Below are 57,671 nucleotides of genomic sequence, written 5' to 3'. Positions count from 1 at the left end.
TCCCGTTTCTTCCTTTACCTCACGCACAAGACATTCCTCCGGGGATTCTATGCCTTCTGCATGTCCGCCGACTCCAATCCACTTTCCCTGGTTTATATCATTCTGTTTTTTTACTCTGTGCAGCATCAGATACTGATTATTATTTTCTATGTAACATAAGGTTGTTATTTTCATTTTGTCTCTCCAGTTTCTTCTATGACTGATCCTTCTTACATTACCCGAAGCATCCTTCTGGATTATATTCCTTCATTTCCAAATATATTCTGCAGAGTATGCGTCAGTTCTTCGATGACAATAGGCTTTGAAAGGAACCCGTTCATACCGCAGCTCAGTGCTGTCCTTCTGTCCTCATCAAACGCATTGGCGGTCATTGCAAATATCGGAATCTGAGCCAGTGCAGGATTCTCCAGTGCACGAATATGTCCGGTGGCCTCATATCCATTCATGACAGGCATCTGTACATCCATCAGCACCAGATCATAATCTCCCGGTGTTGAGCGATAAATCTTCTCTACGGCAATGGCACCATTTTCCGCTGTGTCGACCAGGAATCCATATTCCCTGAGGATTTCTACAGCGATCTCACGATTAAGCTCGTTATCCTCTACAAGAAGGATGTGCTTATCTGTAAAATCAGAACTTTCTCTCGGAAGAATCTCATCATCATTCTCTCCCTGCTGCTTTCCGATTGCGGTCATCAGCGTCTCTCTGAGATCTGACATAAACATCGGCTTGGAGCAGAATGCAGTGACTCCGGCAGCCCTTGCTTCTACTTCAATTTCTGACCAGTCATAGGCTGTCAGGATAATGATCGGTGTATCATCCCCGAGTCCGCGGATCTGGCGGGTAACTTCAATACCATTCATATCCGGCAGACGCCAGTCGATGATATAGGCATGAAAAGCATCCCCCAGTTCCATGGACTGTCGGGCACGAAGAACGGCTTCTTTACCGGACAGCGTCCATTCCGAACGCATTCCCACCTTCACAAGCATCTTTGTCACACTGTCACAGGTATTAAAATCATCGTCTACCACCAGAGCCTTCAATCCCTCCAGCTCTGCGATCTTTTCTTCACGATGATGTTCCGGCTGAATACGCAGTGCCAGACGGACAATAAATTCACTGCCCTTCCCCTGCTCAGTCTGAATATCAATGGTACCGCCCATCATATCCACAATATTTTTGGTGATAGCCATACCAAGTCCCGTACCCTGGATCCGGCTGACCGTGGAGGTCCGCTCACGTTCAAATGGTGAAAAAATCCTCTGTGCAAACTCCTGACTCATACCGATTCCATTGTCCTTCACCCGGATCTCATACAGGCCGCTGCCTCTCTGTGTACCTGGAAACTGTTTGATCCGGACAGAAACGGTCCCGCCTGCAGGAGTAAACTTAATGGCATTGGATAACAGGTTCAAAAGAACCTGGTTCAGTCGTGTCTTGTCACAATACACATCTTCATCCGTAACGTCCATGGCATCCATATAGAGTTCCAGCTGTTTTGCATGGATCTGTCCGCTGACAATCGTCTTTAGGTCATGAAGAATCTCGGACAGACTGACTTCGGTCTCTTCGAGATGGATTTTGCCGCTCTCAATACGGCTCATATCCAGCACATCATTGATAAGAGAAAGCAGATGATTGCTGGAGGAGAGAATCTTGCCTAAGTAATCCTTAACCTTTTCTCTGTTATTGATATTGCTTACAGCAAGAGTGGTAAACCCAATAATCGCATTCATTGGTGTCCGGATGTCGTGAGACATATTGGAGAGGAAGGTGCTCTTTGCCCGGTTTGCAGTCTCTGCAGCATGAACAGCCTCCGAAAGTGCCTGATTCATTTTCTTATCGGCTGTACGGTCTGACATAACCAGGATATATTTCTTTTTTCCGTTTACTTCGCTGCCCATAGCAACAATATGGAACCAACGCCGCTCTCTGGTTTTCTGATGAATATACTCAAAATCCCATTCTTTCTGTTCATCCGTCGAAATCCCCGCCAGACAATTCTTTGTACGATTCCCGGTCTCCTTAGGCTGCAGTTTTGCCAGGACATGAACATCCTCCTGAAGCTGTTCTATCGTAATGCCCAACAGTTTATTTACATTCGGACTGATGTAATCTGCCCTATATGTTCTGGCATCCAGCATGAGAAAGACATCCTCCACATTCATAGAAAGCTTTTTAAAAAGTTCATCCCGATACAGGATTTCTGTATCCTTTTTCTTCAGGCTTACACTGCTCTTTTTGAGGATAAGTCCAATGATAAACAGCGTAACGCAAAGCATCACTGCCCCCACAAGGAGCATGGTAGTGAACTGCAGAGTATTCATACTGGTATTGACGATATCCGTCGGGACCAGACCCAGCAATGTCCAGTCCTGGATTTTTGACTTTTCATAAACCAGATAGTAATCCTTTCCATCCAGCTTAACAAGCATTGCATCGGTACGTCCCTCTTTGAACTGGTCTGAGAGTTCAAGGATTATTTCTTCAGAGATATCTGAATGCTCTCTGAGAACACCAAAGAAATTATATACTGTCCCCCAGGATTCATTCGAATGGTCGATCACTACACGACCATCTGAATGGACGACATAGCTTTTTGCATTTCCCTGAAAGGCAGAAATATCCAGTACTTTTACAATATCGGCATTTTCATAGGCAATCGCAATGGCATCATATTCAAATCCCTGATAGGTTCCATACGCCCTGGGACTGACAAATACAAGCATCTGAGATTTCCCGGGAAGTGCCACATTTGTTATGAGGTCCTTTCCCTGCCTTATCTCATCCTCGAGATTTTCCTGTAATCCAAGATACCCCGTCTCACCTGTTGCCATCTTATAATTGCCGTCAGCCGACAGAAAATAGAACGATAAAAAGCCTGCCTCTTCCTGTGCTTTATCTATGTACTCACAAATTTCACTTTCGTCGGAAGTATTCGTCAGATACTCACTCCACATATGCAGATAGGTCAGATTTTTATCCGCCAGTTCACTTAACAGATTATTGGACTGGTGAAAAACTTCTGTCAGATGAGAAACACTTTCCTTATAAACCGTCCGTGACACAAAGTCAGAATATTGGAGGCCGCCACAGACAACTCCTATAAGCAAAACAACAAAAGCTGCTATTCCTAATCGATTTCTTCTAAAAAACTTCTTCTTTCTTTTCGTAGTATGATTCGTACTGCCCATCCTTTTACCTCAAAGTGATATAATCTTCAGGTTCTGCAAGAATGGCATCACCATCTGAAACATAATTGATCCAGTCATCTGTCACCTGCACATCTCCTCCATCAAAGACGATATTTTTGTCTGTCTGAAAAGCTTCCATATACTGTGCTGCTGCCAGACAGGTTACTGTAAAAGTATCATCATCCTGAATAGCTTTTCCATTCTTTGTAATTTCGATCAGTGTATAACCATCTTTGTCTTCTCTGACTTCCATGGAAATACCACTGGCTACTGGCAGCGAACCACGGTTAAATGGGATAAACCCTCCCTGATAACCCTCCACAAAGCTTCTGACGGTCTCTTTTAATTCTGCTCCGCTCATCTTCCGACTGTAAACCTGGAGATCGTTTGGCATGATCATACTGGCTGCCATTTTTTTGGTATATCCTGCCTTCAGCACATTTCCGGTAAAACTGTTTCCAGTCGCGATCAGCACATCTGTCCCATACATGCCACGCAGCGTATTTGCCATGACAGAATAAGATGCATTTCCGCCACTTGCATGAAAATAATTGGAATAGGATTTCTGTGAATTTAATACTACCTCTTCCGAAGCAGGATCGTCCTCAAGAAGCTGGGCATTGAATGCCTGATACGCCTGTTCTGCATCATACTCTCCTTCGATCATTTTGGAAACCACATCCTTGGAAACAGCAAAGAAGTCATTGGACGCAATACGGATATACATATGATTTTCTTCGATCACAGGCCTAACATCTTTCAGATAGTCTGTAAGATGAATATCCACATCCTGACTGTAGCTCAACAGATCCTGACCATCCATGATGATCTGATTCTGTGCATCCTCAGAAAGCATTGTATTCAATACTTTCATTGCCTTCTGGCGACGTGTTTCATCCTGTGTCAGATCGCGGTTCAGTGCCACCTGGAAATATGGCGTGGTCATCAGCCACTTTTCGCCGTTCTCTTCAAAGAATGGGAGAAATGTCGTGTTGATTCCCTGGTCCTGAAACATTTTTACACCGTATGAACTGCCAAAATACATGGCAAGCTCGCCATTCTGATACATCTGGACCACATCATCATAATTCATATCCAGATCATCCGCACTCAGTTTCGTATCCTGAATGAACTGCTCCATACGTTCAAAGGCCTTCGGCCAGACAGTCTCGTCCAGTCCTGCCTTCTCTGTATTTCCCGGATCGCTGTAGGCTGTACGCCACTTGCGTCCGGCTGCTGTAGAAAGCTCTGCTGCCGACAGTCCCTGCAGTGTTTCCATGCAGGTGTAATCATAATAGTAATCTGCACTAAATCCCCGAATTCCCTCTTCCTCGAATCTCTGGCATGCAGAAACAAAGCTCTCGTAATCTGTCGGCAATGGGATATCATACTTTTCAAAAAGATCCTTATTGGCAATGAAACCATGAACGTCCGCACATACCGGAAGCCAGTTCACACTGCCGTCTTCATTCATAAAGCTGGTAAGATAGGAGTTGTAAACGGCACCCGCCTCATTCGTCGTGGAAAGATCCATCAGACTGTCCTTCAGTGGGCTGGCATCATGCAGGGAAAACCGGCAACAGGTAATGATATCCGGAAGTCCGCCGTTTTCATTGAGAAACTTGTAGAAATCCAGATTATTACTGCCCACTACAAATTCAATATTGATATCCGGAAGCTGCTCCTGAATGTATGATGCATATTTTTCATACAGGCTTGTGCTCCACAAATAGACTGTGATTGTATCTTTTTCCTCTTTTTCCTCCTTCTTTTCGCCACAGCCTGACAGAAGTGATATTGCCATAACTATTACCAGAAGTGCAGTGAAAGCGGGATTCCGTTTTTTCTTTTTCATAAATTCTCCTCTCTTTTATCAAAGTTATCGGTTCTTTTTCAGCAGGTCACATAGGTTTCGATTTCCTGTCTGGTCTTTCCTTTTACGCAGATAATAAATTCATCTCCACCAGTCCTATAGCAGTTTCCATCATTTTTGATCACCTGCTTTAAACAACTGGCTATCTGCATGATCAGTTCATCCCCCTTCTGATGACCGAGATTATCATTTATCTTCTTCAGATCATTAGCATCTGCCATAACTCTGTTCAGCTTATTATTCCTGTGTTCTTTTAGTTCCCGATAGCCTGAATGCAGAAAAAACGTAATGACTGCTGCCATCAGAAGGTGTTCCAGTATTATGATGAATGTGATCGGAGTCAGATCTACCATATAATTTACAGAATAAATAAAGATCACTCAGCTTATAAATGTCGCTGTTCTCATTAACAGCAGCTACCTGCCTGCTTGCTATATACTGTAACTGTGAGGGTACTGAACAGTTACGATTTACTTAAACTGAATTCCCCAGATCTTGCAGTCTCTGGTGCCGACAACCATGTAGCTGTCATACACAGCCGGGGAGGCCTCGATCACACCGTCACTGATCGACAGTTTATCATTCAATTCTCCTGTTCTGCCGTCAAGCAGACGAACATCCCCCGTACTGTTGCAGTAGAGGACTTTGCCGTTTCCGTCTTTATTGTAAACACAGACCGGTGAAGACCAGGCATAGGAGGAGGAGTCCTCCCAGACTTTGGAGCCGTCAGATTTCTTCAGGCAGACCAGGACTCCCGAAGCATTGTCAGAAGTTTTGGAGACTGTAACATATATGTAATCAGAAAGGCTGTTCTTTCCACAGGCAATCGTAGACTGAACGCCGCCGGAAACACCATCGTCTGTGTAGCATTGATAATCCGTATGCCAGATGATCTCGCCTGTCTGTGCATCGATCTTCCAGATTGGGATCGTTGCAGAATCATTGCTTCTCCATCCCAGACGGAAAGAAGTACTTACATACAGATACAGATGTCCGTTTTCGATTTCCAGAACCGGCGTAGAGTTGGAATCATCGAGCGTATCCTGCACCCATACCAGCTGCAGGGTATTTATGTTCAGACACATCAGGTTTCCGCCATTGTCTGTCATAAAGACATAGCCCTTATAGACAGCAGCACTGTCCTCCATGCCAAGCCAGAAAGACTCGTCACTGCTTCTTGTTCCATAATAACGCCATTTCACGATTCTGCCTGGATTGATGGATAAGGAGCCGGCAGCTGCATCATAACTGGTATTCAGCCTGATAAGATACAGAATTCCATTTTCTCCCGGATAGATCAGCGTATCCGTCTCTTCATCTACCAGTGCAGAGCCGTCGAAAAAGCTCAGGCTTCCTCTGAGTGAAAATTCATCGTTATCACCAAAGGTATACATAACACTGCAGTCGATCAGGTTGACAACGAAAACTCGCGCCGTTCCCTCGTCACTGTTGTATCCGGCACCGACATACATGATCGGATAACCTCTCGGATCCAGTGCACCTGCGCCCTTGAATGTATAGCCAAGATACAGAGGATCCCGCGTTTTCTCACCTGTTTTCAGATCAAGGAAATAGACATTTCCGTCCATACAGGCATAGATCACCTCGACCAGATCATCATCTGCCTTGGCCTTCTCAGTCATGTTCATATGGGCTTTGACTTCTTTTGGCCATTTCATCATCAGAGGCTGACCTGTCCAGCCACTTCCTGTCCATACTGTATTTCCTGAGGCAAGAGAACCTGTGTCTGCTGACCATAAGCTATTAAGCTTATAATCATTCATATTCGCATAACCATGTGTCGGATTATCACGGAAACTGTTTCCCCTGAATGTGACGATCCCGTCTACATCGGTGTAATCCTCTCCTACCTGAAACTGAATATCACTCTCCGGCTGATAATCCGAGATATTTGTAAGCTGCGTTCCATCAACCTCAATATTCGTATAACTGATCAGATTCTCCGGTTTTGTTGACTCCACACAATGAGGCTCAAAGGAAATCTCCTTCGTCACCTCCATTTCCACGAGATCCCCTGCTGCCTTTGCATCTTTGGAGGCTGCGGCCTTTACCTTTTTGTTGTCTGTTTGTTTGCCAGACAGAAAAATCCTGCCGCCGGCAAAAACAAGCAGAAGTACCAGAAACAGGATACCTCCTATTTTAAACTGTGGTTTCAGACGGAATCTTCTCCTCCTGCGGCGGCTTCGCTGTCTGGAAGCAGCAGTCTGATGCTGTACCGGTCTTGCAGGTTGCTCTGAACTCTGTGTTTTTCGTTTTTTTTCGTTCTGTGTTTCAGACAGACTCTTCTTCAGTTTCTGTCTCTCTGTCATCTCTGGATGTACAGTATGTTCCTCTGTAACTTTAGGACTGTACCTGCTTTTCCTGATATGTGTATTTCTTTTCTGTTCCATAATCCTCTCCTCAAAAAGCTGCCCCTGTTAATTCATTTCCTGCTAACCCGGCAGAAATAAAGTATTTTTATTATACGACAATAATCCCGGAGAATCAAACTCCCCGGGATAATACTTTATTTATTTTTCGGAAATCTCTGACTGCCTGTCTGCCGATTCCGAATATTTTTTTCATATTGATGGAATTCACACCACCCTGTCTCGGACGGAATGTGATCGGAATATATTTGACCCTGCATCCTTTCTTTGCATAAATTACAGAAAGAATGACATTGGAAAGATTAAAGTCCTTCGGAATAAGACCGATATATTTCTGAAGTGTCTCCGCCTGCATCAGACGGAACGGTGTATTGGCATCTGTCACGGAAACTCCGAAACAGATGCGGATCACGAAACGAAGGGTCTTTGTGACAAAAATACGGTTTTCGCCGTCCTGACGCTTATTTCTCCATCCGATCACCATATCGTAGGATTCCTTCTGCTCCCAGAATGGCTCAAACTCCTCCGGCAGCGTCTGACCGTCGGAGTCTGTCTGGAAGATATAATCAGCCCCCTGCTTCAGTGCATAACGATAACCATATAATACCGTTGCACCATGGCCGCCATTAGGCTTGGTCAGAGGCTGAAACAGCGGATGCGTCTTCGCATATTCCTGCATGATCGCATACGTATCGTCCTTACTTCCGTCATCGATCACGACCAGACGGGATTCTCCTCCTCCACAATGTTTCTCCACCACCGGATACCAGTCATCCAGCACCTGATAAATATTATCACGCTCATTATATGCCGGTATGACGATATATAACTTTTCGTTTTCTGTTTTCACTACATGATCTCCTGTTATCTGCGGGCAAGCTCCCGGGTAATATCCTCCCAGGTAACACCTTTCTCTACCATCAGCACCATGGCATGGTACAGAAAATCTGAAATCTCATATTTGATTTCTTCTTTGTCCGGATTTTTTGCTGCGATCACGATTTCTGTGCACTCCTCGCCGACTTTCTTGAGGATCTTGTCGATTCCTTTGTCAAAAAGATAGTTCGTATAAGAACCCTCCTTCGGATGTGCCTTGCGGTCTGCGATCACCTGATAAACATCCTGAAAAACTCTGAGAGGATTCGTATCGTCATATTCTTTTTTTATCAGTTCTTTAAAAAAGCAGGACCTGCTTCCTGTATGGCAGGCTGCACCAATCTGATCTACCTTCGCAAGAATTGTATCATTATCACAGTCCAAATGCAAGGATTTCACATACTGAAAATGTCCGGAAGTCAGTCCTTTGATCCAGAGTTCCTGGCGGCTGCGGCTCCAGTAAGTCATTTTGCCGGTTCTGACCGTCATATTAAAGGCTTCTTCGTTCATATAAGCCAGCATCAGCACCTGATCGGTTTTATAATCCTGTACAATGACCGGAACCATTCCGCCACCGTTTAGCTTAAACTCAGACCAGCTGATCGCACTCTCATAGGTATTGACCGGGATTCCGGCTTCCTTACAGTTCTGCTTAAATTCATTGAGATCTGTTTCCGGTGCACTGATAAAGCTTCCGCTCAGCCCTCCGATCAGAGGATCCAAAAGAAGCGACTGCAGTGACTCTGCATTGCTTTCTTCTGTATGGAAGATTACCGGCAACCTGGAACCTTCCTGCATCTTCGGCACTGCGTCCAGCGCAAGAATCCCGGAAGCATACTCACAAATCATTTCTTTATGATCCTCATATTCCTCAAGTGAGGAGATGCATACCAGCATCTTCTCTTTTCCAAAACGCCTGGACATTCCTTCGAGAAGCTCCACATTACTGTTTTTTGCAAAATTCAGAACAACCCTGGCACATCCGGCATAGATCAGTTTTTTGACATCCTCCATGCGGTTGATATTTCCGGCTGCCATAACCGGTACTTCAGATGCCGCACAGATTTCCCGGATCTTCGCAATTGCCTGTTCATGTTCTGCATCTCCCGAAGAAAAGTCAAAGACCAGAATCTCATCTGCTCCATTATCACTGTAAAAACGTGCCAGTTTCTCTACGTCACCATCACCAAACAGGTTTCTCTGTCCAAAACCGGTCACTGCTTTGCCCGCCTGTAAATACAGACACGGAATTAGTAATTTTTTATTCATAGGACAATCCTCTCTGTCTTACAGACTTCCCTTGGTGGAAAGTACATCTGTGATCCTTGGATCAAAAGATGTTGCCTGATCCAGTGCCTTGGCAAAGCTTTTGAACATTGCCTCTGCCACATGATGGCTATTTCCGCCTGTCAGTACCTTGATATGAAGATTCATTCCGCAGGAATACGAAATCGCATAGAAAAATTCCTTCACCATCTCCGTTGCCATATCACCTATCTTTTCAGAAGTAAATTCTGCATCCCAGGAGAAATACGGACGTCCGGACAGATCGACTGCACAGAGGACAAGGACCTCATCCATCGGAAGAATGCAGCTTCCATAGCGGCGGATGCCCTTTTTGTCTCCCACAGCTTCTTTGATCGCATTTCCGAGGACGATTCCCGTATCCTCAATGGTGTGATGGTCGTCTACCTTAAGATCTCCATGTACTCGTACGCTTAAGTCAAAAAGTCCGTGACGTGCAAATCCGTCAAGCATATGGTCAAAAAATCCCACTCCTGTCTCAATGTCTGAGTATCCGGTCCCATCCAGAACCAGCTTCAGTTTGATCTCTGTTTCTTTTGTATTTCTTTCTACAGATGCTTCTCTGGTCATTTATTCCTCCTGCTGTTCTTCATCCTCAAAACGTACAGCAATAGAATTTGCATGTGCTGTCAGCTGCTCTGAAGATGCAAACTGTTCAATGTCTTTGTGGATCTCTCGCAGTGCTTCTCTTGAATAGTATACGATGCTGGATTTCTTTACAAAATCGTCTACAGAAAGTGCGGAGAAAAACTTTGCGGTTCCATTGGTTGGAAGTACATGGTTTGGTCCTGCAAAATAATCACCCAGTGGTTCAGAGCTGTTTTCTCCGATAAAGATCGCACCGGCATTTCTTACCTTCATCATGACTTCAAAAGGATTTACAGTCACAATTTCCATATGTTCAGATGCGATGGCGTTTGCTGCCTCGATCGCCTCATCCATATTTTCAGCGATCAGGATATAACCAAAGTTATCCAATGATTTCTGAATGATCTCTTTACGGGAAAGGACTTTGACAAAGCCATCCACTTCCTCACTCACCTTAGCTGCAAACTCTCTGCTCGTTGTGATCAGGATCGCGGAGGCAAGCTCGTCATGCTCTGCCTGGGACAGAAGATCTGCTGCAACATATCTTGGATTTGCTGTCTCATCTGCAAGAACCAGGATCTCACTCGGTCCTGCGATAGAATCAATACTGACATAACCGTAGACTGCTTTTTTTGCAAGAGCCACAAAAATATTTCCAGGTCCTACGATCTTATCCACCTTCGGAATACTCTCTGTTCCATAGGCAAGTGCTCCGATCGCCTGTGCGCCGCCGACCTTGTAGATTTCATCAGCTCCTGCTTCTTTTGCAGCTACCAGAGTGGACGGATTGACCTTCCCGTCTTTTCCCGGAGGTGTCGTCATCACGATCTGGTCTACCCCTGCCACCTTCGCCGGCACAATGTTCATAAGAACCGAAGAAGGATAAACCGCCTTTCCGCCCGGAACATAAACGCCGACTCTCTCAAGTGGTGTCACCTTCTGACCAAGCATGGTTCCTTTTGCTTCTGTGGTAAACCAGCTGTTCTGTCTCTGTTTCTCGTGATAACTTCTGATGTTCACCAGTGCTTTTCGGATCACCTCGATCAGAGCCGGATCTACTGCCTCATAGGCTTCTTTGATCTCTTCTTCTGTAACACGGATCGTTTCTCCGGTGATTTCAGTCTTGTCAAATTCCTTCGTATAGGCAAAAAGGGCTTCATCCCCTTTTTCTTTTACATTTTTGAGAATGTTATCTACTGCGGCTTCAAACTTTCCGTAATTGTTCGGACTTCTTTTGAGAAGATTTTCCAAAATATCTTTTGTACTTTCTTTTGTCAGTGCTACTGTACGCATTGTTATCATCCCTTCTGTCAACAGTATTTATTTATCCATCACATTTCTGAGATCTGTGATCAGCTTATGGATTCTTTCGCCCTCCATCTTCATGCTGACCTGATTCACGACCATCCTTGCAGAAAGCGGGCAGACTTCCTCAAGAACCTTAAGACCGTTCTCACGAAGCGTACTTCCGGTTTCCACAATATCTACGATCACCTCAGAAAGTCCTACGATCGGTGCAAGTTCGATAGAACCATTCAGTTTGATAAGCTCTACCGTCTGATGCTTCTGATTATAGAAGTAATCCTTTGCTATATTCGGATATTTAGTTGCCACACGGATCAGCTGATTGTTATGCAGAAGCTCTCTGGCACTTTCCGGTCCGCAGACACACATCCGGCATTTGCCGAATCCAAGATCCATAACCTCATAAAGCTTTCTTCCCTCTTCCAGGATAATATCCTTACCTGTCACTCCGATGTCGGCTGCACCGTATTCTACATAAGTCGGTACATCCGGTCCCTTTGCAAGGAAAAAACGAAGCTTCAGTTCTTCATTTACAAAAATCAGTTTACGGGAACTCTTGTCTCTCATCTCCTCACAGGTGATCCCGATCTGTTCCAGCATATCCAGAGTTTTTTCGGCAAGTCTTCCCTTTGTCAGTGCAATTGTCAGGTATCTCATCTCAGTCTTCCTCCTTCTCACAGCGCAGAGCTACACAGGTTCCCTCTTTACGAAGCCTCTGTGCCTCCAGGATGGCTTCTCGTCTGTTTTTCTCTGTATAGGTAAGGATCAGAGGAGCTTCATCCTCCATAACCTTTATCTTCTGTCTGGAAAGTGCCATAAGAAGACTGTCTACAACAATAACAAAACCAATGGAAGCTGCCGGTTTTCCGAAATGCTTCAGAAGCTCATTGTAACGTCCGCCTTTTACTACCGGCTCGCCGATCCCATAGGTATATGCCTGAAAAATGATTCCTGTATAATACTGGATCTTGCTGAGCATGCCAAGATCAAAACTTACATATTTTTCATAACCGTATATCTTAAGAATCTCATAGATTTCTTCCAGTCTTTCTACAGCCGCGATCGCACATTTATTTTCTGTCAAACTTCTGGCTTTTGCAAGCACCTCGCTGGAACCGAACAGATGCGGCAGTTCGCGGAAGGCTTTTTCCAGAGATTCCGGAAGATTCTGTTCCTTTACCAGATCCTCTACTGCAAAATAATTCTTCTGAGAGATCAGAGAACGAAGACGCTCTTCTGCCTCTTCTTCAAGATCTGCCTCCCGAAGAAGGGATTTGAAATAATCCACCTGCCCTACACTGACCTGAAATTCAGTAAGGCCTGAGGCCAGAAGGCTCTCGATCGTCATGGCAAGCAGTTCTGCATCTGCCTCCGGAGAATCATCTCCGATACGCTCAACGCCCATCTGCGTCGTTTCTTTGAGCCTTCCCTGATAGCTTGAGTTATTTACAAATGTATTTCCAGTGTAACACAGTGTCACTACCTGCTGATCCGGATTAAAATAAGTCGCACATGCTCTGGATACGGACGGGGTGAAGTCCGGTCTCAATACCAGAGTGTTGCCTTCTCTGTCAAAAAATTTATACAGGTCTTTGGAAGGAACGGTTCCTACCTCACTGCTGAACACCTCAAAATATTCGATCCCCGGTGTTTCTATCTCTTCATATCCATAAGAATGGAATACTTTATAAATTTCCGCCTGCAGATGATGTTTCTGGCTGCACTCTCCATTATAGATGTCACGTACACCCTCCGGTGTATGAAAAATACGCTGCATAGTTTGTCCTCCTCGTGGGCAGCCATACACTTTAGTATGCTACCATGCTACTCTGTAAAACACTAAAGATTATAGTTGATATTCTAAGGATTGTCAATCCCGCATTTTGAGATCCTGCTGAATCCCCTCCAGATAAGGAACCAGAAATCCACCCTGCTTCGGCAGATAGAATTCCTCTTTGAGTTCTTCTCTTCGAAAACTCTTGCGCCCGCCATCTTCCATACGCTGCCAGAAGCTCTTGAGATCGCGGAACGAAAGATAATAAAAACGATCCGCGTGGCTGAAGAAAATAAGGAAGAAGGCAATTCCTCCCTGCTGCTCAAAGGCCTCCATAAATGTCACCTGATGAGGATGGATATTGCTGAGGGGAAAGGTATCCACACAGCATTCCTTTGCGTCAAAACAGACCGGGATGCCCTGAACCACTCCAATATAATCTACGGTACTTCTCTGCTCAAAATAGGCCAGTGTTATATGACGGTTTTCCTTATCCATCCGTACCGGAGTGATCGGTGTCGGTATTTTCTGTATCAGTGCCAGCTTCTTCTGAGCATACTGCTCGTTGGTACGATTAACAAGGTCTTCAAGGGTTGAACCCCGAAGACCTCTGCTGTTCCACGTTGCCATTTATTCCAGAACCTTGATGGACGGATAATATCTTACGATCGCTTTGCCGACAATTTCGTCATAGGTCACAAACGTATTCTGCCAGAATCTGGAATCCTTGGAATGCTCACGATTATCTCCAAGCATGAAATAGCTTCCCTCCGGCACAACATATGGACCATAATTTCCGGTTGGTGTTTCCGGTACATGACTGTTCGCTTCCTCGTCTTCCACACCATTGATAAAAACTTTGCCGTTCCTGATCTCAACAGTATCCCCCGGAAGGCCGATCAGTCTTTTGATAAAGAGCTGGCTCTCATCATCCGGATATTTGAAGATAATGATATCATAACGCTCCGGATCTTTCATTTTTTTGGAAATATGTTTTCCAAAGAAATCGAAGTTGATGCCATATGCCATACGGAAACCAAAGATACGATCTCCTGTCATGATCGTCTGTTCCATGGATTCAGACGGGATTTTTGCATTGATAAGAACCACATTGTTTACGACCAGGACTACCACGATCACGATGACGAACATCTTGACATAGTCCCAGACCTCATTCCAGATTTTCATAATAATTTCTCCTCTAACTTCTCTTCTTTTATGATGCGTTGAAACTGTGCCGGCAGTGGTGCCTCAAAACACTTTCCAGACAGATTTGAAAGCCTCCCATCCATCCCGTCCGGGAAACTCAGACGGAACGCATGAAGCAGCTGATGCTTTAACTGATATTTTTCTCTGCAGCGGCGATTAAAGCTCTCCTGCCCGTACTTGGTATCACCCGCCAGCGGATGCCCCTCCGACGCAAGATGGGCACGGATCTGATGCGTACGTCCCGTGATCAGCCCAACCTTAAGAAGTGTTACCCTCCCATTGTCTCCAAGCGGCTCATAGACGGTCTCTATTGGCTGTGCATCTTTCTCTTTCTGCCTGTAAATGGTTACTTTATTCAACTTTGTATCTTTATATAAATAACCTTTAATATGCTTCCTTCCCTTAAGGACTCCATTTACAACACACAGATATTCTTTATGTACTGTTCTGTCATGGAATAATTCCGAAAGCTCCTGCAGCCCCGCCAGTGATTTGCCTCCTGCAATGATACCACTCGTGTTTTTGTCAAGGCGATTGCAGACAGATGGGCGGAAGGTGCGAAGGTCTTCCTCTGTCAGTTCTCCCTTCTCAAGAAGATAGCCTGTCAGATATTCTACCATGGATGGTTCTCCGCTGTCATCCGGCTGTGAAAGCATTCCTGCCGGTTTGTTGATGAGAAGAATGTCTCTGTCCTCATAGATCACCTCCAGTGCAGTCACTGCCCTGGCAGCCTGTTTCTGCTCGCTGAATTTATCAAATGTCTCATCACTTAAAAACAGCTTTATCGTATCACCGGCTTCCAGCTTTTCATTTCCAGTCGCCTTCCTGCCATTCAACGTGATATTTTTCTTGCGGAGCATTTTGTAAAAAAAACTTTTCGGAGCATTCCGAAGAAGCTTGGACAGATACTTGTCAAATCTCTGTCCGGCTTCATTGTCACGAATCTGAAACTCCTTCATTTCCTGTTCCTCTTTCTTTCAGACACAGATCGCCAGGATCGTGTGTTTGATCAGTTCATTTCTGGATAATTCCGGATATTTTTCGTCCGGTCGGAATTTGATTCCCTCCTCCAGGGATTCTTTATGCTCGTTCATGGAATCCAGACGTTCCAGAAACTGCGGCAGCCTCGTAAAGATCTTGACGTTTGCCTTAAAGCCATTTCCCCGCAAAATCTTCTGTGCTTCCCGCTCCATAAATGCAGCATCGATCTTCGGATCACTGCTGAAACCAACAACCGTATTTCCACAGATTGCAAATGCATCGATCGATGCACTTTTTTCATAGAAGGTCATATACATCTCATAAGACATCAGGATTCTGCCGGCATGCTCGGATATCTCCTCATATACCTGCGGTGCGACCGGCTTTGCACGAAAGATCATGATAAGACTTACCATGGATTTACACGCCGGAAGGCAGCCGACAACAGCGATCACCGTCCATATCGTCAGTCTGGTCTTAAAATAGATCATTGCAGAAAAAAAGATTCCAAGCGGTACTGCAAATAAAATTGCAGTAATAAGGATCCTCTTCTTTTTTTCGGAAGCCAGATACCCGTAATCTCCTTTTCTGACCTTGTTTTCATTTTTTGTTTTGCTCATTTACAGCTCCTTATTGGTAACCGTTCTGACAGTTACTTTTATTTTTTCTTATGCGTGTTGCGGATTGTTTTTCTGGCCGGCTTTCTTCCCTGGGCCTTCTTTCTCTCTGCACCTGATATGGTTCTGCCGGATTCCTTTCGCCGGTCTCTCTCCGGGCGAAGCAGACATTTCGGTCCAAATCCAACCAGATCCATGCGCCCTGCCATCTTAAGTCCTTCCAGCACCAGACTCCGGTTTGCAGGGTTTTTGTACTGCATCAGAGCTCTCTGGATTGCCTTTTCATGCGGGTCACGCGGAATATATACCTTTTCTTTCGTAAGAGGATGTATCCCGGTATAATACATACAAGTGGAAAGTGTCGACGGCGTCGGATAAAAATCCTGCACCTGTTCCGGTGTAAATCCCAGATCACGCACATATTCTGCAAGCTTTACCGCCTCTTTTATCGTACATCCCGGATGCGAGGACATAAAATACGGAACCGCATACTGCTTCCTGCCGGTGGCAGCATTCGCTTTCTCATATTGATCCAGAAACTGCTGGTAGACTTCATGGGACGGTTTTCCCATATAATGAAGTACCTGATTGGAAACATGTTCCGGTGCAACACGAAGCTGTCCGCTGACATGATGCTTTACAAGCTCCTGCAGAAAAACAGGGCTCTTATCTGCCACCACATAATCAAAACGAACGCCGGAACGGATGAATACTTTTTTGACGCCGGAGAGTTTCCGGAGCTTTCGAAGCAGAGAAACATAATCTGTATGATCTACGGTAAGATTGCCGCACGGTTTCGGAAAAAGGCACTGCCGGTTCTGGCAGACGCCTTTGGTCAGCTGCTTTTGACAGGACGGCTGTCGAAAATCCGCTGTAGGTCCTCCCACATCATGGATATATCCCTTAAAATCAGGGTCTTTTGTCATTTTTTCTGCTTCCCTCAAAATAGAATCGTGGCTTCTTGTCTGAAGGATCCTTCCCTGATGGAAGGTCAGGGCACAGAAATTACAGCCTCCAAAGCACCCTCTGTTGCTCGTCAGACTGAATTTGATTTCTTCCAGTGCCGGTATTCCTCCTCTGGCATCATACATCGGATGCCATGCATTCCGGTAAGGAAGATCATAGACATCATCCATCTCCTGCTGGCTTAACGGAAGTGCAGGCGGATTCTGGATCACATAGCCTCTGTTTCCGTAATTCTCTGCCATCACTCTGGCAGTAAAAGGGTCTGTATTCCGATACTGCTCGGCAAAGCTTTCTGCATATGCTTTTTTGTCTGAAGAAACCGTCTCATAGGAAGGAAGGATGACCGGATCATAGGCACGGGAAAGATCTTTGCATTTATAAACGGTTCCCGGGACAAAGGTAATCTCATCTATCGGAAGTCCACTCTGCAGTGCTTCTGCGATCTGTATGATCGAATGTTCCCCCATTCCGTAGGAAATGAGATCCGCTCCCGAATCCAGAAGGACGCTGCGGCGTACCTTATTCTCCCAATAGTCATAATGGGCAAGACGACGAAGGCTTGCCTCGATCCCTCCCAGTATGATTGGGGTATGCTTATATGTCTGACGGATCAGATTACTGTAGACTACTGTAGGCATGTCCGGACGAAGGCCCATCTCTCCTCCCGGAGAGTAGGAATCCTTCTGGCGGTGCTTTCTGGATACGGTATAATGGTTCACCATAGAATCCATATTTCCGGCACTGACCAGGAAACCAAGGCGCGGCGCGCCAAATACCTGTACACTCTCTTTCTTACGCCAGTCGGGCTGTGGAATGATCCCCACACGATAACCCCTGCTTTCCAGAAGTCTTGATATGATCGCAGCACCAAAAGAAGGATGGTCTACATAGGCATCTCCTGTCAGATAGACAAAATCCACCTGGTCCCATCCTCTTTGCTGCATTTCTTTTTTGGTTACTGGTAAAAAATCCTGCATGTGTCTGTGTTCTCCTAAAATGATACAGACTGCGCCCGATATCCTTCTGCGATAATATCAAGCTGTCTGTGAAAACGGGCAAGCTGCTGCAGATCTTTCGTTCTGAATACCCGAAGAAATTCATCCTGGATCTTGGCAACTTCTCTTTTATTTGAGATCTTGTAAAGATTTTCGATACTGAGAAGGATATCTTTGACAAGATTCGACTGGAGCTGTGAGGAATTCTGTGCATCCATGATCTCGTCCCTGACGGACGACATTTCCTGGTCCAGTGCAATGATCGCATCTGCTGCATTACTTAAGCGTTCTGCAACATGAAGCGGCATCTCACCTTTATATTTATATTGGAGAGAGTGCTCGATCGTCGCCCAGAAATTCATCGCCATGGTACGGATCTGGATCTCCGCCTGAATCTGTTTCGGCCCGTTTATGGTTTCTACTGTATAATAAATGATCAGGTGATAGCTTCTGTAACCACTCTGTTTGATATGCTTGAGATAATTTTTCTCACTCTTGATCGTCATATCGGTACGCTTCTGGATCATGGCTGCTACTGTATCAATATCTTCTTCAAACTGGCAGATAATACGGATTCCCGCGATATCCTCCAGTTCTTCTTCCATATGTTCCATAAGAATGTGTTTGCGCTGCATTTTTTCCAGGATGCTCGGCACACTCTTGACACGTCCGCTGACCTGTTCGATCGGAGAATAGAGGTCATTCTGCTTGTGTTCGTCTATAATATGCTCAAACTTGACCATCAGTTCTCTGACCGCCAGTTCATAGGGGCATAATATACTTCTCCATAACTGTATTTCCATAAAAATCGCTCCCTTTAAAGGCTTGTTACAAAAGTAGTTTCGTCTCAATCTTGGCGAAAGCAAAACTACATTTGCATTATATCACATTTTCATCTGAAATAGTGAATTAATATACACAGTTTATGATTTTTTTCTGAACAGCTCTTAAAACCCAGTAAGGATTTACGTTCATCGCATCTGTGCAGGGCATTCTGATATAGATCCTGAAATTCAGATGCACCGATATCTTCCCTTCTGCCTTTCCCGGATCACAGCCGGTATTTCCCATAAACCCAAGAATTTCTCCGGCATCCACGAGGGTTCCTTTCTCCCGGAGACGCTCATACGAGGAGAGATGTGCATAATAAAAATATCCTCCTGACGGTGCACGTATTCCAATCCGATATCCGTCGGAAGGCATCCATCCAATCTCTTCAATCCTTCCGTCTGTCATACTGATGATCGGATAAAAATCTGCCTGGTCGCATTTTCCAAACAGATCACAGCCTGCTCTTTTCTGATCCTCTCCATCGTTTTTTCTGCTCTTTATCCAGTCATCCTCAAAAAAAATCTCCTTCGACGCAACAGGAAAATATTCTGCATCGTTCCACACCATCCGATAAGCATCGCACAGATCTTTATATTCTCTATATTTATATCTCAGATAAGGTTCTTTGTCGAAAGAGCAGTTCTCGGGATAAAAGCCGCCATTCAGCATGACAGCTGTCAGATTTTCAATCCAGTCGGCAGTCCCCGGCTCCTGCTTTTTCAGCTGCTGATACAGCCCGGGCAAAAGTCTCTGTTCACGGAAGGCCTCTGTAGCACAGGTTTCTGTATTCAAAATGGAGGCTCTGCTTCGCCTGAGCAGGATTTCCTGCCCTCCTTCGATACAGATAAGTATCAGGATACAGAACAGAACTATACAAATTTTATGCTTCATATCCTTCTTTCTTCGGATTATGGTCCGTTTTTATTTTATGTCTTACGTTTCTTCTTTATGTATAGCCGTGCGGATCTCCGTGGACAGTAAAACAGAGACTTCGGATGTTTTTCGTCCCAAAGCCTCTGTCTTAACGTTTATATCATTTTGAAGGATCAGTCGTAACTGTTCACAGTAACGATCAGTCTTTTAACTGTTCCAGAACTTTTACAAGGTAGTTCCATACACGTTCTGTAGATGCAATATCCAGAACCTCCTCTGAAGTATGGATATCTTTCATGTCCGGACCCAAAGATACACAATCCAGTCCTTCAATCTTCTTATAGAAGAGTCCGCATTCCAGTCCCGCATGGATCGCAACGACTGCCGGTTTCTGTCCGTACATTTCTTCATATACAGATACCATCCTGTCACGAAGCGGAGATTCCTTTCTGTATTCCCAAGCCGGATAAGCACCCTGGATCGTGTACTCGCCGCCAAGGAATTCTGTGAGATACTGGATCTTGTCAGACAGTGCATCTCTTGCTGCTTCCACGGAGCTTCTTACTCCTGAGCTTGCAAAGAATTCGTCCTCATACAGCTTCACAATTCCGATATTGGTAGAAGTCTCTACCAGTCCCTCGATACTTCCGCTCATCTTCTGGATACCAAACGGAACTTCCATCAGGTAGAAGAGAACTTTTTCTCTGCTGGTCGGATGAAGGATCATCGCCTGCTCCACATCACCTTCTGTGATCTGGATCGTGATGCCTGAATCGCTTCCTTCATATTCCTCACGAAGTCCGGCCTGTACTTTGGCTGCATAAGATTTCACAGCCTCCGCCTGTGCTCCGTCAATAAGAAGTTCTGCCACCGCTTCTCTGGTGATCGCATTGTCCTTCTGACCGCCTTCCAGAGAAATGATCTCATAATCTGCCTCATTCTTCAGTCCATAAAGGAAACGGGCCATAAGAACATTGGCATTTGCACGTTTCTTGTCAATCTCAGCTCCGGAATGTCCACCCATCAGTCCGCAGATCTTGACCTGAAGTCTGGTTCCCTCGGCTTCGATTCTCTGCACCGGAATACTGCTGACTGCTGAAAGTCCGCCTGCACAGCTGATCCAGAGGCTTCCCTCAGCCTCAGAATCCATATTGATCATACGTTTTCCCTTAAGGACGCTGCAGTCAAGGCCTACTGCTCCAAGAAGTCCGATCTCCTCATCTACCGTAATCAGAACCTCCAGTGCCGGGTGCGGAAGGTCTGTGCTGTCCAGAAGTGCCAGCGCATATGCAACGGCAATTCCGTCATCTCCGCCAAGTGTGGTTCCGTTTGCACTGATATATCCGTCCCTGACAGAAAGATTCAGCCCATCTTTTTCAAAGTCATGCTCTACACCCGGACGCTTCTCACACACCATATCCATATGTCCCTGAAGGATCACAGTCGGTGCATTCTCATATCCTTTGGATGCTGGTTTGTAGATCACAACATTATTCATCTCATCCTGTACATAATCAAATCCATGTTTCTTCGCAAAATCTACCAGATAATCACTGATCTGTTTTGTGTTTCCGGAACCATGCGGAATCTTACAGATTTCTTCAAAATAATAAAATACTCTTTTAGGTTCACAGTTTTCTAAAACTCTCATTTTAAATTTCCTCCATTATCACTGCATCGCTTCAGATCGACTACAGAAGATCAGCATTTATTTTACCCGTAAATCTCTCTTTTTTCAAGGGTTTCCGGATTTTTTACTCATATTTATCTGCCCTGTTTCGTATAGTAAAGAAAAAAAGATTTTTATGAAAAGATTCTTCTGTACAATGATAAGCATTCTGCTGCTTCTTTTCCTTATGCTCTATCCAGAGGAGGCACTGCTTTGTGCCCAGAAAGGAATGCAGCTCTGGCTCAATATCCTGATCCCGACACTGCTTCCCTTCATGATCCTTACCGGGATCCTGATTCGGACAGACCTCATAAGCCAGATCCTGCTTCCTCTGGAACCTTTTTTAAGTAGAATATTCGGCATCTCCCCTGCCGGTGCCTGTGCTCTTCTCTTCGGACTTCTCTGCGGTTATCCCATGGGAGCAAAAGTCACCTCCGATCTCTATACCGCTCAGAAGATCAGCCACCGGGAAGCGCAGTATCTCCTCACCTTTACCAACCATGCCAGTCCTGTATTCATCAATTCCTATCTGATACATACCTGTATGAAAGGGCAGTTCCCCGCTTTCAAGATCTTTGGAATTCTGCTGGCTTCCGGATGGCTCACGATGACTGTTATGCGTCTGGGGTACTTCAGGGGAAATACTCTGTCGGAAATATCCGGCACAAAAAAAGAGACATCCTCCTCCGACTCTCCCGGAGCCGTACTGGATGCCTCTATTATGAACGGTTTTGAAACGATCACCCGACTGGGTGGTTATATTCTGATGTTCTCGATTCTGAATGCCTGTGTCCGACATTTCTGGAAAAACCGCAGCATACTCTCGTATCTGCTGTTCTGTCTTCTGGAAATGACTACCGGACTCCATCAGCTCTCACTCTCTTCTCTGGGTGCTGATACAAAATGTCTCTGCGCCCTGATCACCGTCACCCTCGGCGGAATCTGCGTCACTGCACAGACCCGAAGCCTCGTGACGCGAGAACTCTCACTGCTTCCCTATCTTGCATCCAAACTTCTGAATGCACTGATCGTTATGATCCTGTTCTTATTCATCACCAAGATCATCTAACAGATTGCCATCATCCTCTGCTTCTCTGGCAGGCTCTTCATGGTAGGAACCTGTGATAGCTGCTGCCTGTGCTGTCTGAGGTGCAAGCTCCTGACGATTGTGGTTTACAACTTCCAGGCAGCTCTGCAGAGAATCAATGAAGGTCTTGTATTTGCCGCCCGCATCTTCCAGTGTCTGATTCAGGACAGAACCGATGTTTGCCATCATATCATCTGTGTAAGTGATCGCACTCAGACGAATGCTGTTTGCATCCTGTGTGGCAGAGTCCAGGATCTCCTGTGCCTGCTTGTTGGCAGCATTTATGGTCTCGTTTGCCTGGGCATAAGCCTTCTGCATGATCTCATGCTGTGTAACAAGCTCCTGTGCTTTGTTCTGTGCATCTGCGATCAGAGCATCTGCCTTAGCCTGTGCATCTTCAAGGATCGCATCCTTGTTGCTGATGATCTTCTGGTATCTCTTAATTTCATCCGGAGTTTTGAGACGAAGTTCTCTCAGATACTCCTCCATCTCCTCTTTATTTACAACGATCTTTGTTGCAGACAAAGGCTGAAACTTGCAGCCTTCTATAAATTCATCGATTTCGTCGATAAGCTGTTCAATTCTGCTGCTCATAGTATATACTCTCCTTATTTTCTCTCTTTTTCCTGTAGTTTCAGGCGCAGTTCCTGAATGATCTCTGCCGGTGCAAAGCTCGACAGGTCTCCGCCAAATCGGGCAACTTCCTTCATGATGGTGGAACTCACATAAGCGTACTCAAGACTTGTCGTCAGAAATACGGTATCTACATCCGGCGCCAGAACACGGTTTGTCTGAGCCATCTGAAGCTCATACTCAAAATCCGTAACCGCACGAAGCCCACGTACGATGACCTGGGCCTGGTTCTCTCTGGCAAAGTTTACAGAAAGTCCATCAAATGGCTTGATGATCACATTTGGGATATCTCTGGTCGCCTTTGCTAATATATTAACACGTTCTTCTACAGAAAACAACGGACTTTTTGCAGAATTCTGCAAAACCCCGACCACAACTCTGTCAAAAGAAACGCTTGCGCGCCTGATGACATCCAGATGACCATAAGTTGCCGGATCAAAACTTCCCGGATAAACAGCTGTTACCATAAGGTATTCTCACTTTCTTTTATGCAAAAAAATATGCTTATTTGTCTTGTATTCTTTGGATCGGCTCAATTCATAACCAAGTTCCTCTGCATAAGTGAAATCCGTATGAAGATCCGCCTCTACAACGATCAGCGTATCCTCATCCGCAAGTGAACTGTCCTTAAGATACTCAAGTACCTGCCGCTCCAGTTCATTCATATACGGAGGATCCATAAAAATACAGTCAAATGCAGCCTGCCCTTCCATAGAGCGAAGAGCCTGCAGTACATCCATGTTCAGCAGTTTACCATGTTCAGCCAGCTTTGTAAATGCAAGATTTTCCCTGATACAGGCACATGCCCTGGGATTTTTCTCAACAAAGGTCGCATGTTCTGCCCCTCTGCTGAGTGCCTCAATTCCAATCGCGCCACTTCCGCTAAAAAGATCCAGGAAAGTACAATCCGGAATATAAGGCTGCAGAATATTAAACAGTGTTTCTTTGATTCTGTCAGTGGTTGGTCTAGTCTCCATGCCAGGTACCGTCTTAAGAGAAAGACGTCTGGCTTTTCCAGCTATTACTCTCATTTCAGATTCAGTCTCCAATCCAGGTCGCCGCGGGCAAGTCCGAGAATCAGAAGTTCTGCTGTTGCGATATTCGTAGCAACCGGTATATTATATTGATCACATCTCATAACGATAGAGTGAATGTCCGGTTCCTTCGGGTCGACCATGACCGGATTGTAAAACAGGATAACCATATCAAGATCCTGTCTCTCTACCATTTCCATAAACTGCTTGTCTCCGCCTATACTTCCTGCAAGAAACTTATGCACATGAAGGTTTGTGGCTTCTTCAATTCTTCTTCCGGTTGTTCCGGTAGCATAAACCTCATGCTTGGCGAGAATATTCTTATAGGCGATACAGAAATCTTCGATAAGTACCTTTTTGCTGTTGTGTGCAATGATTCCTAAATTCATCGTTCATCTCTCCATTTTCACCAATACATAGCTGGTTTTTAGTTTATTTTGTAACTCATCTCAATTATTATAGCAAGTTGCCAAAAAAAGTGCAATTAAATCTTTCAAATTTATACATTATTCATAGAAAGTTAATATTTTTCATTTTTCTGGCAGATTATACGGTAACTTCCAGTGTATTATTCTCATAAATCCACATACTAACATCGTAACACGAACACAAAACAACCAACCAAGGAGGAAATGAACTATGTCAAACAACACTTCTTCTAACAAAGCAGTTGTACCAGAAGCAAAGGGTGCCCTGGATCGTTTTAAATTTGAAGTAGCAAATGAACTTGGTGTGCCGCTCACCGATGGATACAATGGAAATCTTACCTCCAAACAGAACGGATCTGTCGGCGGCTATATGGTCAAAAAAATGATCGAACAGCAGGAAAGACAGATGTCTTCCGGAAGTCAGAGCAGTCAGTACTAATCTTCACTGTTCCTGATCCACAAAAGGATAAAAAGCTCAGATGAACCGATCATCTGAGCTTTTGTCCTTCTTATAATCCAAGAAATCCGGTAATATCACCATTGATGACATAATGTGCGCCGTTGTCCTCAGGTTTGATATATACCCTTAAATCTTCAAGTTCTGATTCTTTTTTGCCCATCTCTTCTGTCCAGATCTTCTTGATGCTGTCTACAACATCTTTTGCATATATCTCTTTGCCAAGCCACTGCACGAATACTTCCGTGTTTACCTCAGCTGCTTTCTTGGCTGCGGTTTTTCTTGTGGTTGTTCTCTTTGCAGCAGTTTTCTTTTCGGTCGTTTTCTCTTCAGTCGTCTTTTTCGCTGTAGTTCTCTTTCTGGTTGTTTTCTTCACAGGTTCTTTCACTTCTGTTTCTACAGCTTTCTTCTCGGTTACTGTTGCTTTGACCGGCTCTTTTGTCTCCGGTTCTGCAGCGAGCTTTGCAGGAGCCTCTTTTTCGATAGCCTTCTGTGCAGTAGTTGTCTTAGGTTCTGCTTTCTTTGTCGTTGTTCTTGTAGCCATAATAGCCTCCTTACAAGGTGAAAAAATATTTTACGGTACTAAAATAGCACGTTTCCAACAGTTTTGCAAGTTTTCTTTTACAAACTGATGTTTTCCGCCTCGCTTTGACCATAACTTCCCATACGTTCTTTCAGGAATCTGTGCTGTTCAAGATCAAGCTCCGGATCAAGGGCAAGAATCTCATCGGCCGCTTCGCTGGCCTTTGTAAGGATTGCCGAATCATTATAGATATCACCGATTTTGAACTCCATATCTCCACTCTGACGGATTCCAAACAGATCACCGGGGCCTCGAAGCTTTAGATCTTCTCCGGCAATATAAAATCCGTCATTGGATTTATTCAGGATTTCCAGCCTCTTTGATACCTGCTCCTGATTTCCCTGTATAAAGATACAGTAAGACTGATATTCCCCTCTTCCGACCCGGCCGCGGAGCTGGTGGAGCTGTGCCAGGCCAAAACGCTCCGCATTCTCAACCATCATGACCGTAGCATTCGGTACATTGACCCCGACCTCTACAACAGTTGTTGATACCAGAACCTGGATCGCGCCCTGTGCAAAAGCTTCCATGACAACATTCTTTTCTTTGGCTTTCATTTTTCCGTGGAGATATTCGATCCGGATATCGGAGGAAAGATTCTCCCTTAATTTCTCCGTGTAATCAAGGACATTTTCCGCCTCCATGCCCTCACTCTCCTCCACCATCGGACAGATGACATAGGCCTGTCTTCCTTCCCGGACCTGCCTTTCTATGAAGGAATAAGCCTTCGGACGATACGATGTATTAACCACACAGTTTTTGATCGGAAGACGTCTGGCCGGAAGCTCATCGATCACAGAAATATCCAGATCGCCATACAGGATGATTGCAAGCGTACGCGGGATCGGTGTCGCACTCATGACCAGGACATTCGGCGGATTTCCTCTTGTCGTCAGAGCTTCTCTCTGTTTTACACCAAAGCGGTGCTGCTCATCTGTGATCACCAGTGCAAGATTTGCATACTCCACCTTTTCCTGGATCAGTGCATGCGTTCCGATAATAACCAGTGCCTCTCCCGAGGCAATCTTTGCATATGCAAGGCGTTTCTCCCTGGCGGTATCTGATCCGGTCAGAAGTACTGTCGGAAAAGAAAGGTTCTGCTCCTCCATCAGCTTCTGAAACCCTTCATAATGCTGTCTGGCAAGAACTTCTGTCGGTGCCATCAACGCTGCCTGGTAACCATTATCTGCCACAAGGCACATGGCAAGAAAGGCAAGGATCGTCTTTCCGCTTCCGACATCTCCCTGAACCAGACGGGACATCATTCTTCTCCCCGCAAGATCCCGCTCAATCTCATGCCAGGCATTCAGCTGTGCCCCTGTAAGAGAATACGGAAGCCTCTCTATGATTTCTTCTGTCAGCCAGGTTTCTCTGACCGGGAAACAGTTCGGGGTTTCTTCTGTCTTCTCCTTCATCTTTCTTACTGAAAGAATAAAGAGAAAAAATTCATCAAAAACCAGACGTTTCCGTGAAACCAGAAGCTCTTCTTTATTCGGCGGAAAATGTATGGTCCTGAGGGCATAATTAATATCTGCAAGTTCATAACGTTCCCTGAATTCTTCCGGAAGATATTCACTCTGCATCGGAACACTCTCCAGAAGCTGTGTGATCATCTTGACGACCGTTTTGTTGGACAACCCTGCTGTCAGTCCATATATCGGCTGAAGGTGGTGCAGGATCTCCTCATATGCTGACGGAGTAAAAATCTCCGGGTGCTCCATCTCAAGCTTTCCCTGCTTACGCACGATCCTTCCACGAAAAACGAACCAGCTTCCCTTTCGGAGAGTCTTCTTTAAATATGGAAGATTGAACCAGACCACCGGGAATTTTCCACTCTGATCGGCTATATTCACAGAAATGATCTGTCTGCCTTTCACGGAATTAACATAAACGCCGGAGCATACCGCAGCGGAGACGGCCTGCACCGTCCCCTCCTTAAGTTCTGCGATATCTACCGGCGTTTCATACTCATCATAATTTCTCGGATAGTAGTGAAGAAGATCGTCCGTATCATAGATACCGACTTTCCAGAAAAGCTTCTCCGTCTTCTCTCCTACACCCTTTAATGTTCTTAAACTCTGTCCCATTTATCCTACTCAACAGAAATGATATAATAATAGATCGGCTGTCCGCCATAGTTGATTTCCACTTCACAGTCCGGATATTTCTCCTCCAGGGCTGCTGCCAGTTCCTCTGCCTTTTCCTCGGAGGCATCTGCACCGTAATAGATACTGATGATCTCTGCATCATCAAAAATCATCGCATCTACCGTATCCTCTGCAACCTTTTCTTTATTGCCGCCTACAGCAAGGATTCCCTTATCTCCGATTCCCATGATGTCACCCTCATGGATCTCATTCTCCTCGATTCTGGTATCTCTTACCGCATAAGTGATCTGTCCTGTCTTGACTCTTGCGATCGCTTCTTCCATCTCAGCGGTGTTTTCCTCAAGAGATTTCTCCGGCACATAGCTGATAAGTGCTGTAACACCCTGCGGAACTGTTTTGGTCGGAACTACAATGATCTTCTTATCTTCTGTCAGATCTCTTGCCTGGTTTGCTGCCAGAATGATATTCTTGTTGTTCGGAAGAATATAGACTGCCTTCGCATTGACCTTGTCGATCGCGTTCAGCATATCCTCCGTACTCGGATTCATAGTCTGACCGCCCTCGATCAGATAATCTACACCAAGCTCCCTGAAGATGTCAGTAAGTCCGTCACCTGCGGACACTGCAATAAATCCGACTTCCTTTGCCGGCTCCTGCTTCTTCTCTTCCTCAGCCTGCTGTTTCGCGAGCTTCTCCGCATCCTTGATCAGCTTCTCCTGATGTTCTTCTCTCATGTTATCGATCTTCATACGGGAAAGAGCACCATAAGTGAGAGCCCGCTCGATCGCCTGTCCCGGATGGTTGGTGTGTACATGAACCTTGACGATCTCATCATCTGCGACAAGAACGATGGAATCACCAAGAGAAGTCAGAAATTCCTTAAATTTATGTTCTTCTTCCAGCGGAAGCGGTTTATCCAGAAGAATAATAAACTCTGTACAGTAGCCAAATTTAATATCAGCCTCTGCCTGTGGAGAGATCTTCGTCACTGCCGGACCTGCAGTTCTCTCAAAATCAGAATAATCAACTTCCTTGCCAAGGAAACCGTCGATGGCACCTCTTAAGACCTCCAGAAGTCCCTGTCCGCCTGAATCCACAACGCCTGCTTCCTTAAGAACAGGGAGCATCTCAGGAGTCCTGGCCAGAGTTTCCTCTGCATGTGCAAAAACTTTCTCAAAAAACGGCTGCAGTTCATCTGCTTCCGGAGCGATCTCAGCTGCCTTAAGTGCTGCCTCTCTCGCTACAGTAAGGATGGTTCCTTCCTTCGGCTTCATAACTGCCTTGTATGCTGTCTCCACTGCACGCTCCATTGCTGCGGCAACGGCCAGTGCATCGAGTTCCTTTGCTTTCTTAACGCTCTTGGTAAAGCCTCGAAGCAGCTGAGAAAGAATAACACCGGAGTTTCCTCTGGCTCCGCGAAGAGAACCGGAAGAGATAGCCTTCGCAAGGGTCTCCATATCAGGATCTGTCAGTGCGCTCACCTCAGCAGCTGCTGACATGATCGTCATTGTCATATTGGTTCCTGTATCTCCATCCGGCACAGGAAATACATTCAGTTCATTGATCCATTCTTTCTTTGCCTCCAGATTCTTGGCTCCTGCCAGAAACATTCTGGAAAGCATGCCGGCATCTATGGTTTTTATATTCAACACAAGTTCCTCCTCTGATTTCTTAATCTATTGCGCGTACGCCTTCTACATAAATATTGATCTTCTCGATCTCCATACCGGTAAAATCTTCGACTTTATATTTGACATTGCTGACAAGATTGTCTGCGATCGTACTGATATTTACACCGTACGCTACAATCACATGGAAATTCAGGCGGATCTTATTGTCCTCTGTGATCTTGACACTGATACCATGTTTCAGACTTTCCATACGAAGCAGCTTGACAAGTCCGTCCTTCATGCTGACTGCCGCCATTCCTACGATCCCGAAACATTCAACTGCCACACTGCCCGCATAGGTAGCAATAACGTCTGTGTCAATGACGATCTGACCTAAGCCGGAATCTATACGTCCATTCATATAGTGACCTCCATAAAAATTTATTATATGAGGATATTATAACCCGTTTTCCGCTATAAGACAATGTTTAATTTCGACATAAGATAATCGTATGACGCAGAGATAAAAGCACCTGCTTTTGCTCACTTTGAAGAATATTTCGAGATTTTCTGTTTTTTTGCTTGCAAAAACCATATTCATCTGGTAGAATAAAATCTGTTGAAAAAAAGCGTCAAGGAGGTGCTATCATGGCTAAATGCGCAGTTTGTGAAAAAGGTGCTTATTTCGGAAATAATGTAAGTCATTCCCATAGAAGATCCAATAAAATGTGGAAATCCAATGTAAAATCCGTTAAAGTTAAAACAGCTAACGGCGGTGCACAGAAGATGTATGTATGTACTTCTTGTCTGAGATCCGGAAACGTTGAGAGAGCATAATTCCGATTTATGTATGAACTAAGAAAGGCACGGGAGATATCCCGTGCCTGTTTTCGTTATACAAACCAAAAGCTTTACCGGCAGAACATATGATAACCACAGAGAAGGCAAAGCCCGGCTGTGACAATAATGACTATATTTTCCTCTATCAGCATACCGATCACAATTCCTATCCCAATGCAGAAAATCATCAATCCCAGAAGTCTTCCCACATTCCGAACCCCGTCTTATGGTCTTACCATAGTTTATGCAAAAACTCCGCAGAATAACAGAAAGCTTTATCGCATCTCTACGATAAAGCTTCTGTCCATACTATTCATGATCAGATTTCCGTTTCGCTTTCCGCATCACTATTTTTGCCAAATCCAGAAGCAAAGCGATCTACGAAGTCCGGCACCATATCAAGAACCTTGGTAAGTCCATCCTGATTCTTCACATTGACAAGCTTGGTAGTTCCATTCTGGATAACCAGCACTGCACTCGGTGTCAGTTTTCCTGTCATTCCGCCGCCGCCATTGTTTTTCTTATCGCTCTCAAAAGCACCTGCACCTACACCGAAAGAAACATCCACCAGAGGGAGGATGATCGTATCTCCAACATGGATTGCCTCTCCCACTACAGTTTTGGCAGAAATAAATGCGTCCATTCCTTTAAAAAGAGAATTTACAGTATCCTTAAAATTGTTTTCACCTGACATAAGCCTGTCCTCCTTTATTTATGTTTCCATCGTCTGATGACATATTTTATATTTTTATCAAAATACAGCTCAAGTGCTGTTTTGACCAGCATAACACCATACACCCTGCCTCTGAAACGTGCATGTCCATAAAGAACATTTCTGTTTTCAAAAAGCGGTGTGACCCGAATACAGTTTCTGTGAAGAGGGATCGTCATTCCAAGGACTGCAAGAATCGAACCTGTAACAGAAGGATCTGTACAGTCAAATGCCAGTTCTCCCTCTATCCTTGTCGGAAATACATGTCTTAACAGACGAAACACCTTCGTCCGCACAAGAGAGACTGCTTCCTGCGTACGAGGATGTCCGATGAATGCACTCCACCAGTCGATCTTATCGCAAAGAGCATCTTTCTTCCTGGAAAGCTTCTCCATATCCTCAGGAATCTTCATGATCCTTCGATAGACTGCTTTTATTTTGTCCCAGAGCTTCCTGGTTTTATTCCCGAGATTATAAAACAGTTTCTTTAACTTCTCTGCTGTCTCATGCCATCTGCGTTCCTTCTCGACATCCTGGTCTGACAGGATCTCTTCTTCATTCTCCGGTGAAGCCGCCTGAATGGATTCTGTATCTTCTTCTCTGTGCTTTTGCTCATCCTCAAAAGATTCCAGAAGAGGACTGTCTGTTGTTTCTATATAAGTATCTGAAGGTTCTCCTTCGTCCTTCCAGGCTCCGCTGTCATCCAGAGTCTCTTTCTTATCAGCATCTGACGTTTGTTTCTTCTTACGGTTCTTGATTTTCTTAAGAAGCTTCATCAGTGGGATTCCAAAAAGCCGAAAATCCACATCTGTCTGTCCCTCTGCAAATCCAAGCGAAAAAGAAACTCCTCCAAAAAGCCAGCTTATTCTTGCTCGCCCTGTGGCAGTACGAAACGAACCGGCTTCCTTCATGCCATCCGCCTGATATCTCACCGGACAGAACAAAAGCAGAAGCAATACAAGAAGAAGCAGCCCCAGTATGATTCCTATAAGGATCAATATAAATTTTATGATCATCCACAAAATATGTAGCATCGCCTCACCTGTTCTTCCAATATTCTTCTACCCGGAAATCTCCCGTCCTGTCATAGACTTCCTGAATGATCTCGACAGTCATCTCCACTGCCTCATCTTTATTTCCTGCAAGCCCGATGATCTCCGGACAGATATCTGCCGCGCTCTGCTGGATCATTGTCAGAGCCGGTATGATCTCCAGAAGATTGCGGGGATTCTCTGAAAAAGTGATAAGATACACGCCCGGTACAATCTTCCCATGATTTAGTTTACGGCGGATCCTGTCCGCCTCTTTTACGCTTTCTCCTATGCGAAGATCTCTGCACCACTTCAGCATTTCATTCCTCCCCCGGCTGTTATTTGGAGTATTTCCTTTTTTCAGGATAGTAAACAGGGCTGCGTCAGAAACACAGCCCTATTGTACCTATTTCATGCAGAGATTCAGTCTCTGCGCTGCTTACCCCAGAGTCCCTGGCTTCGCAGTTCCAGATATTCCTGATATGCTCTTTCCACGATCTGTTTCTCATTGGAGAAACGAAGGAGATGATAAATCTCATGGAACTTGTAATAGCCGGAATCCACAAAAAACTCTTCTCTCTGAGGTCTGCTATGATAATTATCAGCCGTCATCAGATACCAATGTACTTCCTTTGTAACGATATCCTCCGGAACTGTGAAATTATAATGGCTCTTGCCGATATATTTAACTACAGTAGCCTTCACTCCAGATTCCTCGCGCACTTCACGAAGCGCTGTCTGGATATGTGTTTCACCTGGTTCTACAGTTCCCTTTGGCAGCACCCAGCCTTCGTAACGGTTCTTATAAGACTTATAAAGTGCCAGTATCTTGCCACGATAAATTACCACACCGCCACAGCTCGTTGCTTCTATCATGTTGCAATTTCCTCCTGTACTGCGTGTGAGTTTCATACACTGAACTGTTAATAGTATAACTCTTTTTGGACAAACTGGCAACCTTTATCGTTATTCGATCAGTCAAAATAATATGCGTCAAAGACATCCGCCGCGATCGGCACTGCCGCCTCGCTTCCGGTACCACCATCCTCGACAATGACAGAAACCACGATATCCGGATTATCGACATTAGAATATCCGACAAACCAGGAATGGCTTGCACCACTTTCGTTGTATTCAGCAGAACCGGTCTTTCCCGCCACTGTATAGCCTCTTCCATTCAGAGAAGAAGCTGTACCGTTCTGTACAACACCCTTCATCAGTTCTCCGAGGAGAGATGCTTCGTTGTCTGTCATCAGACGTTTATATGCTTCCGGCTCTGTGGTATCCACCTCATCACCGGCATGATTCTGCACCTTGTCGATCAGATATGGTTTCATCAGAACACCGCCATTTGCAATAGAACTTGTGATCAGTGCCATGTGCATCGGAGATACCAGGGTATTTCCCTGACCGATCGCCGTCTGCATCGTGAGCGGAACTCCGGAGCTTCCATTTAAGGTAAAGGAACTCTTACGATAGGATCTCAGCGGAAGCTTCTGATTAAACAGAAGATCCTCACTTGTCTTAAGAAGTGCAGCTCCGCCAAGCTGTGTTCCCATCTCCGCAAATGCACAGTTACAGGATTTCGCGAATGCTGCATAAAAATCCTCCTGTCCGTGAACGGTTCCTCCATAACACTGGATTGTATGGTCTTCTTTTGTAATACTTCCCTGACAATCATAGGAAAATCCGTTAAACGTTCCATGCTGACGCAGATAAGTCAGCGCCGTAACGATCTTGAAGGTCGATCCCGGAGGATACTGTCCCATTGTCGCACGGTTCAAAAGGCTGCTGTTTGTCTCATCATTTACAAGCTGTTCCCAGTTTGCTGCAATCGTATTCGGATCAAAATCCGGCTTGCTGACCATCGCAAGGATTTTTCCTGTAGATGGCTGAATGACCACAACAGCTCCTCTTCTGTCGCCCAGAGAATTATAGGCTGTTGTCTGAAGATCTGCATTCAGGGTAGAAACCACTGTATCTCCCACATTCTTGGCACCCATAAATTCGTTTTTGATCTGGGTCAGAAAGAATTCATGAGAACTCAGCAACTGGAAATTTGCCTCCGACTCCAGACCGCTTTTGCCATTGGTATCATATCCGACAACATGTGCAAAAATATTGGAATACGGATAAGAACGTTCTTCCGTTCCGTCATCGCTGACATTCGTCTGTGCGAGTATTTCACCGTCTGAAGACATAATATTTCCCCTCACGACTCTGTCTGCAAATGTATCCTGCCTTGTATTATAAGGGCTGTTAATAAAGCTGTCTCTCTTTATGGCATTGAAATACACCAGATACCCTGCCAGTCCCAGAAAAATAAGCACAAAGAAGACAGATACAAATGTATATTCTTTATTTCTTGCCCGACGTCTTTTAGAAGCGGCGCGTTCTGTCGCCAATCTCCTCTCTTGCTCTGATTCTCTGTAATGCTTCCTTTTTTCGTTTCTCAAATTCCTCGTCCTCGTCTTCTCTCAAAATATACAGTCCCTGAATGATCGCCAGCATGAGGATCGTACTCAGAAGAGAACTTCCTCCATAGCTTACCAGCGGAAGAGTAACACCTGTCATAGGGATAAATTTGGTAGCACCGCCGATCGTCAGGAATACCTGAAATGCATACTCTGTTCCAAGCCCCAGCGCGATCAGCTTATAAAAAGGATTGATGATACGCAGCGCGATATTGACAATCATCAAAAAGAAACTCATGCATACCAGTATCAGACAGATTGCGAAAATTCCTCCCAGTTCCTCACAGATCGCACTGAAAATAAAGTCGTTCTTAACTACCGGGATAGATTCCGGAGAGCCCTGACACAGCCCCATGCCAAACCAGCCGCCGGTTCCGATCGCAAACAGTGACTGCACGATCTGATATCCTTCGTTCTGATAAACAGCCATCGGATCCTTCCATGCACTGACCCTCTGTCTGACATGTCCAAACAGATGATAGGCAGCCACCGCGGCACCGCTTCCTCCGGCAAGTCCCAGCCCGAGATACCCGACATTTCTGGTAGAAACATAAACCATCACAAGATAGGTTACAAAAAAGATCACTGCACTTCCAAGATCAGTAGAAAGAACCAGTATTCCTACATGAAGAGCTGCGATCACCGACACCTGGACAACCGCCTTAAAACTGGTATCTCTTGACAGAAAGGAGGCTGCAAAAAATACAAACGTGATCTTGATCGCCTCAGACGGCTGAACACCCAGAAGTGTCAGCTTTGCTCCGTAACTGGTCTTGGCCAGGAGAAATACTGCTGCCAGAAGTATGATACCAATCCCGGCATATATCCAGGTCAGTCTGCGCAGAAAACGCATTTTCCGGATCATGACCGGTATGACAAGTGCAACTCCGCTGGCTCCTGCTGCAACCAGAAGCTGTTTGGTCGCCATCGTGATGTCCAGACGGCACAGCATGATAAATCCGACACTCAAAAGCATACACATATTATTCAGAAGCAGCAGTGATGCTTTTTTGTACAGGATACGGTACAGTATCTGGATTGCTGCAAAAAAGATCTGCATTTCTATATAGAAACGAACCACCTTATAATCAAAGGTCTTAAGGTAGATCACAAGAAATGCGGTGAAATCGATGAAGAAGATCAGCATCAGCTGCTGACGCAGAAGTTCGTTCCTCTCCTCCTCATCCGGCTGACGCACAGTATAAAAACAATGAAACGTATAAACGATCATCAGCGTCAGGATGATATATTTGGATAATTCTACTATTACATTGATCATATGCCCCTACTCGGCTCCTCTTTTAAAATGTCCTTTTGTAAAGTTCCTTTCGGCAGGTATACGGTTATGATAATATACCCCCAGAAATTCATCCAGAATCTTCTCTGTTTCTTCTGCATTCTCCATAGTAAGCGAAATTCGCAGCGACTGCATCCCAAGTGCAGTCACCTGCCTTGCTTCCTTAAGGAGTCCATATGGCAGACTGTTATAGATTATATTATAACAGCGTTCTTTTTTTCCTGTAGTGTCTGTTTTCCATGGATGGCAGACACAGACTGCTGTAAATTCCTTCTCATACCTGTCCTTCAGAACCATGCTTCCCTCCTGCATATCACAGGAAGAAAGATTCCTGCGAACGCACTGTGCCGACTGCATGAGCGGAATATATCCATACACGATCAGTTCGCTGTGCTGATTGTTTCTGTGACGCATTTCTGCTTCCTTCAATTCCAGCGGAACTGTATTCTTAAGAATCTTCTGTTTCTCCCAGAAATCAACCGCTTCATTGTTCCAGGTATACATAGTCGCATCCAGCACCGTATATCTTTCAAGTCCCAGTGCCCTGAGCATTCCGTAGGACTCCAGATTTCTCACGAGAAAACCCTTCATCCCCTTCTCTATCCATTCTCCGGCTGTCTCAAAGAAATGTTCCGGGGCCTGTTCTCTGGTAATATAAGGAAGTGCAAGATAGAGCTCTTTCTGATTCTGGATTCCCCTTCCAATGGCCTGTTCCATCACAGAATACGGCAGATACAGTCCTCTGACTTCTTCATGGCTCCATGCAGTCTCTGCCTGTTTCATTGTTTCACAGGATACAAACATTGGCGGGATCTCTTTATTTTGTCCAGACGCATCAAAAGACTGTGAAAACTTCGGTTTATTCTCTGCCTCACGGTACATCGGCACACAAAGCTCTTCTTCCAGCTCTGCCAGTGCATTTCTTCTGAGTTCGTTGAGGAGTTTCACCGGAACAAAGATATTTCCATCCATCTGAATATCCAGTTCTTCCCATTCAAACTCTGTATTTCCAAGCTTTTCCATCTGTTTGCGGATACGCTCCTCTGACATTGGATGCTCCTTCGCAAACTGCACTTCGCCGTCAGAAACCACCACCTGTTTATCCCTGCAGGAAATCTGCAGGATTGCAGGACTTTCCGGATAAAGCATCAGGCTTCCCGTGATCTTCTCTCTGCATTTCTTAAGTTCTGTTGAAACACCGCCCGTCTTTTTCTCGTTGGAAAACGCCATCATAGACGGTCCGTTGTGCTGTTTATAGTATCCCGTACAGGAGCCGCCTCTGTTAAAGATATCCAGAATGTATCTCCGGTCTTCTTCCGTCACCCGGTACCCTTCTCTGTCCCTTGATAATATATCCAGATATTTCCTGTACATGCCTGTGACTCCGGCTGTATATCCCGGCTGTTTCATTCGTCCCTCGATCTTGAGCGAGATCACACCCGCATCTATGATCTCCGGTAAAATATCCAGCGTACAGATATCCTTAAGACTCAGAGGACAAAGTTCCTCTTTCTTTTGAAATCTTCTGTCTTCCCCCTTACGCACCTGATACGGCAGGCGGCACGGCTGTGCACACCTGCCACGATTGCCGCTTCTGCCTCCCAGAATGCTGCTCATCAGGCACTGTCCCGAAAAGCTGTAGCACAAAGCTCCATGGACAAAGGCTTCTATTTCAATGCTGCTCTTTCTGTGCATGGCGGCAAGCTCTTCAAGGCTCAGTTCTCTGGCTGCGACCACGCGGGCTGCACCCTGCTCTTCGAGAAACTTCATTCCCTCTGGGCCGGTAACTGCCATCTGCGTACTGGCATGGATATGCATCTTCGGAAAATTCCTGCGGATAAACTGGAACACACCGAGATCCTGGACAATAACAGCATCCAGTCCCGCCTCATACAATGGCTTCAGAGAATCAAAAAGCTTCTCCTTAATCTCGCGATTCTTAAGAAGCGTGTTTACTGTAAGATATAGCTTCCTGCCATGAATATGCGCTGTCCGGATCGCACGGATCAGCTCTTCCTGTGTAAAATTCTGTGCATAGGCCCTGGCGCCAAAATCCGGACCGCCAACATAAACTGCATCCGCACCGGCTCCGATCGCAGCTTCGAATCCCTCATAAGAACCTGCCGGTGAAAGTAATTCTATTTCCTGTTTCTTCAAATCCGTCTTTCCTTTCATCTGGTCTTGTGACTTTATCGGAACATTACGAAGTAACTTCCTATAAAGTAAATAAAGAGGACTACCGAAGCAATCCCCTCCCTACTCTTACTTAAGTAACTTATCGATTTCCTGTTCCAGTTCTTTGACCTTGCCTTCAAGAAGTTCCTTCTGATGTCTGGCATCGGATTCCTTCTTCTCGGTTTCTTCGATCTTCATGCGGAGTGCGATCAGCTCATGCTTCAGTTCATACATCTCCTGATCCTTCTGCTGAAGATCCTGCTCAAATATCTCCGCCTGTTTCTTTGCCTTGAAATAATCATCGGTAACATTCAGACTGAGCAGTGTATGCTTTGTCTCCATCGGCTGGCGGGAATATCCCGGCATTTCACTTAATTCAGACATTTTGTTATTTATATATGATGCCACTTTCTGAAAATACTCTTCAGATTCGTAGCCGCCCAGAGTTATGATCTTTCCTCCGATGACTACCTGTGCCGTATTTTTGACTGCCATAACAAGCCTCCCGTATCTTAAACTTTCATCTTTCTTCCATAACGGAAACAGATCAGATCCTGCTGATCTGAGGCGTAGTAATGCTTCTTACACCTTGTCTGTACTCCATTATAATCGAATTTTGTAAAAATGTATAGGAATTTTTAAGAAATCTTGCAAGTATTACATTTTAGGATTACTGTACAGGTACCGAAAAGTAACTGTTCACAGGTAATATCCCGCGAGGTGTTTTGCCATGAATATGGCAAAATCCCGAGACATACGGGGCAAAACGCTATCACCGAAGGTGATTTGGAATGCATTTTGACCAAGTTACTGTGAACGGAGTGAACAGTAACACCGAAAAATCATGAAATCCTGTCGATTCCGAGATGTTTGTAGGCAAGTGCGGACGCTGTGCGCCCCCGCGGAGTTCTGTTGAGAAATCCATTCTGCAGAAGATACGGCTCGTAAACATCCTCCAGAGTACCCGCATCTTCACCGATGGCCGCAGCCAGGGTTTCCAGTCCCACCGGGCCGCCCTGAAAATTCACGATCAGAGTCTTGAGAATTCTTCTGTCGATCTTGTCCAGACCATACTGATCCACCTCGAGAAGATCCAGTGCAAAGACAGCCACCTCATAGGTGATCCTTCCATCATATTTGACCTGTGCAAAATCCCGGACTCTCTTAAGAAGGCGGTTTGCAAGACGCGGGGTTCCTCTCGAACGCTTGGCGATCTCCGCCGCACCTCTTTTGTCGATCTCGACTCCCAGAACATCTGCCGAACGAAGTATGATCGTCTGAAGTTCCTCTTTATTATAAAATTCCAGATGATGCATCACCCCAAAACGGTCGCGAAGCGGTGCCGAGAGAAGCCCGGCCCTCGTCGTTGCGCCAACCAAAGTGAATTTCGGAAGATCCAGACGGATGGATCTGGCAGAGGCACCCTTGCCGATCATGATATCAATCGCAAAATCCTCCATTGCCGGATAGAGTACCTCCTCCACCTGACGGTTCAGACGATGAATCTCATCCACAAAAAGGACATCTCCCTCCTGAAGGTTATTCAGAATGGCCGCCATCTCTCCGGGTTTCTCGATTGCCGGTCCGGAGGTCACCTTCATATGAGTTCCCATCTCATTGGCAATGATTCCGGACAGAGTAGTCTTACCCAAACCCGGAGGACCGTAAAAAAGGACGTGATCCAGCGCATCATGCCTCTGTTTGGCAGCTTCTATATATATTTTGAGTGTATTCTTGGTTTTTTCCTGACCAATGTATTCATCAAGAGTCTGCGGACGGAGGCTTCCCTCCAGCGGCAGATCCTCCTCTGTCACATCTGTTGTGATCATTCTTTTTTCCATCTATATCATCGCTCCATTGTATATTGCTGTAAACCCTGCCATTATAGCTGCTTCAGGGCTGCTTTCAGGATTGCCTCCACATCACCCGGATCCACATCCGTAACCTTATGCACTGCCTTCAGTGCCTCAGAACTGCTGTATCCAAGAGCTGTCAACGCTTCCACCGCCTCCTGACGTCCATCATGGAAGTCTGTGTCATTCAGGTCTGCATTTTCCTGTTCATGCATCAGTTTCTTCTCAAATGCATCCTCCAGCTTCAGCTTGTCCTTCAGTTCAAGAATCAGCTTCTGTGCTGTCTTCTTGCCGATTCCCGGTGCCCTGGAAAGCGTCTTTACATCATCGGAAAGCACTGCAAACCGCAGTTCATCGGCACTGAGCCCTGAGAGCACTCCCAGTGCTGCCTTCGGACCGATGCCATTCACACTGAGGAGCAGGCGGAACACCTGAAGGTCATCCTTATGCCAGAACCCATACAGCTGCATGGCATCCTCTCTCACCTGGAAATAGGTATGGATCTTTACCTTTCCCTCCATGCGGGCTGCCTGCTCGATCGCCTCTCCTGTCATAAATATCTCATATCCGATCCCGCCTGTTTCTATGATCACAGAGTTTTCTGTTATATCTGCCACCTGGCCGCAAATGAATGAAATCATGCAAAATCTACTCCTGCTTCAAATTAATTTTTTCCTGTTTTTCAATCATAACATAACCCTGGGCAAAAAGCAAACATCTATTCGATTCATTCCGGAATATACAAAATCCCGGCTGGGGAAAGAAAAGACTTCTTTCTCCGGCCAGGATCGTATTTTTATCAATATGGGGTTTAGAGAATAACTTTTCTCGGGCATGCTTCCTTACATGCACCGCAGTTTGTACATTTGTCGTAATCAATATGTGCACAGAAATCTGTCACAGCGATCGCACCGTTCGGACAGGTCTTCTCGCACTTCTTACATCCGATACATCCAATCTCGCAGGCTTCTGTGACTGCCTTTCCTTTGGCATGGGAGCTACAGCCTACAAAAGTTTTCTGCTCATATGGTGCAAGCTCGATCAGATGATGCGGGCATTTTGCAATACATTTACCACAGGCTTTACATTTGTCGCGGTCAACCACTGCCACACCGTTAATGATATGGATCGCATCAAACGGACATGCCTTTACGCAGCTTCCGAATCCCATGCATCCATAGGAACAGGATTTTGCTCCGCCGCCCGGTACAAATGCCATCATTTCACAGTCTTCCACACCTGTGTATGTATAATTGTCTTTTGTTTTTTCGCAGGTTCCTGTACATTTTACGAACGCAGCCATACGGGTGCTCTCAACAACCTCCTGGCCCATGATCCCTGCAATGACTTTTCCTGCCGCTTCGCCGCCTACCGGACATGCATTGACAGGAGCTTCGCCCTTGGCAATTGCTGCTGCCAGACCGTCACAGCCCGGGTATCCACAGCCGCCGCAGTTATTTCCCGGAAGAGCTGCACGGACAGCAACCTCACGCTCATCCACTTCTACCGCAAACTTTTTACCGGCTACACCAAGGAAAATTCCAATAAAGAGGCCTACTGCTGCAACAACGACAGTTGCCACGATAATCGCATTCATATCCATAATCTCTGCCTCCTCTGTTACTTAATCAGTCCGGAGAATCCGAAGAAAGCAATCGCCATCAGACCTGCTGTGAGCAGGACAGTCGGGAAGCCTTTGAAAGATTCCGGAACATCGTTGAATTCAATTTTTTCTCTGATACCAGCCATCAGAGTAATAGAAATGGTAAAACCAACTGCTGTGGCAAATCCGTTCACAGTTCCCTGAAGGATGTTGTAGCTTTTCTGTACGTTTGTCAGTGCAACACCGAGAACTGCACAGTTTGTTGTGATCAGAGGAAGATATACACCAAGTGACTGATAAAGTGCCGGCATACCTTTCTTGAGGAACATCTCAACAAACTGAACCAGTGCAGCGATAATAAGAATAAATACGATCGTCTGTAAATATTCCATACCTGTCGGCACCAGGATAAAGTTGTAGATCAGACCTGTTACAAAAGAGGACAATGTGATAACGAAAATAATCGCACCACCCATTCCGGCTGCTGTTTCAATTCTCTTGGATACACCAAAGAACGGGCAGAGTCCGAGGAACTGGCTCAGGACTACGTTGTTGACGATCGCAGAGCTTACCAGGATCAGTAATAATTCTTTCATGCTTCCTTGCCTCCTTTGCACATTGTATTGTTGCAGGTATCACAGCCTGAACAGCATCCACAGCCTTCACTCGGATCAATACCTCTCTTTGCTGCACCGATCTTAAACTTGTTCTGAAGTGCTGCAAGCATGGCAAGAACAAAGAAAGCTCCAGGTGCAAGGATAAAGATCGTGATCGGCTCATAGCCCATCTTTCCGGCTGCCGCATCAGCAAGCGGAAGGATCTGACGTCCGAAGAGCTGTCCTGCACCGAGAAGTTCACGTACTGCACCGATACAGGTGATACTTAAAGTAAAACCAAGTCCCATGCCAATACCATCAAAGAGTGACGGAATCGGAGGATTCTTTGAAGCATAAGCCTCTGCACGACCAAGAATGATACAGTTTACAACGATAAGAGGAATATAAATTCCAAGTGCAGAATAAAGACTCGGAATGAATCCCTCTAACAGCATCTGCACGATGGTTACAAAAGATGCAACGACAACGATAAAGGCCGGCATACGAACTCCATCCGGAATAAACTTCCGAAGAAGGGAGATCATAAGGTTGGACATTGCCAGAACTACAGTTGTAGTCAGACCCATTCCGATACCGTTGATCGCAGATGTAGTAACCGCCAGTGTAGGACACATACCCAGCACCAGCACAAAAGTCGGGTTTTCTTTGATAATACCGTTTACAAGACGTTCTGCAGGTGTATTTGCTTTCATGACTCTGCTCCTCCTTCCACATAACGAAATGCACAAAGGCCGGCATTTACACCGTTTGTCATGGCATTTGTAGTAATTGTGGCACCACTGATGGCATCGATCTGATCGTCAGATGTGGCCCCTGTCTTGGTGTACTCGAATTTTTCTACTTTTTTGTCCTTGAACTGATCCTGGAAATCCGGATTTTTGGCCTTCATACCAAGTCCTGCAGTCTCGCTGATGGACAGGATGGAAATTCCATTTAAAGTTCCGTCATTCTGAATTCCCATGGTAAACTGGATATCTCCGCCATATCCTTCAGAATCTGTGACATTGAGTGCATAGCCGATCGTCTCGCCGGAAGCATCCTTCGCTTCCATGACTTCATTGATCGTCTGTGCGTTAAAATTGTTTTCTGCAAGGTTTGCTGCCAGTGCATCGGCATCCACTTCACATGGTTCAAAGCTGTCTGCATCTTCAAATACAGCCTTGTATGCCTCCTGCTTGGACTGTTCCTGCTGCTGTGCGATAGGGCCTTCCGTGATATCCTGGACTACGCCAAGAGCCAGACCTGCCACAAGCGTGATCGCAGTGATCGCGATCGTATCTTTTACAATACTCATGCTTTCTTACCTCCTTTTCCAAAGGCAACCGGTTTGGTCACTTTCTCGATCAGCGGTACCAGAAGGTTACAGAAGATGATCGCATAGGAAACACCCTCTGCGGATCCGCCAAAGAGACGGAAGATCGCGGTAACAACACCAAGACAGCATCCGTAGATCAGCTGGCCCTTCGGTGTGATCGGAGTTGTTACATAGTCTGTCGCCATGAACCATGCACCAAGCATAAGTCCGCCGCCGAACAGATGGCTGAAAAGATAGTTCACATCAAAGCCTTTGCCTGTTCCAAGCATATAAAAGATCACAAATACTGCAAAGCTTCCGATATATGTAAGCGGGATCTTGAGATCAATGACCTTGAATGCAAGGAGGATCACTGCACCGATCAGGATCGCAAGAGCAGAAGTTTCTCCGATGGTTCCATGAATGTTACCGATGAACAGATTTTTTACAGAAATGGAATCTGCTGTGAATCCGCTGTTCTTAAGCTCTGCAAGTGCAGTTGCTCCTGTAACGGTATCAATGCAATGATATCCGCTCAGCTTGTCCACTGCAAAATCGGTCATTTTACCTGTGAAAGAAATCATCAGGAAGCATCTTGCAGCCAGTGCCGGGTTCATAAAGTTCTGTCCAAGTCCGCCAAAAAGCTGCTTTACAACGATGATCGCAAAAGCACTGCCAAGTACAGGCATCCACAGCGGGATCTGAGGCGGCATATTGAGTGCAAGCAGAAGTCCTGTAACTGCTGCACTGAAATCAGTAACGGTATTCTTTTTATGCATAAGACGGTCATACAGCCATTCAAAAAATACGCTGGATGCTACCGTCACAAGTACAACAAGAAATGCACGGAAGCCGAAGTTCCAGATACCAAACAGTGTGGTTGGAAGCAGTGCAAGCACGACAAGCTGCATGATCCGACCTGTTGTCATTTTGTCCCTGACATGAGGATTAGATGATACATTTAACATTTGTTCCATTTTGTTCCCTCCCCCTATTTCTTCTTACGGCTGGCAAGAACCATTTTTCGCATGGATTTGATACTCTGGGTCAACGGTCTCTTTGCCGGGCAGATGTAACTGCAGCATCCGCACTCACAGCACTCCATACCATCCAGGGCTTCAAAGCCTGCCATATCACCACGTTCAGCCAGCGTAGCCAGACGTGCCGGAAGAACATGACCTGGACAGACACTTACGCAGCGTCCGCAGTTGATACACGCTGTCTGGATCTTCTGTGCTTCAGCTACTGCATCATGTTCCAGGAAAAGGAACGCAGATGTTGTCTTTGTACATGGAATATGAAGCTCATACAGCGGGAATCCCATCATCGGACCACCGGAAATAATCTTTTCGATCTTTGCTTTCAGTCCTCCTGCCGCATCGATCAGCTCTGACATATCTGTTCCTGTATAGACACTGAAGTTCTTAGGCGCTTTAATACCATCACCTGTTATCGTTACAACTCTGTCCACAACTGGTTTTCCCAGAATCACCGCTTCATATATAGCAATAACAGTTGCAACGTTATCTACCACACATCCGACATCTGCCGGGAGCATTGTGGAATTGATCTCTCTGCCGGTTGTGGCATAGATCAGAGTACGCTCACCACCCTGTGGATATTTGGTCATAACTTCTTTGACTTCGATTCTCGGGATATCCTTTACCAGTTTCTGCATCTTTTCGATACAGTCCGGTTTGTTATCCTCAATGCAGATATAGCCTTTGGCAGAATCAAAGAGTTTAAGGATCACCTTAAGTCCTTCTACAACCTTCTCCGGCTCTTCCAGCATTCTTCGATAGTCACTTGTAATATAAGGTTCACACTCTGCACCGTTTACCAGTACATATTCAATCTTGGAAGGATCCTTCGGTGCCAGCTTGACATGGGTCGGGAATCCGGCTCCACCCATACCAACAACTCCGCCTTCCTTGATACGGTTCAGGATCTCTTCTTTCGTCAGATCCTCAAGTGCAGCAGGAACAAACTCTACTTCCTGATACTGCTGGTCATTATCTACGATGACTGCATCAACCATTGCCCCTGTAGCATTCAGTCTCTTCTCGATGCCCTTGACGGTACCGGATACAGATGCATGCTGAGGTACCGATACAAATCCGCCTGCATCGGCAATCTTCTGTCCTGCAAGAACCTGGTCACCTTTTTTGACACACGGAACAGATGGAGCTCCAATGTGCTGAGACATCAGATAGACCATATCTCCCTTTGGGAGATACTTCTCAACCGGCTGGTTCTTTGCCAGTTCCTTACCTTCGTAAGGATGGATTCCGCCTTTAAAGGTCAGTTTTCCCATATATTCGTTTCCTCCTTTTTCATGAGCTCTGCCCAGAACGACCTGCTCATGTTTATTTTCTTTCTGATGATATCGCAAAACCCTATTTATACTATACATCTTTTTCTTCAAAAATTCACTACCAAATTTTCAAAATATTGTGTATAATCAAATACAATCAAGAAAGGAAAAATATCACATGATTGTTAAAAAAATGCCGATTTTACAAGGGTTTCCGACCCCTGATACTGTTAAATTTTTGTCGAGTACAGAATTAAAATTGTCAGAATTTACACCTGTTTTTTATGATATTGAGACTACAGGTTTATCCAGATATTCCACCTTTGTCTACCTCATCGGAGCCGTCAAATGGGAACAGAATCAGTGGATCCTCACACAATGGCTCGGAGAATCTCCGGAAGAAGAAGCCTTGATCATTCGCGAATTCACTAACTATCTACAGGATTCAACCTATACGATCCAGTACAACGGAGATCGTTTTGACCAGCCCTATCTTGAAGAACGCTGCCGAAAAAATGAGCTTCCGTCTCCATTTGAAGGACTCGCCTCAATCGATGTCTATCAGGTACTTAAATCCTGTCAAAGTTTGTTTAAATTATCACGAATGAAGCAGCCTGACCTGGAAAATCTCTTCCCTTCCATGCACAGAATCTACTGTGATGGAGGACAGTGTATCCGCCTGTACCGCTCCTATATGAAAAAAAAGGATCCAAAAGCACTGGAAACTGTGCTCGGACACAACCAGGAAGACTTACATGGTCTCGGACTTGTCTTTACGCTTCTGAGTTACAGATCACTCTATCTCGGAAAATACGAGCCTTCTGCAATCCGCATTCATGATCAGCAGGAGCTCGTGATCACACTGAAGCTAGAGCATCCGGTACCGATATCTGTCTCCTGTGTCACAGATGAATTTTACTTTACCGCCGACAGAGAGGAAGCACGTCTGCTTCTCCATCTAAAAAACGGAAAGCTCCGACAATACTACTCCAATTATAAGGATTACGAGTATCTTCCCGGAGAAGATCAGGCAATTCCCAAATCCCTCAGCCGCTATATGGACAAAAGTCTTCGAATGCCGGCCACACCTCAGACCTGTTATACATGGTTTCAATGTGACAAAAATTTTCTTAACAGCACTTCCATGCAAATGCAGTATCTGACACACTCTCTTCCCTGTCTTCTCAACAATCTCGGAACCAGGCGTACAAGTCCTTCTTAAGGCTTTGCAATACTTATTCGGAAATTTACAAAGTAATTTCCAAATAAAACAAAAAATCCCGGCAGATCTTAAGTCTGCCGGGATTTAATATTCTCGAGAACTAATTAAGCTTCTGTATCTTCTTCTGCCTGTGCAGGAGCTTCCAGTGCTTTTATGCTGAGGCTGATCTTCTTGTCTTCACCGTTGAAGTCAACAACCTTTGCCTCGATTTCCTGTCCGATGGAAAGTACATCAGATGGTTTTGCAACGTGCTCTCTGGAAATCTGGGATACGTGAAGAAGTGCATCGATTCCAGGTGCCAGTTCAACAAATGCACCAAAATCTGTCATACGGGCAACTTTACCAGTTACAACGTTTCCTACTGCAAATTTCTCTGCAGCTGTCAGCCATGGATTCTCTTCCGGGAATTTCATGGAAAGTGCAATCTTGTCTCCATTAATCTCTTTGATCATAACTTTAACTTCATCGCCAACGTTGAATACTTTCTTCGGATTCTCTACTCTGCCCCAGGACATTTCGGAAATATGAAGAAGTCCGTCTGCTCCGCCAAGATCGATGAATGCACCGAAATCTGTAACGTTCTTAACAGTACCTGTAACAACATCACCAACGTTGATCTTTTCCATGAGTTCTTTCTGTTTCTCTGCTTTCTCAGCAAGAAGAAGCTGTTTACGGTTACCGATGATACGGCGTCTTCTCGGGTTGAACTCTGTGATCACGAATTCGATTTCCTGATCTGCGTATTTGGAAAGATCTTTCTCATAAGTATCGGATACAAGGCTTGCAGGGATGAATACTCTTGCTTCATCAATGTTTACACAAAGTCCGCCATCCAGTACCTGTGTTACAGGTGCTTTGAGTACTTCCTGAGATTCAAAAGCAGCTTCCAGACGTTTGTTGCCTTTCTCTGCAGCAAGACGTTTGTATGTCAGGATAACCTGTCCCTCTCCATCATTTACTTTCAGGACTTTTGCTTCCATAGTATCACCAACTTTAACTGCATCGGTAAGTACCAGGGAAGAATCGTTGGAATATTCATTCTTTGTGATGATACCATCTGCTTTATAACCGATATTCAGGATGATCTCATCCTCTTTGACATCGATAACAGTACCCTGTACGATCTCTCCATTTCTGATTGTTTTTACGGAATCCTCCAGCATCTGTTCAAAACTTAATTCTGACATGTTCTTGAACCTCCTCAATAATTTTCTTTGGGGTGGACGCCCCTGCTGTAATACCTACACAACTACTGCGATGGAACATTTCAGAATCCAAGTCTACAGGTGTTTGTATATAGTAAGTATTTCCACATTCCTCTTTGCATATTTCAAACAGCTTTTGAGTATTGGAACTATGTCTGCCACCGATGACAAGCATAGTGTCTACCTCTCCGGCTATGTTTTTTGCTTCTTTCTGCCGTTCTTCAGTAGCATTACAAATAGTGTTTAAAATATTGCTAATATTTAAAACATTATTATAATACCTCTTTTCGCAAAGAATTTCAACTAATTCTTTAAATTTGTTGTAATTAAATGTCGTCTGTGATACGATGCACGCCTCCATATCCGGATCGGGAATCATATTTTCAACATCTTCTCTGTTCTTGAGAACCCTGTAAGGACCATGACACCATCCGCAGATTCCCTGAACCTCCGGATGCTTCGGATCACCAAAAATAAAAATCTGTCTGCCTGCAAGGCTTTCCTTCTCGACGATCCTGTGTATCTTCAGAACGAAAGGACAGGTAACATCCACATACTCAAGATTGTTTTCTTTGAGTTTCTGATAAATATCTCTCCCTACTCCATGGGACCGTATCACAACCGTACCGCCCCTGATCTGATCCAGTTCTTCTGCCTGAATCACCTGCACGCCCCTGGATTCCAGATCGGATACAACCTCTTCATTGTGGATGATCGGGCCCAGAGTATAGATCGGAGAAACTCCTTCTTCGATCAGCTGATAGACTTTATCGACCGCACGTTTGACCCCAAAGCAGAATCCGGCAGTTTTGGCTACTTTTACCTTCATACTCCTCATTCCTCTTCTGATACTTTTGTGTGATATACAGAAAGGATCTTCTCCACGGTCTCATCAATCGTAAGCTCTGAGGAATCCACAAGGACCGCATCCTTCGCCTGACAGAGCGGAGAAACCTCTCTGGTCATATCCCTGTGATCCCTCTCCTCGATGGTTTTCTGGATTTCTGCAAGATTACAGTCCTCTCCTCTTTCCTGATATTCCAGATAACGGCGGCGTGCTCTGGTCAGAGAACTTGCTGTAAGGTAAATTTTGACATCCGCATCCGGCAGAATGGTTGTTCCGATATCTCTCCCGTCCATGACGACACTCATGGTCCTTGCCAGCTTGCGCTGCAGATCCAGAAGCTTTGCCCTCACCCGCGGCACTGCTGAGCTTACGGAGGCCATCCCGCTTACTTCCTCCGTGCGAAGATAGTCATTTACATTTTCTCCGTCAAGAAGGACGATCTGCTCTCCGTTCTGATACTCAATAGAAATCTCCGCATTCTGACATGCTTCTCCGATCTCGTCCAGATTTTCCCGGTTTACGCCCTTTCTCAGAAGATAAAGTGCCATAGCCCGATACATGGCTCCTGTGTCCACGTATACAAACGAAAGCTCTTTTGCCACTTTTTTTGCTACCGTGCTTTTGCCCGCTCCTGCCGGACCGTCAATTGCAATATTGTGTACCATTTATTTCAGCCTCCTGCTTATTTCTTTGTTACTGTTCGCAGTAACTCTTTTCACTTATATCCATAGCAGCAAGATATGCGGTGGACCATGCAATCTGAAGATTATAGCCCCCTGTTACTGCATCAAGATCAAGAACTTCTCCTGTAAAATACAGGTTTTTGATTTTTTTGGATTCCATGCTTCCCGGATTGATATCCCTGACAGAGACTCCACCCTGTGTAATGACTGCTTCTTTAAATTCGCCCGGTTCTGTGATCGTAAACGGAAAATTCTTGACTGTCATGCCGAAAGCAAGTCTCTCTTCTCTGGATATCTCATGGATCACTTTATCCCCTGGTATTCCGCCGATTTCAAGCATTACCGGTGTCAGAGAAGAAGGAAACAGGACTCCTATCACATTTTTGAACTGTTTGTTCTTGCCATTTTCAAATTCTCTCAGGATCCTCTCATCCAACTGTTCCAGAGAAAGTGCCGGCTTAAGGTCAATAAACGCAGTCAGTTCTTCTCCCTTGACCAGATATTTGCCAAGTCTGGCACTGGCACTTAAGATCAGAGGACCTGTAACACCGGTATGTGTAAACATCATCTCCCCGAAATCCCGATAAAGAATCTTCTTGCCGCGTCTGACAGTAAGTTCCACATTCTTAAGAGAAAGACCTGTCATCCTCGGAATGTAATCTTCTCTGGTCTTAAGCGGAACCAGGGATGGAATACAGTCTGTCACCTGATGCCCGGTCTCTCTGGCAAAACGGTATCCGTCTCCTGTGGATCCCGTCGTCGGATAAGACAGACCACCTGTCGCGACAACTACAGCGTCTGCGCGCTTTATTTCACCATCTGCAAGAGAAACTCCCACAGCAGCACCGTCCTGCGTCAGAATCTCTCTGACCTCGCTTCTGAATCTGACATGAACACCATACTTCTTCATCAGACGTTCCAGACCACGGATGATATCTGATGAGCGGTCAGATTCCGGAAATACACGGTTTCCTCTCTCCGTCTTAAGCGGTACCCCCGCTTCTTCAAGGAGAGCCATCATATCCTGACTGTTAAAAGTATAAAATGCACTGTACAGAAACTTGCTGTTCGTCATGACTGCCCGGAGCAGTTCTTCAACCTCACAGTTATTTGTAACATTGCATCTCCCTTTTCCTGTAATATAGAGTTTTTTTCCCAGCTTTTCATTCTTTTCAAACAAAAAAATCTCACAGCCGTTTCTGGCGGCAATAATACTGCACAGCATACCTGCTGCTCCGCCTCCGACAATTATCACTTTGTTCATGGAAATCCTTTCTTTTTTGCAAGCAAGCCCGTCAGAAAAATCTGGCGGGCCTGCTTTCCTGTATCAGAATCCTATCCAAAACAGGGACTTCTTTATATTTTTTAGACCGGATATGCTCCGTTTTCTGTATCTGCAGCTTTTTCGTCTACTTTTTTCTCCTGAGCCTGACGGTATTTGAAGAAATCAGTAGCAACCTGCGGGAACAGTGCATAGGACAGAACGTCCTCATCCTGCTCTTTGTAAGCAGACATTTCTGTTTCCAGCTTATCCAGCTCGTTGTCGAGAAGGTCTGCCGGACGACAGGTAATCGGTTTTGCATCGCCGATGCACTTCTTCTGTACTTCCTGGTTGAACGGTTTTACGGTTGCTCCGTATTTTCCTAACAGGATGTCTTTTGTTTCTTTTGTTACCATCTTGTATCTCTCGCCCATAAGTACGTTGAATACAGCCTGTGTACCAACGATCTGGGAAGACGGAGTTACGAGCGGCGGCTCACCAAGGTCTTTACGAACCTTCGGAACTTCCTCAAGAACATCATAGAATTTATCTTCTGCATGCTGTTCTTTCAGCTGTGATGTCAGGTTGGAAAGCATTCCGCCCGGTACCTGATACAGAAGAGTCTTGATATTAACGCCAAGGTTCTTCGGATTCAGAAGGCCGCTGTCCAGAGCTTCATCACGGATCGGACGGAAGTAATCAGCGATCTCAGCAAGGAGTTTCTGATCAAATCCTGTGTCATATGGTGTACCCTTGAAGGTTTCTACCATAACCTCTGTTGCAGGCTGGGAAGTTCCCAGAGCGAACGGAGACATTGCAGTGTCGATGATGTCAACGCCTGCCTCTACTGCCTTGAGGTATGTCATGGAAGCAACACCGGATGTGTAATGTGTATGAAGGTCGATCGGGATGCTTACAGCATCTTTGAGTGCTCCTACAAGCTCAGTTGCTTTGTAAGGAAGCAGAAGACCTGCCATATCTTTGATACAGATAGAATCTGCACCCATCTCTTCGATGTGTTTTGCGATGTTTACCCAGTACTCAAGAGTATATGCATCGCCTAAAGTGTAGGAAAGAGCAACCTGTGCGTGTGCTTTTTCTTTGTTTGCAGCCTTTACAGCTGTCTGAAGGTTACGCATATCATTGAGACAGTCAAAAATACGGATGATGTCGATTCCGTTTGCTGCGGATTTCTGTACGAAATATTCTACTACATCATCTGCGTACGGACGGTATCCAAGGATGTTCTGTCCACGGAAGAGCATCTGAAGTTTGGTGTTTTTGAAGCCGTCACGTAATTTACGAAGTCTTTCCCACGGATCTTCCTTGAGGAAACGAAGGGAAGCGTCAAAAGTAGCTCCACCCCAGCACTCTACTGCATGGTAGCCGACTTTATCCATTTTATCTACGATTGGAAGCATCTGTTCTGTGGTCAGTCTGGTTGCAATCAGAGACTGATGTGCATCACGGAGAACAGTTTCCACAATTTTTACAGGTTTTTTTTCTAATTCAGCCATTATGTTTTCTCCTTGTATTTATTAAGTACTCTAGGTCAGACTCCAAAGATAGCCATGAAGGTTCCAGCTGCAACGGCTGTTCCGATTACACCGGCTACGTTCGGTCCCATCGCATGCATCAGAAGGAAGTTTGTAGGATCCGCTTCTGCGCCGACTTTCTGAGAAACGCGGGCAGCCATAGGAACCGCAGATACACCTGCCGAACCGATTAGAGGATTGATCTTTCCGCCTGACAGTTTACACATCAGTTTACCGAGCATACATCCGCCAAAGGTACCAAATGCAAACGCTACAAGACCAAGAACAACGATTTTCAGAGTGTCAATATTAAGGAATGCTTCTGCACTTGTGGAAGCACCTACAGATGTACCAAGCAGGATAACTACGATGTACATCAGCGCGTTGGATGCTGTTTCTGTAAGCTGTTTAACAACGCCAGACTCACGGAAGAGGTTACCAAGCATCAGCATACCTACCAGCGGAGCTGTTGTAGGAAGAATCAGGCACACAACGATGGTAATTACGATCGGGAAGAGAATCTTCTCGATTTTGGTTACAGGACGAAGCTGATCCATTTTGATTTTACGTTCTTTCTCTGTAGTACAGAGTTTCATGATTGGCGGCTGAATGATCGGAACCAGTGACATATAAGAATATGCCGCCACCGCGATCGGTCCCATTAAAGTGGTCTGTCCAAGTTTTCCTGCAAGGAAAATGGAAGTAGGACCATCTGCTCCACCGATGATGGAGATTGCTGCTGCTGCCTTTCCGTTGAATCCAAGGAAGATTGCAAGGAAGTATGCAACATAGATACCAAGCTGTGCAGCTGCTCCAAGAAGGAAACTCTTCGGATTGGCGATCAGCGGACCAAAGTCTGTCATCGCACCAACGCCCATAAAGATCAGGGACGGAAGAATACTCCACTCATCAAGGATATAGAAGTAATGCAGAAGACCACCAACACCATTGGACATGTCTTCCGGATTTGCCATAATATCCGGGTAGATGTTTACCAGGAGCATACCAAAAGCGATCGGAACCAAAAGAAGCGGCTCAAAACCTTTTTTGATAGCAAGGAATAAGAATACACACGCCACCGCGATCATCAGATAGTTTCCCCATGTCAGGTTAAAAAATGCCGTCTGATGAATCAGGTTGGACAGGGTTTCTGTTACATAAGACATTTGATTACCTCCCGTCCTAGTTCATTGTAGCCAGAGTATCTCCGTTTTCTACGGATGCGCCTTCGGATGTATCGATGCTGGCTACAGTACCATCCTGAGGAGCAACAACCGGGATTTCCATCTTCATGGATTCCAGGATCACGATGTTGTCTCCTGCTTTTACTGCCTGTCCTGCGGAAGCTACGACTTTGAGGACTTTACCTGGTACAGAAGCAGTAACTTTCACTGCACCTGCTCCTGCTGCCGGTGCTGCTGCCTTAGGAGCTGCTTTCGGTGCTGCCTTCGGTGCTGCTACAGGTGCTGCTGCCGGTGTGCTTACGCTTCCTGTTTCTTCTACAGTAACTTCATATGCTGTTCCGTTTACGGTGATTGTATAGCTTTTCATTTTTAATCCTCCTAAAATTGTCAATTACCTTTTTTTACGGTTGATCTTACGAATGGAGCGTACAACAAATCCGTCTGTTGTAGTTCCCTCTGATGCCGCGATTGCCGCTGCAATTACAGCGATCAGTTCTGAATCATCAGCTTCCTCCTGTACAGGTACTGCCACAGGAACCGGCGCCGGTGCCGGAGTTTCTTCTTTCTTCTTCTTAACCTGCTGTGCCCCGGATCCCGGAACAAATTTAAACAGGGAGATAAGGAAGATCAGGAATGCAAGGATCACAAATACAGTACCAAGTCCCATGAGAGTATTCAGTGCTGCATTCTTCATGATTGTCGCAAAAGAATACTTAACATCAACGGTCAGGGAAGTAGGGTTCATTTTTTTGTCGATTACGTAGACAAAGTCTGCATCTTCTTTTTCGAATTCGACCTCAACAGTAGCAGTGTATTCCTTATCCTTATCGTCATACTCTACTTCTACTGTGTCACCGATCTCCTTCAGGTCACCTACTTCTTTCTTAACACCACTCCAGGCTGTCATCGCATTTACAACAAATTCATTATCTTCTTCCAGGTACTGCTCGATCTCAGCATCTGACAAGCCGATAATTTCATCTGTTACTGCTCCAACATAAGCTTCAACCTGAGTCTTAACATTATCATCCATCTCACCGTCTGCCCAGACAAGAGCTGTGCCTGAGAACATCAGAGATGCGGCACACGCAAACGCAGCACAGGTAGTGGATGCTTTCTTTAACATCTGATTCATATGCTCACCTCGCTTAGACTGTGCCATGTTTCTTAGCTGGACGGTCTTCTCTCTTTGTGAACAGCATTTCAAATGCTCCGATCACGTATTTACGTGTATCAGCCGGAGCGATCACAGTATCTACATAACCTCTTGCTGCTGCGGACTCTACGTTAGACTGCAGTGCTCTGTACTCAGCTGCCTTCTCATTCAGGACAGAAGCCTCTGATCCCGGATACATGATCTTGGCTGCCATGGAGGCATCCATCATACCGATTTCTGCATTCTCCCATGCATAAACAAAATCTGCTCCTACAGATTTGCTGTTCATAGCCACATAAGCAGTTCCGTATGCCTTGCCGATGATCACATTAACCTTCGGTACAGTTGCGGATGCAAATGCATGAACAAGTTCTCCGACAGCTTTTGCCATTACCTTTTCGCTGCATACGGTTGCATTGAATCCGGTTACATTTGTAAGAGTCAGCACCGGAATTTCAAAAGCATCACAGAATTTAACAAATCCGGCAGCTTTTCTTGCACCTCTTGCAGAAAGAGTTCCATCGAATTCTTCTGCCTTCTTGCCTTCTGCATCGTAAACTTCTGTTCTGTTGGCTACTGCACCTACAGTCATTCCGTTTACACGAAGGAAACCGGTAACAACGTCTTTACCATAGTCTCTCTTTGTCTCAAAGAAAATTCCATTGTCTGCGATTCTGGAAAGTGCGAGGGATGTGTCTCCTGCACATGCTGCGATATCTTCGCATGCACGGTTCAGATCATCTGTGCACTCTTCAAAAGAATCGTTGTCTTCGAAATTGGATGGAAGAAGTCCGATAAGCTGACGGATTTCAGCAAGAATCTCTTCCTCTGATTCTACTGCATCGATAAGTCCAGTTTCTTTGCTCTGGAATTCTGCGGATGCTGTATCACATTTCTCTGTGTAGTTTCCATCCAGTGCATTCGGGCTGTTTACAAACATCTTGCCTTTCTTGGATTCGATGAATGTAAAGTCTGTCAGTGCCGGAACAACTGCCATTCCTCCGCCACAGGTACCAAATACAGCTGTGATCTGCGGGATCATTCCGGATGCCATTGTCTGTTTCAGATAAATTCCACCAAACGCTTCCAGTGCATCTGTTGCTTCCTGCAGACGCATTCCTGCACAGTCAACAAGACCGATCACCGGTGCGCCTGTCTTCATAGCCAGGTCATATAAAGCAGAAATCTTCTTTGCATGCATTTCGCCGACTGTTCCGTTCAGTACGGAAGCATCCTGGCTGTATACATAGACAAGATTTCCGTCGATCACACCATATCCGGTGATAACACCGTCTGAAGGCGCTTTTGTTTCAGCCATGTTAAAATCTGTGGATCTGGCTGTTACGCTTTTCCCGATTTCAACAAAACTGTTGGCGTCAAGCAAAGAATTTATTCTTGTGCCTGCTAAGCTTTGTGTTGCATTACTCATTCTCTTTTGCCCTCCATGTTTATAAAATTTTAAAATATAACCAAAATTTTAGCCGATTATAATTGTAACCTGTTTTCAATATTTTTTCAATACATTTCCGTTTTTTTGTTAATTTTTTAACTCCTAAATTTATTTTGCGACAATACAATTTTTTTGTATTTTACAAAAAAAGCCCTCGCTGCCGCGAAAAGGCTCTTCCCTCTGCTCTCAATGAAAAAATTTTTCTGAAACATACTCCAGTACCCGAAAAAAGGTTCTACGCTCGACCGACTGTTCCGCCAGAACCGGGTAGGAGGCCAGAATCTGTCCGTCAAGCAAAAATGTCACCCTGCCGATCTTATCACGGCGCTTTACCGGAGCCTCAAGCATCTCTGGTACATTCACCCGGCATACAATCCTTTCATCGTCTGCAAGAAGCATCTGCCTCTCCTTCTGTTCCGTGTCGACATCGGATATACCACGGATATACTGCACTCTTTTGGTGGGATCTTCCCGAAATCCGTTCTTTACCCGGATCAGTGGAATTTCCGGATCTTCCCACCAGCTTCGATAGTTATAATTTTTTTCTCCGTATGTAAGAAGTGCAGACGCATCCTTCCATTTATAGGTCTTATGGTCCGGCCATCCGCTCCCCAAAAGAGCAACGATAAAGGTTTTTCCATCTCTTTCTTCTGCACACACATAACAGTATCCTGCATCTCCTGTATATCCTGTTTTTCCCGAAACGATCCCTTCCCGCATATCCAGAAATGCATTGGTGTTGTGGATTGAAAAAGTCCGCTTCTTCTGAATGTCCGAGAAAGAATATTCTCTGGTTTGTGTGATCTTAAGAAACATAGGATTCTGTATGGCATATCGCATGATCCGTGCCAGATCTCTCGCAGTCGTATGATGTATCCCGCCGCTGTCTTTCGCGTCGAGACCATTGGGTGTCACAAAATGCGTATCCGTACAGCCAAGCTCTTCTGCTTTCTGATTCATCATAGCCGCAAATCCTTCTGTGGAACCTCCGATACGCTCTGCGATCGCAACCGCAGTATCATTATGGCTCTGCAGCATCAGGGAATATAAAAGATCCTCAAGGTAATACTGTTCTCCCTCCCGGATTCCAAGACGTACCTCCGGCTGGGATGCTGCCCTTGAGGAAACCTGCACATAATCATCACCCTGTCCGTTTTCCAGCGCAAGGATACAGGTCAGGACCTTTGTGGTACTCGCATTCGGCCGCGGCGTTTCTCCTTCTTTTTCGTACAGAACTCTCCCGGAGTCCCCATCCATCAAAATAGCCGAAAGAGCATAGAGATTCCCCGGGGAGGAATCCGTCCCTGATACATCATAGACTACAGAATTCAGTATAAAAAATGTCAAAAGCACGATTACGGCTGCCGTATGATATCTGCACTTCATATTCCACCTCTTATTCTTGATAGAATATTTTATGCAGACCTGTCCTGACTATATTCCTGTTACCTGACTTTCAGTGAAATTCAACGTAACTGTTCACAGGTAATATCCCGCGAGGTGTTTTGCCATGAATATGGCAAAAT

Annotated in this window: 58 protein-coding genes (1 of these 58 running past the window's edge); 4 read left to right on the top strand and 54 right to left on the bottom strand. The window is 45.3% G+C overall.

Annotated features, from left to right (window positions below; translation table 11 throughout):
• The 19 genes from LIR34_RS13770 to LIR34_RS13680 all read right to left on the bottom strand — a co-directional run.
• On the bottom strand, positions 1–174 hold the start of the coding sequence (locus LIR34_RS13770; RefSeq protein WP_173902324.1) for an NUDIX hydrolase. 288 nt of this gene lie to the left of the window's left edge; the window shows 174 of its 462 coding nt (coding positions 1–174); its start codon is at positions 172–174; its stop codon lies beyond the left edge, outside the window.
• 62 nt (positions 175–236) lie between these two features.
• The gene (locus LIR34_RS13765; RefSeq protein ID WP_173902325.1) at positions 237–3,200 is read right to left on the bottom strand and encodes a response regulator; all 2,964 of its coding nucleotides are present in this window, start codon (positions 3,198–3,200) and stop codon (positions 237–239) included.
• A gap of 4 nt (positions 3,201–3,204) precedes the next feature.
• Positions 3,205–5,055, bottom strand: coding sequence for an extracellular solute-binding protein (locus LIR34_RS13760; protein WP_173902326.1), 1,851 nt, complete (start codon positions 5,053–5,055; stop codon positions 3,205–3,207).
• A gap of 38 nt (positions 5,056–5,093) precedes the next feature.
• Positions 5,094–5,453 carry a diguanylate cyclase domain-containing protein gene (locus LIR34_RS13755; RefSeq protein WP_173902327.1) on the bottom strand — a complete coding sequence of 120 codons (360 nt, stop codon included), beginning with the start codon at positions 5,451–5,453 and terminating at the stop codon, positions 5,094–5,096.
• A gap of 90 nt (positions 5,454–5,543) precedes the next feature.
• Positions 5,544–7,484, bottom strand: coding sequence for an outer membrane protein assembly factor BamB family protein (locus LIR34_RS13750; RefSeq protein ID WP_244092240.1), 1,941 nt, complete (start codon positions 7,482–7,484; stop codon positions 5,544–5,546).
• 94 nt (positions 7,485–7,578) lie between these two features.
• A complete protein-coding gene (locus LIR34_RS13745; protein WP_161285958.1) occupies positions 7,579–8,313 on the bottom strand; it encodes a glycosyltransferase family 2 protein in 735 nt (244 codons plus the stop codon).
• A gap of 14 nt (positions 8,314–8,327) precedes the next feature.
• The gene (hisIE, locus tag LIR34_RS13740; protein ID WP_173902328.1) at positions 8,328–9,608 is read right to left on the bottom strand and encodes a bifunctional phosphoribosyl-AMP cyclohydrolase/phosphoribosyl-ATP diphosphatase HisIE; all 1,281 of its coding nucleotides are present in this window, start codon (positions 9,606–9,608) and stop codon (positions 8,328–8,330) included.
• An 18-nt stretch (positions 9,609–9,626) separates the two neighbouring features.
• Positions 9,627–10,214, bottom strand: coding sequence for an imidazoleglycerol-phosphate dehydratase HisB (gene hisB / locus LIR34_RS13735; RefSeq protein WP_173902329.1), 588 nt, complete (start codon positions 10,212–10,214; stop codon positions 9,627–9,629).
• Entirely contained in the window at positions 10,215–11,525 is a 1,311-nt protein-coding gene (gene hisD / locus LIR34_RS13730) for a histidinol dehydrogenase (RefSeq protein ID WP_173902330.1), read from the bottom strand. It abuts the gene before it with no gap.
• Between the two features lie 27 nt (positions 11,526–11,552).
• A complete protein-coding gene (gene hisG / locus LIR34_RS13725) occupies positions 11,553–12,194 on the bottom strand; it encodes an ATP phosphoribosyltransferase (protein WP_161285962.1) in 642 nt (213 codons plus the stop codon).
• A gap of 1 nt (position 12,195) precedes the next feature.
• Entirely contained in the window at positions 12,196–13,314 is a 1,119-nt protein-coding gene (gene hisZ / locus LIR34_RS13720; RefSeq protein ID WP_161285963.1) for an ATP phosphoribosyltransferase regulatory subunit, read from the bottom strand.
• A gap of 93 nt (positions 13,315–13,407) precedes the next feature.
• Positions 13,408–13,941, bottom strand: a complete 534-nt coding sequence (locus tag LIR34_RS13715) for a Holliday junction resolvase RecU (protein ID WP_173902331.1) — start codon at positions 13,939–13,941, stop codon at positions 13,408–13,410.
• Positions 13,942–14,499 carry a signal peptidase I gene (gene lepB / locus LIR34_RS13710; protein WP_173902332.1) on the bottom strand — a complete coding sequence of 186 codons (558 nt, stop codon included), beginning with the start codon at positions 14,497–14,499 and terminating at the stop codon, positions 13,942–13,944.
• Positions 14,496–15,479, bottom strand: a complete 984-nt coding sequence (locus tag LIR34_RS13705) for an RluA family pseudouridine synthase (protein WP_173902333.1) — start codon at positions 15,477–15,479, stop codon at positions 14,496–14,498. The genes lepB and LIR34_RS13705 overlap by 4 nt, the downstream gene beginning before the upstream one ends.
• 18 nt (positions 15,480–15,497) lie before the next feature.
• On the bottom strand, positions 15,498–16,121 hold the full coding sequence (locus LIR34_RS13700; protein ID WP_173902334.1) for a hypothetical protein: 624 nt from the start codon (positions 16,119–16,121) through the stop codon (positions 15,498–15,500).
• A gap of 38 nt (positions 16,122–16,159) precedes the next feature.
• The gene (locus LIR34_RS13695; protein ID WP_161285968.1) at positions 16,160–18,061 is read right to left on the bottom strand and encodes a YgiQ family radical SAM protein; all 1,902 of its coding nucleotides are present in this window, start codon (positions 18,059–18,061) and stop codon (positions 16,160–16,162) included.
• 14 nt (positions 18,062–18,075) lie between these two features.
• Positions 18,076–18,882, bottom strand: a complete 807-nt coding sequence (locus tag LIR34_RS13690) for a GTP pyrophosphokinase (RefSeq protein WP_161285969.1) — start codon at positions 18,880–18,882, stop codon at positions 18,076–18,078.
• 106 nt (positions 18,883–18,988) lie between these two features.
• Complete coding sequence (locus LIR34_RS13685; protein ID WP_244092241.1) at positions 18,989–19,801, bottom strand: M23 family metallopeptidase; 813 nt, start codon at positions 19,799–19,801, stop codon at positions 18,989–18,991.
• A 181-nt stretch (positions 19,802–19,982) separates the two neighbouring features.
• Positions 19,983–21,434, bottom strand: coding sequence for an aminoacyl-histidine dipeptidase (locus LIR34_RS13680; RefSeq protein ID WP_173902335.1), 1,452 nt, complete (start codon positions 21,432–21,434; stop codon positions 19,983–19,985).
• Positions 21,435–21,609: 175 nt separating this feature from the next.
• Here LIR34_RS13680 and LIR34_RS13675 point away from each other — a divergent pair, with 175 nt between their 5' ends.
• Positions 21,610–22,521, top strand: coding sequence for a nucleoside recognition domain-containing protein (locus LIR34_RS13675; RefSeq protein WP_173902336.1), 912 nt, complete (start codon positions 21,610–21,612; stop codon positions 22,519–22,521).
• On the opposite strand, the gene LIR34_RS13670 is transcribed toward LIR34_RS13675, so the two are convergent.
• Genes LIR34_RS13670 through LIR34_RS13655 form a run of 4 tightly spaced genes read right to left on the bottom strand, consistent with a single transcriptional unit; the run spans position 22,498 to position 24,595 of the window.
• On the bottom strand, positions 22,498–23,133 hold the full coding sequence (locus LIR34_RS13670; RefSeq protein ID WP_173902337.1) for an ATPase: 636 nt from the start codon (positions 23,131–23,133) through the stop codon (positions 22,498–22,500). The two genes, LIR34_RS13675 and LIR34_RS13670, sit on opposite strands and share 24 nt — an antisense overlap.
• Before the next feature lie 14 nt (positions 23,134–23,147).
• Complete coding sequence (coaD, locus tag LIR34_RS13665) at positions 23,148–23,639, bottom strand: pantetheine-phosphate adenylyltransferase (protein WP_161285973.1); 492 nt, start codon at positions 23,637–23,639, stop codon at positions 23,148–23,150.
• A gap of 9 nt (positions 23,640–23,648) precedes the next feature.
• Positions 23,649–24,203, bottom strand: coding sequence for a 16S rRNA (guanine(966)-N(2))-methyltransferase RsmD (gene rsmD, locus LIR34_RS13660; protein ID WP_161285974.1), 555 nt, complete (start codon positions 24,201–24,203; stop codon positions 23,649–23,651).
• Positions 24,200–24,595, bottom strand: a complete 396-nt coding sequence (locus tag LIR34_RS13655; protein WP_161285975.1) for a methylglyoxal synthase — start codon at positions 24,593–24,595, stop codon at positions 24,200–24,202. The genes rsmD and LIR34_RS13655 overlap by 4 nt, the downstream gene beginning before the upstream one ends.
• A 250-nt stretch (positions 24,596–24,845) precedes the next feature.
• Here LIR34_RS13655 and LIR34_RS13650 point away from each other — a divergent pair, with 250 nt between their 5' ends.
• Positions 24,846–25,073 (top strand): alpha/beta-type small acid-soluble spore protein, encoded by a 228-nt coding sequence (locus LIR34_RS13650; protein WP_161285976.1) that lies wholly within the window; start codon positions 24,846–24,848, stop codon positions 25,071–25,073.
• Between the two features lie 70 nt (positions 25,074–25,143).
• On the opposite strand, the gene LIR34_RS13645 is transcribed toward LIR34_RS13650, so the two are convergent.
• The 4 genes from LIR34_RS13645 to LIR34_RS13630 form a co-directional block, all read right to left on the bottom strand.
• Positions 25,144–25,635, bottom strand: coding sequence for a DUF6465 family protein (locus LIR34_RS13645; protein WP_161285977.1), 492 nt, complete (start codon positions 25,633–25,635; stop codon positions 25,144–25,146).
• A 77-nt stretch (positions 25,636–25,712) separates the two neighbouring features.
• Positions 25,713–27,761, bottom strand: coding sequence for an ATP-dependent DNA helicase RecG (gene recG / locus LIR34_RS13640; protein ID WP_173902338.1), 2,049 nt, complete (start codon positions 27,759–27,761; stop codon positions 25,713–25,715).
• Positions 27,762–27,766: 5 nt separating this feature from the next.
• Complete coding sequence (locus tag LIR34_RS13635; RefSeq protein WP_161285983.1) at positions 27,767–29,431, bottom strand: DAK2 domain-containing protein; 1,665 nt, start codon at positions 29,429–29,431, stop codon at positions 27,767–27,769.
• A 22-nt stretch (positions 29,432–29,453) separates the two neighbouring features.
• Positions 29,454–29,813 carry an Asp23/Gls24 family envelope stress response protein gene (locus LIR34_RS13630; RefSeq protein WP_161285979.1) on the bottom strand — a complete coding sequence of 120 codons (360 nt, stop codon included), beginning with the start codon at positions 29,811–29,813 and terminating at the stop codon, positions 29,454–29,456.
• A 227-nt stretch (positions 29,814–30,040) separates the two neighbouring features.
• Here LIR34_RS13630 and rpmB point away from each other — a divergent pair, with 227 nt between their 5' ends.
• Positions 30,041–30,229 carry a 50S ribosomal protein L28 gene (gene rpmB, locus LIR34_RS13625; RefSeq protein WP_161284689.1) on the top strand — a complete coding sequence of 63 codons (189 nt, stop codon included), beginning with the start codon at positions 30,041–30,043 and terminating at the stop codon, positions 30,227–30,229.
• 74 nt (positions 30,230–30,303) lie between these two features.
• Here rpmB and LIR34_RS13620 read toward each other — a convergent pair whose 3' ends face one another.
• From LIR34_RS13620 to rsxC, 17 genes are all read right to left on the bottom strand, one after another.
• Positions 30,304–30,441, bottom strand: coding sequence for a hypothetical protein (locus LIR34_RS13620; RefSeq protein ID WP_173902339.1), 138 nt, complete (start codon positions 30,439–30,441; stop codon positions 30,304–30,306).
• A 110-nt stretch (positions 30,442–30,551) separates the two neighbouring features.
• Positions 30,552–30,926: a GerW family sporulation protein gene (locus LIR34_RS13615; RefSeq protein WP_161284690.1), complete on the bottom strand. Its 375-nt coding sequence runs from the start codon at positions 30,924–30,926 to the stop codon at positions 30,552–30,554.
• 14 nt (positions 30,927–30,940) lie between these two features.
• Positions 30,941–31,960, bottom strand: a complete 1,020-nt coding sequence (locus tag LIR34_RS13610) for a DUF2953 domain-containing protein (protein WP_244092243.1) — start codon at positions 31,958–31,960, stop codon at positions 30,941–30,943.
• A gap of 22 nt (positions 31,961–31,982) precedes the next feature.
• Positions 31,983–32,294 (bottom strand): hypothetical protein, encoded by a 312-nt coding sequence (locus tag LIR34_RS13605; RefSeq protein WP_173902341.1) that lies wholly within the window; start codon positions 32,292–32,294, stop codon positions 31,983–31,985.
• 104 nt (positions 32,295–32,398) lie between these two features.
• Positions 32,399–32,851 (bottom strand): NUDIX hydrolase, encoded by a 453-nt coding sequence (locus tag LIR34_RS13600; RefSeq protein ID WP_161284693.1) that lies wholly within the window; start codon positions 32,849–32,851, stop codon positions 32,399–32,401.
• Between the two features lie 98 nt (positions 32,852–32,949).
• A complete protein-coding gene (locus tag LIR34_RS13595; protein WP_265107735.1) occupies positions 32,950–34,305 on the bottom strand; it encodes a peptidoglycan D,D-transpeptidase FtsI family protein in 1,356 nt (451 codons plus the stop codon).
• A 49-nt stretch (positions 34,306–34,354) separates the two neighbouring features.
• Positions 34,355–35,728: an FtsW/RodA/SpoVE family cell cycle protein gene (locus LIR34_RS13590; RefSeq protein ID WP_161284694.1), complete on the bottom strand. Its 1,374-nt coding sequence runs from the start codon at positions 35,726–35,728 to the stop codon at positions 34,355–34,357.
• 6 nt (positions 35,729–35,734) lie between these two features.
• On the bottom strand, positions 35,735–37,903 hold the full coding sequence (locus tag LIR34_RS13585; RefSeq protein WP_244092247.1) for a peptidase U32 family protein: 2,169 nt from the start codon (positions 37,901–37,903) through the stop codon (positions 35,735–35,737).
• A 105-nt stretch (positions 37,904–38,008) separates the two neighbouring features.
• Complete coding sequence (zapA, locus tag LIR34_RS13580) at positions 38,009–38,416, bottom strand: cell division protein ZapA (protein ID WP_161284696.1); 408 nt, start codon at positions 38,414–38,416, stop codon at positions 38,009–38,011.
• A 347-nt stretch (positions 38,417–38,763) separates the two neighbouring features.
• The gene (gene ruvB / locus LIR34_RS13575; protein ID WP_161284697.1) at positions 38,764–39,762 is read right to left on the bottom strand and encodes a Holliday junction branch migration DNA helicase RuvB; all 999 of its coding nucleotides are present in this window, start codon (positions 39,760–39,762) and stop codon (positions 38,764–38,766) included.
• A gap of 41 nt (positions 39,763–39,803) precedes the next feature.
• Positions 39,804–40,415 carry a Holliday junction branch migration protein RuvA gene (gene ruvA, locus LIR34_RS13570; protein WP_173902344.1) on the bottom strand — a complete coding sequence of 204 codons (612 nt, stop codon included), beginning with the start codon at positions 40,413–40,415 and terminating at the stop codon, positions 39,804–39,806.
• A gap of 170 nt (positions 40,416–40,585) precedes the next feature.
• A complete protein-coding gene (locus tag LIR34_RS13565; protein WP_173902345.1) occupies positions 40,586–41,377 on the bottom strand; it encodes an RnfABCDGE type electron transport complex subunit B in 792 nt (263 codons plus the stop codon).
• A 17-nt stretch (positions 41,378–41,394) separates the two neighbouring features.
• Positions 41,395–41,973: an electron transport complex subunit RsxA gene (rsxA, locus tag LIR34_RS13560; RefSeq protein ID WP_161284700.1), complete on the bottom strand. Its 579-nt coding sequence runs from the start codon at positions 41,971–41,973 to the stop codon at positions 41,395–41,397.
• Positions 41,970–42,686, bottom strand: coding sequence for an electron transport complex subunit RsxE (gene rsxE / locus LIR34_RS13555; protein ID WP_161284701.1), 717 nt, complete (start codon positions 42,684–42,686; stop codon positions 41,970–41,972). Before rsxE ends, rsxA begins: the two co-directional genes overlap by 4 nt.
• On the bottom strand, positions 42,683–43,288 hold the full coding sequence (locus LIR34_RS13550; protein ID WP_161284702.1) for an RnfABCDGE type electron transport complex subunit G: 606 nt from the start codon (positions 43,286–43,288) through the stop codon (positions 42,683–42,685). Before LIR34_RS13550 ends, rsxE begins: the two co-directional genes overlap by 4 nt.
• Positions 43,285–44,265, bottom strand: a complete 981-nt coding sequence (locus LIR34_RS13545) for an RnfABCDGE type electron transport complex subunit D (protein WP_161284703.1) — start codon at positions 44,263–44,265, stop codon at positions 43,285–43,287. Before LIR34_RS13545 ends, LIR34_RS13550 begins: the two co-directional genes overlap by 4 nt.
• A gap of 14 nt (positions 44,266–44,279) precedes the next feature.
• Positions 44,280–45,602 (bottom strand): electron transport complex subunit RsxC, encoded by a 1,323-nt coding sequence (rsxC, locus tag LIR34_RS13540; RefSeq protein WP_161284704.1) that lies wholly within the window; start codon positions 45,600–45,602, stop codon positions 44,280–44,282.
• A 259-nt stretch (positions 45,603–45,861) separates the two neighbouring features.
• Here rsxC and LIR34_RS13535 point away from each other — a divergent pair, with 259 nt between their 5' ends.
• Positions 45,862–46,824, top strand: coding sequence for a ribonuclease H-like domain-containing protein (locus LIR34_RS13535; RefSeq protein WP_244092250.1), 963 nt, complete (start codon positions 45,862–45,864; stop codon positions 46,822–46,824).
• A gap of 104 nt (positions 46,825–46,928) precedes the next feature.
• Here the strand turns inward: LIR34_RS13535 and rpsA are convergent, their stop codons facing one another.
• The 10 genes from rpsA to LIR34_RS13485 form a co-directional block, all read right to left on the bottom strand.
• Positions 46,929–48,011 carry a 30S ribosomal protein S1 gene (gene rpsA / locus LIR34_RS13530; RefSeq protein ID WP_173902346.1) on the bottom strand — a complete coding sequence of 361 codons (1,083 nt, stop codon included), beginning with the start codon at positions 48,009–48,011 and terminating at the stop codon, positions 46,929–46,931.
• Positions 47,992–48,858, bottom strand: coding sequence for a 4-hydroxy-3-methylbut-2-enyl diphosphate reductase (gene ispH, locus LIR34_RS13525; RefSeq protein WP_173902347.1), 867 nt, complete (start codon positions 48,856–48,858; stop codon positions 47,992–47,994). Before ispH ends, rpsA begins: the two co-directional genes overlap by 20 nt.
• Before the next feature lie 5 nt (positions 48,859–48,863).
• Positions 48,864–49,541, bottom strand: a complete 678-nt coding sequence (gene cmk / locus LIR34_RS13520; protein ID WP_173902348.1) for a (d)CMP kinase — start codon at positions 49,539–49,541, stop codon at positions 48,864–48,866.
• A 28-nt stretch (positions 49,542–49,569) separates the two neighbouring features.
• Complete coding sequence (locus LIR34_RS13515) at positions 49,570–50,823, bottom strand: NAD(P)/FAD-dependent oxidoreductase (RefSeq protein ID WP_173902349.1); 1,254 nt, start codon at positions 50,821–50,823, stop codon at positions 49,570–49,572.
• A 101-nt stretch (positions 50,824–50,924) separates the two neighbouring features.
• Entirely contained in the window at positions 50,925–52,337 is a 1,413-nt protein-coding gene (locus LIR34_RS13510) for an oxaloacetate decarboxylase subunit alpha (protein ID WP_161284710.1), read from the bottom strand.
• Between the two features lie 35 nt (positions 52,338–52,372).
• Positions 52,373–53,521 (bottom strand): sodium ion-translocating decarboxylase subunit beta, encoded by a 1,149-nt coding sequence (locus LIR34_RS13505; RefSeq protein WP_161284711.1) that lies wholly within the window; start codon positions 53,519–53,521, stop codon positions 52,373–52,375.
• A 16-nt stretch (positions 53,522–53,537) separates the two neighbouring features.
• A complete protein-coding gene (locus tag LIR34_RS13500; RefSeq protein ID WP_161284712.1) occupies positions 53,538–53,906 on the bottom strand; it encodes a biotin/lipoyl-binding carrier protein in 369 nt (122 codons plus the stop codon).
• Between the two features lie 24 nt (positions 53,907–53,930).
• Positions 53,931–54,701, bottom strand: coding sequence for an OadG family transporter subunit (locus LIR34_RS13495; RefSeq protein WP_244092251.1), 771 nt, complete (start codon positions 54,699–54,701; stop codon positions 53,931–53,933).
• Positions 54,688–56,124 carry an acyl-CoA carboxylase subunit beta gene (locus LIR34_RS13490; RefSeq protein ID WP_161284714.1) on the bottom strand — a complete coding sequence of 479 codons (1,437 nt, stop codon included), beginning with the start codon at positions 56,122–56,124 and terminating at the stop codon, positions 54,688–54,690. The genes LIR34_RS13495 and LIR34_RS13490 overlap by 14 nt, the downstream gene beginning before the upstream one ends.
• A 207-nt stretch (positions 56,125–56,331) precedes the next feature.
• On the bottom strand, positions 56,332–57,531 hold the full coding sequence (locus LIR34_RS13485; RefSeq protein ID WP_173902350.1) for a D-alanyl-D-alanine carboxypeptidase family protein: 1,200 nt from the start codon (positions 57,529–57,531) through the stop codon (positions 56,332–56,334).
• Positions 57,532–57,671: the final 140 nt, after the last annotated feature.

It is taken from the genome of Blautia sp. MSK17_66 (assembly GCF_020538025.1).
Classification (GTDB): Bacteria; Bacillota; Clostridia; order Lachnospirales; family Lachnospiraceae; genus Blautia_A.
The sequence above is the reverse complement of the archived record's forward strand: the minus strand, read 5'-3'. Positions and strand labels throughout refer to the sequence as shown.

Coding starts and splice junctions, on each gene's coding strand:
- LIR34_RS13610 (WP_244092243.1), bottom strand. CDS start 31,960: ATGATCATAAAATTTATATTGATCCTTATAGGAATCATACTGGGGCTG.
- LIR34_RS13705 (WP_173902333.1), bottom strand. CDS start 15,479: ATGAAGGAGTTTCAGATTCGTGACAATGAAGCCGGACAGAGATTTGAC.
- LIR34_RS13600 (WP_161284693.1), bottom strand. CDS start 32,851: ATGATAGAAGCAACGAGCTGTGGCGGTGTGGTAATTTATCGTGGCAAG.
- LIR34_RS13565 (WP_173902345.1), bottom strand. CDS start 41,377: ATGGATATGAATGCGATTATCGTGGCAACTGTCGTTGTTGCAGCAGTA.
- LIR34_RS13615 (WP_161284690.1), bottom strand. CDS start 30,926: ATGTCAGGTGAAAACAATTTTAAGGATACTGTAAATTCTCTTTTTAAA.
- hisZ (WP_161285963.1), bottom strand. CDS start 13,314: ATGCAGCGTATTTTTCATACACCGGAGGGTGTACGTGACATCTATAAT.
- LIR34_RS13645 (WP_161285977.1), bottom strand. CDS start 25,635: ATGGCTACAAGAACAACGACAAAGAAAGCAGAACCTAAGACAACTACT.
- LIR34_RS13690 (WP_161285969.1), bottom strand. CDS start 18,882: ATGGAAATACAGTTATGGAGAAGTATATTATGCCCCTATGAACTGGCG.
- LIR34_RS13485 (WP_173902350.1), bottom strand. CDS start 57,531: ATGAAGTGCAGATATCATACGGCAGCCGTAATCGTGCTTTTGACATTT.
- LIR34_RS13490 (WP_161284714.1), bottom strand. CDS start 56,124: ATGAGTAATGCAACACAAAGCTTAGCAGGCACAAGAATAAATTCTTTG.
- LIR34_RS13500 (WP_161284712.1), bottom strand. CDS start 53,906: ATGAAAAGCTATACAATCACCGTAAACGGAACAGCATATGAAGTTACT.
- LIR34_RS13590 (WP_161284694.1), bottom strand. CDS start 35,728: ATGATCAATGTAATAGTAGAATTATCCAAATATATCATCCTGACGCTG.
- LIR34_RS13630 (WP_161285979.1), bottom strand. CDS start 29,813: ATGAATGGACGTATAGATTCCGGCTTAGGTCAGATCGTCATTGACACA.
- coaD (WP_161285973.1), bottom strand. CDS start 23,639: ATGGTAACAGCTGTTTATCCGGGAAGTTTTGATCCGGCAACTTATGGT.
- LIR34_RS13495 (WP_244092251.1), bottom strand. CDS start 54,701: ATGGCACAGTCTAAGCGAGGTGAGCATATGAATCAGATGTTAAAGAAA.
- rpsA (WP_173902346.1), bottom strand. CDS start 48,011: ATGTCAGAATTAAGTTTTGAACAGATGCTGGAGGATTCCGTAAAAACA.
- rsxC (WP_161284704.1), bottom strand. CDS start 45,602: ATGGGAAAACTGACCTTTAAAGGCGGAATCCATCCTTACGAAGGTAAG.
- LIR34_RS13515 (WP_173902349.1), bottom strand. CDS start 50,823: ATGAACAAAGTGATAATTGTCGGAGGCGGAGCAGCAGGTATGCTGTGC.
- LIR34_RS13650 (WP_161285976.1), top strand. CDS start 24,846: ATGTCAAACAACACTTCTTCTAACAAAGCAGTTGTACCAGAAGCAAAG.
- LIR34_RS13715 (WP_173902331.1), bottom strand. CDS start 13,941: ATGGCAACGTGGAACAGCAGAGGTCTTCGGGGTTCAACCCTTGAAGAC.
- ruvA (WP_173902344.1), bottom strand. CDS start 40,415: ATGATTTCATTCATTTGCGGCCAGGTGGCAGATATAACAGAAAACTCT.
- LIR34_RS13510 (WP_161284710.1), bottom strand. CDS start 52,337: ATGGCTGAATTAGAAAAAAAACCTGTAAAAATTGTGGAAACTGTTCTC.
- cmk (WP_173902348.1), bottom strand. CDS start 49,541: ATGGTACACAATATTGCAATTGACGGTCCGGCAGGAGCGGGCAAAAGC.
- rsxE (WP_161284701.1), bottom strand. CDS start 42,686: ATGAAAGCAAATACACCTGCAGAACGTCTTGTAAACGGTATTATCAAA.
- LIR34_RS13505 (WP_161284711.1), bottom strand. CDS start 53,521: ATGTCTTATGTAACAGAAACCCTGTCCAACCTGATTCATCAGACGGCA.
- LIR34_RS13695 (WP_161285968.1), bottom strand. CDS start 18,061: ATGCAGGATTTTTTACCAGTAACCAAAAAAGAAATGCAGCAAAGAGGA.
- LIR34_RS13605 (WP_173902341.1), bottom strand. CDS start 32,294: ATGCTGAAGTGGTGCAGAGATCTTCGCATAGGAGAAAGCGTAAAAGAG.
- LIR34_RS13750 (WP_244092240.1), bottom strand. CDS start 7,484: ATGGAACAGAAAAGAAATACACATATCAGGAAAAGCAGGTACAGTCCT.
- hisB (WP_173902329.1), bottom strand. CDS start 10,214: ATGACCAGAGAAGCATCTGTAGAAAGAAATACAAAAGAAACAGAGATC.
- LIR34_RS13655 (WP_161285975.1), bottom strand. CDS start 24,595: ATGAATTTAGGAATCATTGCACACAACAGCAAAAAGGTACTTATCGAA.
- lepB (WP_173902332.1), bottom strand. CDS start 14,499: ATGAAAATCTGGAATGAGGTCTGGGACTATGTCAAGATGTTCGTCATC.
- LIR34_RS13670 (WP_173902337.1), bottom strand. CDS start 23,133: ATGAGCAGCAGAATTGAACAGCTTATCGACGAAATCGATGAATTTATA.
- LIR34_RS13760 (WP_173902326.1), bottom strand. CDS start 5,055: ATGAAAAAGAAAAAACGGAATCCCGCTTTCACTGCACTTCTGGTAATA.
- recG (WP_173902338.1), bottom strand. CDS start 27,761: ATGGGACAGAGTTTAAGAACATTAAAGGGTGTAGGAGAGAAGACGGAG.
- LIR34_RS13550 (WP_161284702.1), bottom strand. CDS start 43,288: ATGAGTATTGTAAAAGATACGATCGCGATCACTGCGATCACGCTTGTG.
- LIR34_RS13765 (WP_173902325.1), bottom strand. CDS start 3,200: ATGGGCAGTACGAATCATACTACGAAAAGAAAGAAGAAGTTTTTTAGA.
- hisD (WP_173902330.1), bottom strand. CDS start 11,525: ATGCGTACAGTAGCACTGACAAAAGAAAGTACAAAAGATATTTTGGAA.
- rsmD (WP_161285974.1), bottom strand. CDS start 24,203: ATGAGAGTAATAGCTGGAAAAGCCAGACGTCTTTCTCTTAAGACGGTA.
- LIR34_RS13685 (WP_244092241.1), bottom strand. CDS start 19,801: ATGAAGCATAAAATTTGTATAGTTCTGTTCTGTATCCTGATACTTATC.
- LIR34_RS13675 (WP_173902336.1), top strand. CDS start 21,610: ATGATAAGCATTCTGCTGCTTCTTTTCCTTATGCTCTATCCAGAGGAG.
- ispH (WP_173902347.1), bottom strand. CDS start 48,858: ATGAAGGTAAAAGTAGCCAAAACTGCCGGATTCTGCTTTGGGGTCAAA.
- LIR34_RS13700 (WP_173902334.1), bottom strand. CDS start 16,121: ATGAGCAAAACAAAAAATGAAAACAAGGTCAGAAAAGGAGATTACGGG.
- hisG (WP_161285962.1), bottom strand. CDS start 12,194: ATGAGATACCTGACAATTGCACTGACAAAGGGAAGACTTGCCGAAAAA.
- zapA (WP_161284696.1), bottom strand. CDS start 38,416: ATGGCAGTCAAAAATACGGCACAGGTAGTCATCGGAGGAAAGATCATA.
- rsxA (WP_161284700.1), bottom strand. CDS start 41,973: ATGAAAGAATTATTACTGATCCTGGTAAGCTCTGCGATCGTCAACAAC.
- ruvB (WP_161284697.1), bottom strand. CDS start 39,762: ATGGAAAAAAGAATGATCACAACAGATGTGACAGAGGAGGATCTGCCG.
- hisIE (WP_173902328.1), bottom strand. CDS start 9,608: ATGAATAAAAAATTACTAATTCCGTGTCTGTATTTACAGGCGGGCAAA.
- LIR34_RS13680 (WP_173902335.1), bottom strand. CDS start 21,434: ATGAGAGTTTTAGAAAACTGTGAACCTAAAAGAGTATTTTATTATTTT.
- LIR34_RS13545 (WP_161284703.1), bottom strand. CDS start 44,265: ATGGAACAAATGTTAAATGTATCATCTAATCCTCATGTCAGGGACAAA.
- rpmB (WP_161284689.1), top strand. CDS start 30,041: ATGGCTAAATGCGCAGTTTGTGAAAAAGGTGCTTATTTCGGAAATAAT.